43 protein-coding genes (1 of these 43 only partly in view) are annotated in these 57,671 nt (G+C 43.1%); 29 read left to right on the forward strand and 14 right to left on the reverse strand.

Going from position 1 to position 57,671, the window contains the following annotated elements; translation table 11 throughout:
• The 5 genes from K7A41_RS04855 to K7A41_RS04875 form a co-directional block, all read left to right on the forward strand.
• Positions 1-2,025 carry the 3' portion of a SusC/RagA family TonB-linked outer membrane protein gene (locus tag K7A41_RS04855; RefSeq protein ID WP_265712819.1) on the forward strand. 1,629 nt of this gene lie to the left of the window's left edge, so the window shows 2,025 of its 3,654 coding nt (coding positions 1,630-3,654); its start codon lies beyond the left edge, outside the window; the stop codon is at positions 2,023-2,025.
• 13 nt (positions 2,026-2,038) lie between these two features.
• Entirely contained in the window at positions 2,039-3,691 is a 1,653-nt protein-coding gene (locus K7A41_RS04860; RefSeq protein ID WP_265712820.1) for a SusD/RagB family nutrient-binding outer membrane lipoprotein, read from the forward strand.
• Between the two features lie 40 nt (positions 3,692-3,731).
• Complete coding sequence (locus K7A41_RS04865) at positions 3,732-4,925, forward strand: purple acid phosphatase family protein (RefSeq protein ID WP_265712821.1); 1,194 nt, start codon at positions 3,732-3,734, stop codon at positions 4,923-4,925.
• 108 nt (positions 4,926-5,033) lie between these two features.
• A complete protein-coding gene (locus K7A41_RS04870; RefSeq protein ID WP_265712822.1) occupies positions 5,034-5,870 on the forward strand; it encodes a glycerophosphodiester phosphodiesterase family protein in 837 nt (278 codons plus the stop codon).
• A gap of 106 nt (positions 5,871-5,976) precedes the next feature.
• A complete protein-coding gene (locus K7A41_RS04875; RefSeq protein ID WP_265712823.1) occupies positions 5,977-8,346 on the forward strand; it encodes a glycoside hydrolase family 3 N-terminal domain-containing protein in 2,370 nt (789 codons plus the stop codon).
• 47 nt (positions 8,347-8,393) lie between these two features.
• Here K7A41_RS04875 and K7A41_RS04880 read toward each other — a convergent pair whose 3' ends face one another.
• From K7A41_RS04880 to K7A41_RS04915, 8 genes are all read right to left on the reverse strand, one after another.
• Positions 8,394-9,428: a sialidase family protein gene (locus K7A41_RS04880; RefSeq protein WP_265712824.1), complete on the reverse strand. Its 1,035-nt coding sequence runs from the start codon at positions 9,426-9,428 to the stop codon at positions 8,394-8,396.
• Positions 9,429-9,593: 165 nt separating this feature from the next.
• Positions 9,594-11,030, reverse strand: a complete 1,437-nt coding sequence (locus tag K7A41_RS04885; protein WP_265712825.1) for an alpha-L-fucosidase — start codon at positions 11,028-11,030, stop codon at positions 9,594-9,596.
• A gap of 71 nt (positions 11,031-11,101) precedes the next feature.
• Complete coding sequence (locus tag K7A41_RS04890) at positions 11,102-12,682, reverse strand: SusD/RagB family nutrient-binding outer membrane lipoprotein (RefSeq protein WP_265712826.1); 1,581 nt, start codon at positions 12,680-12,682, stop codon at positions 11,102-11,104.
• 10 nt (positions 12,683-12,692) lie between these two features.
• On the reverse strand, positions 12,693-16,025 hold the full coding sequence (locus K7A41_RS04895) for a SusC/RagA family TonB-linked outer membrane protein (RefSeq protein ID WP_265712827.1): 3,333 nt from the start codon (positions 16,023-16,025) through the stop codon (positions 12,693-12,695).
• Positions 16,026-16,049: 24 nt separating this feature from the next.
• Positions 16,050-17,213, reverse strand: coding sequence for an ROK family transcriptional regulator (locus K7A41_RS04900; protein WP_265712828.1), 1,164 nt, complete (start codon positions 17,211-17,213; stop codon positions 16,050-16,052).
• Positions 17,214-17,541: 328 nt separating this feature from the next.
• The gene (locus tag K7A41_RS04905) at positions 17,542-19,431 is read right to left on the reverse strand and encodes a SusD/RagB family nutrient-binding outer membrane lipoprotein (protein ID WP_265712829.1); all 1,890 of its coding nucleotides are present in this window, start codon (positions 19,429-19,431) and stop codon (positions 17,542-17,544) included.
• Positions 19,432-19,442: 11 nt separating this feature from the next.
• Positions 19,443-22,553: a SusC/RagA family TonB-linked outer membrane protein gene (locus K7A41_RS04910; protein WP_265712830.1), complete on the reverse strand. Its 3,111-nt coding sequence runs from the start codon at positions 22,551-22,553 to the stop codon at positions 19,443-19,445.
• A 21-nt stretch (positions 22,554-22,574) separates the two neighbouring features.
• Positions 22,575-23,741 carry an ROK family protein gene (locus K7A41_RS04915; RefSeq protein ID WP_265712831.1) on the reverse strand — a complete coding sequence of 389 codons (1,167 nt, stop codon included), beginning with the start codon at positions 23,739-23,741 and terminating at the stop codon, positions 22,575-22,577.
• Positions 23,742-24,098: 357 nt separating this feature from the next.
• Between K7A41_RS04915 and K7A41_RS04920 the strand changes: the two genes are divergently transcribed.
• The 3 genes from K7A41_RS04920 (at position 24,099) to pnp (ending at position 28,725) form a co-directional block, all read left to right on the forward strand.
• Positions 24,099-25,313 (forward strand): acyltransferase family protein, encoded by a 1,215-nt coding sequence (locus K7A41_RS04920; RefSeq protein WP_265712832.1) that lies wholly within the window; start codon positions 24,099-24,101, stop codon positions 25,311-25,313.
• A gap of 94 nt (positions 25,314-25,407) precedes the next feature.
• Positions 25,408-25,686, forward strand: coding sequence for a 30S ribosomal protein S15 (gene rpsO / locus K7A41_RS04925; protein ID WP_028072500.1), 279 nt, complete (start codon positions 25,408-25,410; stop codon positions 25,684-25,686).
• 852 nt (positions 25,687-26,538) lie between these two features.
• Positions 26,539-28,725 carry a polyribonucleotide nucleotidyltransferase gene (gene pnp, locus K7A41_RS04930; protein WP_028072502.1) on the forward strand — a complete coding sequence of 729 codons (2,187 nt, stop codon included), beginning with the start codon at positions 26,539-26,541 and terminating at the stop codon, positions 28,723-28,725.
• A 231-nt stretch (positions 28,726-28,956) separates the two neighbouring features.
• Here the strand turns inward: pnp and K7A41_RS04935 are convergent, their stop codons facing one another.
• Positions 28,957-29,283, reverse strand: a complete 327-nt coding sequence (locus tag K7A41_RS04935; RefSeq protein WP_051607384.1) for a DUF493 domain-containing protein — start codon at positions 29,281-29,283, stop codon at positions 28,957-28,959.
• A 73-nt stretch (positions 29,284-29,356) separates the two neighbouring features.
• Positions 29,357-31,639, reverse strand: a complete 2,283-nt coding sequence (locus K7A41_RS04940; protein WP_265712833.1) for a GH92 family glycosyl hydrolase — start codon at positions 31,637-31,639, stop codon at positions 29,357-29,359.
• 143 nt (positions 31,640-31,782) lie between these two features.
• Between K7A41_RS04940 and K7A41_RS04945 the strand changes: the two genes are divergently transcribed.
• Positions 31,783-32,793: a LacI family DNA-binding transcriptional regulator gene (locus tag K7A41_RS04945; protein WP_028072505.1), complete on the forward strand. Its 1,011-nt coding sequence runs from the start codon at positions 31,783-31,785 to the stop codon at positions 32,791-32,793.
• Here the strand turns inward: K7A41_RS04945 and K7A41_RS04950 are convergent.
• Positions 32,783-33,214 (reverse strand): methionine-R-sulfoxide reductase, encoded by a 432-nt coding sequence (locus tag K7A41_RS04950; RefSeq protein ID WP_416221945.1) that lies wholly within the window; start codon positions 33,212-33,214, stop codon positions 32,783-32,785. The genes K7A41_RS04945 and K7A41_RS04950 overlap by 11 nt on opposite strands.
• Positions 33,215-33,589: 375 nt before the next feature.
• Here K7A41_RS04950 and K7A41_RS04955 point away from each other — a divergent pair, with 375 nt between their 5' ends.
• The 16 genes from K7A41_RS04955 (at position 33,590) to K7A41_RS05030 (ending at position 50,825) form a co-directional block, all read left to right on the forward strand.
• Positions 33,590-34,852 carry a cytochrome c3 family protein gene (locus K7A41_RS04955; protein ID WP_265712834.1) on the forward strand — a complete coding sequence of 421 codons (1,263 nt, stop codon included), beginning with the start codon at positions 33,590-33,592 and terminating at the stop codon, positions 34,850-34,852.
• Positions 34,853-34,889: 37 nt separating this feature from the next.
• Entirely contained in the window at positions 34,890-37,904 is a 3,015-nt protein-coding gene (locus K7A41_RS04960) for a TAT-variant-translocated molybdopterin oxidoreductase (RefSeq protein ID WP_265712835.1), read from the forward strand.
• A 29-nt stretch (positions 37,905-37,933) separates the two neighbouring features.
• Positions 37,934-39,418, forward strand: coding sequence for an NrfD/PsrC family molybdoenzyme membrane anchor subunit (gene nrfD, locus K7A41_RS04965; protein WP_265712836.1), 1,485 nt, complete (start codon positions 37,934-37,936; stop codon positions 39,416-39,418).
• A 6-nt stretch (positions 39,419-39,424) separates the two neighbouring features.
• A complete protein-coding gene (locus tag K7A41_RS04970) occupies positions 39,425-39,961 on the forward strand; it encodes a DUF3341 domain-containing protein (RefSeq protein WP_028072510.1) in 537 nt (178 codons plus the stop codon).
• Positions 39,962-40,067: 106 nt separating this feature from the next.
• Positions 40,068-40,583 carry a cytochrome c gene (locus K7A41_RS04975; protein WP_322784012.1) on the forward strand — a complete coding sequence of 172 codons (516 nt, stop codon included), beginning with the start codon at positions 40,068-40,070 and terminating at the stop codon, positions 40,581-40,583.
• A gap of 18 nt (positions 40,584-40,601) precedes the next feature.
• Positions 40,602-41,837, forward strand: coding sequence for a quinol:cytochrome C oxidoreductase (locus K7A41_RS04980; protein ID WP_265712838.1), 1,236 nt, complete (start codon positions 40,602-40,604; stop codon positions 41,835-41,837).
• Between the two features lie 37 nt (positions 41,838-41,874).
• Positions 41,875-43,212 carry a cytochrome c oxidase subunit II gene (locus tag K7A41_RS04985; RefSeq protein ID WP_265712839.1) on the forward strand — a complete coding sequence of 446 codons (1,338 nt, stop codon included), beginning with the start codon at positions 41,875-41,877 and terminating at the stop codon, positions 43,210-43,212.
• 28 nt (positions 43,213-43,240) lie between these two features.
• Positions 43,241-45,112: a cytochrome c oxidase subunit I gene (locus K7A41_RS04990; RefSeq protein ID WP_028072514.1), complete on the forward strand. Its 1,872-nt coding sequence runs from the start codon at positions 43,241-43,243 to the stop codon at positions 45,110-45,112.
• 79 nt (positions 45,113-45,191) lie between these two features.
• Entirely contained in the window at positions 45,192-46,235 is a 1,044-nt protein-coding gene (locus tag K7A41_RS04995; RefSeq protein WP_265712840.1) for a COX15/CtaA family protein, read from the forward strand.
• Between the two features lie 69 nt (positions 46,236-46,304).
• The gene (gene cyoE / locus K7A41_RS05000) at positions 46,305-47,210 is read left to right on the forward strand and encodes a heme o synthase (protein ID WP_028072516.1); all 906 of its coding nucleotides are present in this window, start codon (positions 46,305-46,307) and stop codon (positions 47,208-47,210) included.
• Entirely contained in the window at positions 47,210-47,791 is a 582-nt protein-coding gene (locus K7A41_RS05005; protein ID WP_028072517.1) for a cytochrome c oxidase subunit 3, read from the forward strand. The genes cyoE and K7A41_RS05005 overlap by 1 nt, the downstream gene beginning before the upstream one ends.
• A 9-nt stretch (positions 47,792-47,800) precedes the next feature.
• Complete coding sequence (locus K7A41_RS05010) at positions 47,801-48,535, forward strand: cytochrome c oxidase subunit 3 (protein WP_028072518.1); 735 nt, start codon at positions 47,801-47,803, stop codon at positions 48,533-48,535.
• A gap of 27 nt (positions 48,536-48,562) precedes the next feature.
• A complete protein-coding gene (locus tag K7A41_RS05015) occupies positions 48,563-48,940 on the forward strand; it encodes a cytochrome C oxidase subunit IV family protein (RefSeq protein WP_028072519.1) in 378 nt (125 codons plus the stop codon).
• Positions 48,941-48,945: 5 nt separating this feature from the next.
• The gene (locus K7A41_RS05020; RefSeq protein WP_265712841.1) at positions 48,946-49,674 is read left to right on the forward strand and encodes an SCO family protein; all 729 of its coding nucleotides are present in this window, start codon (positions 48,946-48,948) and stop codon (positions 49,672-49,674) included.
• Between the two features lie 8 nt (positions 49,675-49,682).
• Entirely contained in the window at positions 49,683-50,228 is a 546-nt protein-coding gene (locus tag K7A41_RS05025; protein ID WP_265712842.1) for a DUF420 domain-containing protein, read from the forward strand.
• Between the two features lie 141 nt (positions 50,229-50,369).
• Complete coding sequence (locus K7A41_RS05030) at positions 50,370-50,825, forward strand: ABC transporter ATPase (RefSeq protein ID WP_265712843.1); 456 nt, start codon at positions 50,370-50,372, stop codon at positions 50,823-50,825.
• A gap of 78 nt (positions 50,826-50,903) precedes the next feature.
• On the opposite strand, the gene mtgA is transcribed toward K7A41_RS05030, so the two are convergent.
• Positions 50,904-51,668 (reverse strand): monofunctional biosynthetic peptidoglycan transglycosylase, encoded by a 765-nt coding sequence (mtgA, locus tag K7A41_RS05035; protein WP_265712844.1) that lies wholly within the window; start codon positions 51,666-51,668, stop codon positions 50,904-50,906.
• Between the two features lie 136 nt (positions 51,669-51,804).
• Here mtgA and mutS point away from each other — a divergent pair, with 136 nt between their 5' ends.
• From mutS to K7A41_RS05050, 3 genes are read left to right on the forward strand one after another with little or no spacing between them, the layout of a single operon-like run.
• Complete coding sequence (gene mutS, locus K7A41_RS05040; RefSeq protein WP_265712845.1) at positions 51,805-54,411, forward strand: DNA mismatch repair protein MutS; 2,607 nt, start codon at positions 51,805-51,807, stop codon at positions 54,409-54,411.
• A 19-nt stretch (positions 54,412-54,430) separates the two neighbouring features.
• On the forward strand, positions 54,431-55,138 hold the full coding sequence (locus K7A41_RS05045) for a tRNA1(Val) (adenine(37)-N6)-methyltransferase (RefSeq protein ID WP_265712846.1): 708 nt from the start codon (positions 54,431-54,433) through the stop codon (positions 55,136-55,138).
• A 2-nt stretch (positions 55,139-55,140) separates the two neighbouring features.
• Positions 55,141-55,635 carry a metallophosphoesterase family protein gene (locus tag K7A41_RS05050; protein ID WP_265712847.1) on the forward strand — a complete coding sequence of 165 codons (495 nt, stop codon included), beginning with the start codon at positions 55,141-55,143 and terminating at the stop codon, positions 55,633-55,635.
• Between the two features lie 191 nt (positions 55,636-55,826).
• Here the strand turns inward: K7A41_RS05050 and K7A41_RS05055 are convergent, their stop codons facing one another.
• Positions 55,827-56,162, reverse strand: coding sequence for a MerR family transcriptional regulator (locus K7A41_RS05055; RefSeq protein WP_028072527.1), 336 nt, complete (start codon positions 56,160-56,162; stop codon positions 55,827-55,829).
• Positions 56,163-56,366: 204 nt separating this feature from the next.
• On the opposite strand from K7A41_RS05055, the gene K7A41_RS05060 reads away from it, so the two are divergent.
• Positions 56,367-56,702 carry a hypothetical protein gene (locus K7A41_RS05060; protein ID WP_028072528.1) on the forward strand — a complete coding sequence of 112 codons (336 nt, stop codon included), beginning with the start codon at positions 56,367-56,369 and terminating at the stop codon, positions 56,700-56,702.
• 56 nt (positions 56,703-56,758) lie between these two features.
• On the opposite strand, the gene accD is transcribed toward K7A41_RS05060, so the two are convergent.
• The gene (gene accD, locus K7A41_RS05065; RefSeq protein WP_028072529.1) at positions 56,759-57,601 is read right to left on the reverse strand and encodes an acetyl-CoA carboxylase, carboxyltransferase subunit beta; all 843 of its coding nucleotides are present in this window, start codon (positions 57,599-57,601) and stop codon (positions 56,759-56,761) included.
• Between the last annotated feature and the right edge of the window lie 70 nt (positions 57,602-57,671).

Genomic DNA, 57,671 nt, shown 5'->3' on the forward strand with positions numbered 1-57,671 from the left:
GACCTAAAAGACTACTGGCTACCGGGGCAGGAACAGATACAACAACGGTCGCAGTCTGTCGGCAATCATAACAATCCGTATTTCCTGGCCTACGGTGTTAATAATGCTTTTACGAGAGACCGCGTTTTTGGTAATCTGAGACTGGATTGGACGATCAGAAAAGACTGGACGGCGATGCTGCGGTACGCAACGGATATATATTGGGAGAATCGGGAAACAAAAATTCCCTACAGTTACACGAACGAGCCCCGTGGTGCTTACGGCATTGTCAATCTCATGAATATGGAACAGAACATCGATTTCCTGACAACCTATACTAAAAAATGGGCTGACTTTCAGGCTTCAGGTTCCCTGGGGGGCAATTTGCGGTACAATCGAGGTAAGTCAGTACAGAATATTTCAAAGAGCGGCGCCGGGCTCATTACTCCGGGATTGTATACCCTCGCCAATATCAGTCCGCTGAATCTTGATTTTAACAGCGCAATTTCCGAAAGAGCCATAAACAGTATTTATGGTCTGATCAATCTGAACTACAGGGACATGATTTACCTGGATTTGACAGGGCGTAATGATTGGTCCAGCACCCTGCCAGTCAATAATAGGTCTTACTTTTATCCTTCTGCCTCGTTGAGTGTCTTGGCCAACCGGATGTTATCATTACCCAAAACTGTTGCGCTGCTGAAAATCAGAGGCGGAGTAGCGCGGGTAGGAAACGATACCTATCCGTATAATTTGTCCAATGTACTGAGCAACCCCGGCAGCTGGGGTGATGTGTTGAGATTGACGCGTTCCGGAGCCCTTTTGGTTCCGGATCTAAAACCGGAGATAGCGACCTCCTATGAAATCGGAGCGGATCTGGCACTATGGGACAACCGCATTAAATTTGAAGGTACTTATTACAAGCTGGACAATAAAAACCAGATAATATCTACGACGCTGCCGGGTTCGAGTGGCTTTAATTCTAAAAACATCAATGCAGGTCTGTTGAGTAGCCGAGGTATCGAACTGGCGGTCTCGGGCCGCCCTATTGCCCGTCAACATTGGTCCTGGGATGTAGGTGTAAACTGGCATCGCAACCGTACCCGGATAGATGAGCTTTCAGAAGGTGTGGAATTCTATACGTTTTGGACCGACGGAAGAGGAGGTGCCCGTACATACGTAGGCGAGGAAATAGGAGATTTATACGATTCTAAACTCGTCACCGTCGAGGATCCGTCTTCTCCATATTATGGTTATCCGATATTGAATAAAAATGGTTCCTGGCAAGCTGTGCGAATCAACAATAGCCGCAATAAAATTGGCAATTTTAACCCCGATTTTACCATGGGGCTACAGTCGAGCCTGCGGTATAAGAGATGGACCATGAACATTGCCGCGGATATGCGGTTTGGCGGAAAGTTTATGTCCCAAACTTACAGGTATTTTGAATCCAATCTGACGACACAGCGTTTTCTTGACCAATTAATCAATCCAAATGGGATGACGGGTGAGACCCTTCGGAACTACCTTGTCGATCATGACCTCGTGCGCGTCAAAGATAATCGGTATCCCATTGTTGGCGGACCGGGAGAGGAATATGGTGGCTATCCGGTCAATGTTGGTGGTGTGACCGGAAACTTCGGTGTTTTTAATCCCGGAGTTATTGCTCAATACGATGATAAGGGCAATATCACCGGATATACTGAAAATTTGGGTGGGGAAGGTACTAAATACATCGCATACTCCGATAACTATCCTTGGGACTTCATGAATGCAGCAACATTTGATGCCTCTTTTATCAAGCTACGTGAACTTTCGTTCAGCTATGATGTCTCGGGTAAATGGCTAAAGAGATTTGGGATTGAAAAGGGCAGCGTGGGCGTATATACGCGCAATTTAATTCTCTGGACAAAGGCGAAAGTCGGCATAGATCCCGAAATGGCATTTCAGCCGGAGACTGGGGTTGGATTTAAACAAGGGATTGAGCGGTATAACGTTACACCTTGGGCAATGCCGGTAGGTTTTAAAATAAATGTGACATTTTAAGTCGTGAAACAACATGAAAAAACAGTTGAGAACTTTAATGACAGCGTTCCTTGCAACGACGACTGTCTTATATATTTGTGCCTGCAAGGATTTGACAGAGCTTAATATTAATCCTAATGGCATTAGTGAAGAAGATGCAAATCCCAATCTATTGCTCCCCACCATATTGACTGGGGCGGCAAAAAAGTACAATGAACTGAGCTTCTCGGACCTTGGTGGCGTCATACAGCACACACAGCTTGACGCTTGGTTTAACGCGCATAATGATTATGAATGGACAGGTGGAATTTTAAGCTGGGACGCTTATTATGGATTTCTGCGGGACAATGAGCTCATGCGCAAAAGAGCGGAAACATTGGGATCGGACTTCCATGTCGGGGTAGCGTTCACCATGCGCGCCTATCTGTTTGGACTGATTGCCGATCTATGGGGCGATGCCCCCTATACCGACGCACTGAAGGCGGAGCTTGGGGATCCGAAATACAATTTTCCGAAATACGATAGCCAGGAAGTTATCTATAAGGGAATAATTGACGAGTTAAAACAGGCAAATGAGCTGTTGTCGCGACCGGATGCCTCTTATGAAGTATTGGCAAATGCAGATGTGTATTTCGCCGGAAAGGCCTCAAAGTGGCGCCGCTTTGCCAATTCCTTAGCACTGAGATATTATATGCGCATCTCTGAAAAAGCTGGTGATTTTGCCCGGCAGGGAATCGAAAACATGCTGCGAAACCCAGATAAATTTCCCATCATTAGCAGTTCGGCAGATGATGTACTGATGAATTTTGTAGGTAACAATGCAGCGGACTCCTGGCCTTCCAATACGGTATATGACGCGAGTGGAAGCAATTTCAGAAGGATGAAGATGTGTGCGACGCTGGTAGACCGGTTGCAGGTACTGAGAGATCCGCGACTGGGAGTATGGGCAAAGAAAGTCGAGATACCGATCGAAATCCGTAACTCAGAACCAAGTGGAACAGATAAAATAGTCAATGGGGTTCGTATTGTGTCACCGGATGTCGTCAAGGGCGTGCTTGTCGATACGGATAGCGATTATGTCGGACTGCCACCAAGTGTGTCGAAAAATCCCTCGGCATTCAACTTGAATCCCACACCCGGACAGACTTCTATCAATCCGCATGTTTCTTATCTCCATGATATCTACCGTGCAGCAAAAGGCGATCTGCTCAAAGCCCGGCTGCTTTCTGCAGCAGAAGTTCATTTTATATTGGCGGAAGCCGCATGGAAAGGCTGGGAGTTGCCTGAGACTGCCAAAACCTATTATGAGCGGGGCATTCAGGAATCCCTGTCTAGCTGGGGTAAAGCTGCTGATTTTGCAGCATATATTCAGCAAAAAGGAGTGTCCTTCGAGAATACCCAAGCACAGATTATTGAACAAAAATGGATTGCAAGCTGGTCTGCGGGCGCACAGGCATGGTTCGACTATCGAAGAACAGGGTACCCTGTGCTAAAAGCCGGCCCCGCCGCAATCCGCACCCAGCTGCCACTGCGTATCCCTTATATGCAGACAGAAATGAGTGTTAACCAGAAGAATGCAGAGGAGGCATTAAGCCGTATCGAAAAAACGGCCTATTCGCAGGCGGATAATGAAAATAGTGCCTGGTCTAAACCTTGGCTGTTACAAGGCACAGGGAAGCCTTGGTAATAGGATAACCGATGAATAATTTATATAAACAAAACTTCAGATGAGAATAAGAGATTTTATTTTAGCCGCCGCCATAAGTTGCGTTTTTTACAATGGAAAAGCCCAATCAACTGCTGGACTAAAGCAGCCCGACCGTATAACGTTGACCTGGTCCGACGATCCTTCCCGTACGCAATCGGTCTCCTGGCGTACAGCTGCCAAAACGGATAACATTATTGGGCAGATTGCCGAAGAGCAAAGTAGTCCGGATATCGACGCGAAAGCCGTGTCGGTAACGGGCAGGCAGCTCCGTCTCGCTAGAGGTGACGGGGAGGATTTCTATCATCAGGTAACTTTTCGTGATCTAAAGCCTGGGACGACTTATGTCTATCGTGTAGGGGATGGAAGCAACTGGAGTGCATGGAATCAATTCAGGACAGCTGCACAATCTGGTGACTTTTCGTTTATCTATCTCGGCGACGCGCAGAATGATTTGAGGTCGCGCTGGTCCCGCACTATCCGTCGTGCATTTCAGCAGGAGGCAAATGCCCGTTTTATCGTTCATGCCGGCGACCTGATCAACCGTTCCAATAACGATGATGAATGGGCAGAATGGCATGAGGGCGCCGGATTTATCCACCAAATGATACCTGCAGTACCCACCCCCGGCAATCATGAATATCGCCGGGACTCGCTGGAGCGTCTCGTTCTGGACCCCCACTGGAACGTACAGTTTAATCTGCCGAAAAATGGACCGCAGGGATTGCAGGATGCTGTTTATTACCTGGATTACCAGGACCTGCGTATGGTTTCTCTCAATTCACAATTGATTATGCTGGACTCAGCTGCTGCGCAAAAACAAGAACGATGGTTGGAAATGGTACTGTCGGCCTCTCCAAAAAAATGGACTATTGTGGTAATGCACCATCCGGTGTATTCTACGGCAAAAAATAGAGACAATACCATTTTAAGAGAACGTTTCAAACCGATTTTCGAAAAATATGGTGTCGACCTGGTGTTACAGGGACACGATCATACTTATGCGCGTGGCAGTCTTGGTAGAAAGCGGCCGGTATACCTGCTGTCTGTTGCAGGACCGAAAATGTATGCGTCCGATTCGGAAAGATGGATGGATGTCAGCGCATCGGATACACAGTTGTATCAAGTGATAAAAATCAAGGCGAATAAGCTCTATGTGGCAAGCTATAAGCTCAATGGACAATTGTTTGATTCCTTTGAACTATCGGAAAAATAGACATGTTATCCATAAAAGAAACCTAATTCAGATTGCAAAGACGGTATATTCTTCCATCGTATTGGATGTAACTTTTCTTAAAAGAATGAACTCAAACCAACAGTCAAAATGATAAAAACCTTCTATTGCCACATCTTTTTTATACTCGTGGCCATATCCTCTTCACATGCCCAGTCAGTGAACCTGCTCAAACAGTTTGAGCAAAAAAGTATACATATTGCTGCACATCGGGGTAGCCACCACAATTATCCGGAAAATTCTATTCCCGCCATTGAGGATGCCATTCGGCTCGGGACTTCTATCGTTGAACTCGATGTCAGAGCAACCAAGGATGGAGTATTGGTTCTGATGCACGACAAGACACTGGACCGCACGACAACTGGCCAGGGGGACGTAGCTCAGCATACATATGCTGAAATACAGCAGCTGTCTCTACGTGAAAGACCGAATGGAAATGCATCGACAATGGCCGTTCCGACTTTACAGGAAGCGCTACATTTGTGTAAAGGAAAAATCATTGTGGACATTGATTTCAAAGAAGAGAAGAAGAATCTGATCGATAAGGCTTACGCACTTATTGCCAAAGAAGGCATGGAAGATCAGGTTCTATTCTTCCTTTATGATTACAAGGACATGCCCCGTGGCTATAAAATTAATCCAAAGATCACGCTTTTCCCGCGGGCCCGGAGCATGAAGGATCTCGAGGCCATTCTAAAAACGAAAATGACATCGATTGTTCATATCGACGACTCATTTACCGATGTCGAACGATTGAATGTGCTTCGCAGCGAAGGTATTTATTTTTGGATGAACAGCTTGGGGGACGAAGACGAACTGGCGCGCGTTGAGGGTGTAAAAGTCTATCGCTCTTTTTTGAACAAATACCCTTTTGTACGCATCGTTCAGACCGATTGTCCCAAGCTATGGTTGGAGTTAGCAGAATAGGTAGCAGCTGTTGATTATTTTAGTGTAAAATATGCTTGTTTATTGTTGCTAAATCCTTTATTTTAGTAATTTGAAACCGGTTGCATAACTCCGATAAATTAACGAAATGAAACTCCGAATACTCTGCATGACGGTGATGGCATCACTGCTTCATCCCCAGCTTAACGCACAACAACTACCCTACAAAAATAGTCATCTACCTACCGAAAAACGGGTCAATGATCTTTTGGCGCGTATGACGGTAGAGGAAAAAGTAGGGCAGCTGAGCAAGCTGCTGGGATGGGACATGTATGTTAAGACAGGGAAGAATATCAGTGTCAGTGACAAATTAAGGAAAGCGGTGAAAGAGCAGCACATCGGTTTGTTATGGGCGACTTTGCGTGCCGATCCCTGGACGCAAAAAACATTATTGAACGGCCTTAGTCCGGTGGAAGCCGCCCGTGCAACCAATGCTATTCAACGCTATATGGTAGATAGCACGCGTCTCGGCATCCCGTTATTGCTTTCTGAGGAAGCTCCGCATGGACATATGGCTATTGGTGCGACTGTATTTCCCACAGCAATCGGCCAGGCCAGTACCTGGAATCCGGGGCTGATTGAACAAATGGCTTCCACGATCGCGAAGGAGACCGCTGCTGTGGGAGGGAAAAACGGCTATGGCCCAGTGCTGGACCTTGCACGTGACCCACGCTGGTCCCGTACAGAGGAAACCTATGGCGAAGATCCATACCTGATCGGTGAAATGGGAACTGCCATGATCCGTGGGTTCCAAGGCGAAAAACTTGGGCAGCCAGATAAGATAATCGGCACCTTAAAGCATTTTGTTGCTTATGCAGCGCCCGATGGTGGGCATAATGGAGAGTCTGTATCTTTTGGTGAACGTAGTCTTCGTCACTATTTCCTACCGCCTTTTGAGCGGGCAGTAAGGATGGGGGCGGGCTCGGTCATGACGGCATATAACAGCATTGACGGCATTCCCTGCTCGGCCAACCCATGGTTGTTAAAGCAAATTTTGCGCAAAGAATGGCGGTTTAATGGCTTTGTAGTCTCCGATCTGTTGAGTATATCCGGCCTGAACGGCGGACATGCTACAGCAGAGACTGGTATGGATGCTGCCTCGCAGAGTATCCACGCAGGCTTAGACGTTGACCTGAGCGGAACGGGCTATGGCGATAATTTGCTCAAGGCCGTACAACAGGGACTGGTTGAGCCTGCTGTATTGGATACCGCGGTGGCACGGGTTTTACGCATGAAGTTTAATCTAGGATTATTTGAGCACTCTTATGTAGACGAAAAGCTGGTGACACAGAAGGTGGCGACAGCCGAAAATAGAGCTGTAGCCAGACAAGTAGCCAGAGAATCCATTGTTCTGCTCAAAAATGAACAGCATACGCTGCCATTGCGTAAATCGTTACGTCGGATTGCAGTTATTGGACCCAACGCAGATAACGCCTATAATCAGTTAGGCGATTATACTGCGCCACAGGCGGATGGAAAAATTCAGACCGTATTGGCAGGAATCCGGGCCGCAGTGTCCAAAGGAACAACAGTTGACTATGTGAAGGGCTGTGCTATCCGCGATACTGCCAATTCCAACATCGCGGCGGCCGTCGCCGCTGCTGCTCAGGCAGATGCCGTCGTGCTTGTACTCGGTGGATCAAGCGCACGGGATTTCAAAACTTCTTATCAGGCGACAGGCGCGGCAAATGTTGATCCGAATACAGTCAGTGATATGGAAAGCGGTGAAGGATTTGACCGGGTGTCATTGGATATGATGGGAGATCAGCTGAAGCTGTTGAAAGCGGTTCAGGCGACAGGAAAGCCTGTAATTCTGGTAACTATTATGGGGCGGCCATTGAACCTAAACTGGGCTTCCGAACATATTCCGGCAATTGTCAATGCATGGTACCCGGGACAAGAAGGTGGGTTGGCTATCGCTGATGTGCTCTTTGGCGATTATAACCCTGCGGGGCGTCTGCCAATTTCTGTGCCCCGTTCCGTAGGTCAGCTGCCTGTACACTACAATCACGCGAAGCCTAAGCATCATGATTATGTGGAGATGTCTGCCAAACCACTGTATTCCTTCGGTTATGGTTTGAGCTATACTAAGTTTGCATATTCTAACCTGAATGTCAACGTAAATGAGACGGCAGCTGATTTTAGCTGCGATATATCCTTTGATGTGGAAAATAACGGGCACCTTGACGGAGAAGAGGTCGCACAATTATATGTCGTCGATGTGGTCAGCTCGGTTGTCACTCCGATTATGCAGCTGAAACGCTTTGAACGGAAACCTATTGCGGCAGGGAAGAAGGCAAGGTATACTTTTCGTCTGAGCAAGGAAGACCTGAAGCTGTGGGATGCGTCGGGCGTATGGAAGACCGAGAAAGGTAAATTCAAGCTACTGATAGGAGCGTCATCCGACGACATCCGTCTCGAAACCGAAATTGTACTTTCGAAAGATTATTCCTTTTAATAAATTCCTTTAATAAAGGGGATCTCAAGTAAGCAGATCCCCCTTTATTATTTGATTACCACATGTTTTATACCTTTTCTGTTCCAGGTATAAGTGATATGGATCAGACCGCTTTTATCTTGTATAATCGTAGGGTAGGAGTATTCATCGCCTTCCACCCCGTTTTCCAGCGTTAGCCGATCTTTCCATTGCAAACCGTCTTTGGAGGTGGCTACATGCAGTTTCGTCCGGCCTTCCCACCATTGCTTGCCGGCAGTCGATGGATTATAAACAATCATAAACACGCCATTTTTCAATCGTATAGCATCCGTAGCGGCGTTTGGATTCAGCAGGTTGGTCGATTGCCATGGGCCCCAGGTTTGTCCTTGGTCCGAAGAAAAAGCTGTCATGACCTGGTTTTCTTTACTGCGGCAAAGCACCTGAATGCGGCCGTCTGCATGTTCGATAATGCTCGGTTGGATCACCTGGATGCTTGTGTCTGGGCGTATAGGACTGATGGTCCACGTCTTCCCTTGGTCACGGCTGACTTCTATATGTGCTTTCCAGATTTCATCTTTTGACTCTGTGCTCGAAGGAGACAGGGTCAAGCCATCAGCCAGTGTCAGGGGCCTGTTTTTGATCGGTCCGAGGACTTTAGCAGGTAGACGGGAAGCTGCCGACCAATGCCGGCCGCTGTCCAGAGAATACTTCACATAGCCGGCCCATTCACGTGGGTTAGGACCAACTTTATAATATAAATACAGCGAATCACTGGAAGGGTATTGATATAGGACAGGGTTCCAGGTTGGATAGCGAGTATCACCAACAATGCCATCTGCAATCTGCAAGGGAGGCTGCCATTGTCCGTTTGCGAAAAGCGAGCTCCAGATGACAACATCCGGATTGGACTCATGCGTACCTCCAAACCAGGCGACCAATAAGCTGTCTTTGCCAATGGACTGGATGGTGGATGCATGACATTGTTTGAAGTCCACCTGTCCTGGGTGAAAGATCTGTTCGGACAAAAGCAAACGAGGTTTATAGCTTGAACAGGCGGATAGTAAAGCCAGCAATAGAACGGAGAGAAACACAATTTTTTTCATTTGGAATGAGATATTAATACTTGTTGAGCAAGGATAGTCTGTTGTGTAAAAGGTACTGAAAGAATTTAGGCGGCATAGAGCGGCTACATAATATAGCTTCGGTTAGCATACTTTAAAGACCGGTAATATGTTGAAAATCCTCGGAAAAAATCCCGAGGATTCAACTTATTTGCTGAGTAACTGTATGGCAGTCGCGTAATTGAAACGGGTGCTTGGACTTCTCAGCGTGATCTGATTATCGTGTTGAGACCAGTTTACGCGGCCCTTGTGGCCCAGTATAGTGATTTTTTTGACTTTGAAGTTATCAGGAACCTGAAAAACATATTCATTGGGCTGCTCATAAGCATCACCTTCAGAAAGATGGAAGACATTGACTATTTTGGAGTCCTTGCTTCGTGTGTAATAATAATCGCCTTGGTGGTATGGTGTGATAGTTCTCGTGGCATATACAGCGCTTTGGTTGATTTTCATCCATGCCGCAAGTTCGTGGAGACGGTCGTAGGCAGCCTTGTCGTAGTCTCCGTTGGGACCAGGGGCAATATTCAGCAGGTAGTTGCCACCGCGGGAGATGATTTTTATTAATGTTTCCACGATCTTTTTCGTTGGCTTGTAGTTATCATTAGGCACATAGCTAAAGGAATCGCCCATGGTAATACAGCTTTCCCAGGGAATATCCAGAGGATGCTCCGGAATTGCTTGTTCGGGGGTAACATAGTTTTCCCAGCTTCCGGGTACTGTCCTGTCGACAACAATGATTCCGGGCTGATTTTTGCGCGCCATGTTGCCGATACGGTCCATATCGATATCCTGTTCGACCTTGATCGTACGCTGCCAGTCGACAGATTGGTCTATCGTTTTAAAAGGACGTACCCAGCCGCCATCCAGCCATAAAATATCTACCTTGCCATATTCCGAAGTCAGTTCATTGATCTGATTGTAGGTATAATCTTTGAATTTCTGCCAGCGGTCAGGATGTTTTTGTGGATCATAGTTTACGTTGCGGTCTTTCGGAGGAAAATACCGCCACCAATAGTAGTCTGTATGCCAGTCCGGTTTTGAGAAGTAGGCTCCGATTTTAAAACCGTCATTGCGGAAGGTGTTGAAGATTTCTTTGGTGACGTTTGCTTTGGGGTTTGTGGAAAAGGGCGTTTTTGAAGAAGTGATTTTATAGTCCGACTGTTTGGTGTCAAACATTGCAAATCCGTCATGGTGTTTGGTTGTGAACACTACATATTTCATTCCGGCTGCCTTTGCCGCATCGGCCCATTTTTGCGGGTTGAAATCTGTGGGGTTAAAGGTTGTCTGCAAATTTTCGTAGTTTTTGACGTACTCATTGTACGTTGCTCCGTGTTCCGGTTTGCGTTGCGTCCAACCCTCATCTTCGGGACACAGGCTCCAGCTTTCCACAATACCCCATTGGCTATAGGTGCCCCAATGCATGAAAAGTCCAAATTTCATGTCCTGCCACTGTTCGAGGTTTTCGATGACCAAAGGATCAGTGGGTTTTTGGTAGCCGGCAGATACGTTGTGCGCCTGTGCGAAGGCGGCCGTCGAAACGGTAGCCAGTAGAACGGTGGATAGAATTGTTGTGAGTTTTTGCATGTATAAATATACTGAAAATGACAAAAAAGAAAGCCACCCAAGAGTGGCTTTCAGTTCATTGAAATTGTAGTTTAGTTTACGTCCCAGAAGAGTTTTACATTTGGATTATCCTGATCCTTTACCTCATTGTAGTTCGCAGTGTTATAAGTTGCTTCTGTCTGTGGCAGTGTCAACTTAAAAGGCACGGTTTTTTGTCTATCTGATGTAAATGTCGGAATAGTAAATTTCGGATAGTCTAAACGTCTTTGTTCCGACCAGTTTTCTACGGCCTGGAACAGGTTAAAATGCAACCATTTTTGTGTGGCAATTAGTTGGATTTTATTGTTAGCACCGTCCCAGTCGACTGTTTTAACAAAAGTATTTATCTCTTCGTTCGTTGGGATAGCAGCTGCGGGCACAGTCGCATCATCACTTTTTTTACTAATGCTAATATACAGTGCAACCGATTCTTTAAGTGCTTTTTCAAAAGCCATTTTAGCAGCGCTATTATTCGAATTTTTACTGTAGTATTCAGCTAACAATAAATTTACTTCCGATGCCGTACATAACAAACCAGGAAGGAATTTATTTCGAGAAACGGTATGACGGTGGATGAAACTGGTCACGGAATCTCTAGCAATGATATTTTGCTCGGCGGATGTTAAGCTTTGATCAAAACCGATATACACTTTGTTTGCTTTTACGCCCGTTTCAAATAACAATTGGCGGCGCGGATCTTTTATTCTATTCATCTCATCGATCATATATTTGCTGGCAAGGTTGGCATTCCAGCCGTCTGCCTCAAACGCACCTTTAATGTCTTCCGATTTGATATCGGAACTTAGGTTAAAGATATCGATTTGAGCATTATCGGTGTTATCCAATATTAACGGATATTTTGTTTGATCATTTATAATTTCAGCCAGCTCAGTGTTCGCCCTGGCCGAAAATTGGGTGCTCCCTGATAAACGAGTAAGCATCCTTAAACGTAGTGAATTGCAGTATTTTTTCCAAAGTTGTAGATCACCGTTATTAATCAGGTCCTGCGTTTTGAAAGTCGTCAGGAAGCTAGATGGGATATTTATTGAATTCAACTCGTTACTGATAGATTTCAGCTCGTCCAGCATCGTTGTATAGATGTCGATAGCCTTGTCATATTTAGGATAAGAAATAGTATAATCCCCACCATTTCCCATTAATTTTCCGGCCTCGGACCATGGGATATCTCCTACTAGGTCAACCATTTGTTGGGTTTGGTCGTAAAATAAGATTTTAGCTGCCAAAGCCATCACTTTTTTCTGTTCTTTGTCTTCAGGACTCAATGCTTCATATAGACGAACGAATTCCTTGTATTGGGCGAGCCCGGCGTAATATTTATTCCAACGTTCCTCAATAGCAGCAGAGCCAGGTACGAGTTGGTTTGCTTGATTAATAGAACCCAGATTCTGAATATACAGATTGATGGTAGGCCTTAGCGTAATGAAATAATGTCCATAAGTTGGAATAATAAGAGCTCTAAATTCATAGATCATGCCTGTAAATTGCTTTTCAGGTGTTGATTCAGATACTTTACCTGGGTTTTTGTAGTCATCCGCAAAAGAATCTTTCTTACACGATGTTATAGTTGTTAATGAAGCTGCACAGAGCCCCAAGAATAAAAGGTACTTTTTCATTGTCATTAAATTAGAAGCTAGCACGTAGCATTAAACCATAAGTTCTAGTAGCGGGTGATGTACCTGCATTTGAAACGTTATTAACCCAGTTTGATCCACCAGTCATTTGTTCAGGATCTAAATCTTTGATTGATCGGTAGATAAAGAAAAGGTTGCGTCCGAATGCAGAGATTTGTACATTTTTTGCTTTTAATTTTGCTGCAACAGACGCAGGCAAGCGATACCCTAGAGATATCTCGCGCATCTTCACATAATTATTTTTCTGAACATACAACTCGTATCTTGATTGAGAATACTGTGGCCCACCCCAATTATAAGTATTTGCATAATATGTGGCTTGAGAAATAATATTATTATTATCGGAACCATCTGCTAGCTTACCTTCCATTAGCATACCGTCATGATAAACAGTTTCTCCATTTGGTCCTGTTGCTGCGGTCGTCGCAATACCCTTGTCGTTGGAAATGTAATAACTTAACCCACCATGAGCGGCATCCATGTAGTTCAAGCTTTCTTCTGTTAATCCTCTGCTCGTCATCCAGTTGATACCGGTAGGCATAACACTGCCTCCGAGTCTGAAATCCATCAAAAGATCTAAGCTGAAGTTTTTGTAGCTGAAATTGTTGATCAAGCCGCCTACCGCTTTAGGCATTGCGTTTCCCGCTTTTATCCAACGGTCGCCGTCAATTTCATATAAACCATTTGAGGAAACGATCTTATTGCCATTTTCGTCGGTCTTAATAGGCCTAACCATAATATCGCCCATAGATTGACCTACATTGGCGACAAGTTGTGCAGCATTACCATCATAATCCCTCAATAATAAAGTTCCTGTATTACCAGGCAGCTCTTTGACCACATTTTTATTCATTGAGAAATTTAGGGTTGTGGACCATCTGAAGTTCTCTCGTTGAATAGGAGTACCATTGATGGCGAATTCCCAACCTGTATTGCGTAGGGTACCGACGTTCGCTAGTATGGAATTTGAACCGGAGCTAATCGGTAGGGTATAATTCAGTATTTGGTCTTTCACGAGTCCATTGTAGTAAGTTACATCCAAACCTAACCTGCCATTTAACATTCTAGTTTCTAGTCCAAATTCAACCTCATTTTTTGTTTCAGGCTTGATTTTTTCATTCCCAAAAGCTGTCGTCGGCACCGTCGTATAGATCACGGATGCTCCACCTTCAGCCTGCGTTCCTAAAGTCTTTTGTGTGTAAGACAATGCACTTTGGTAAATGGTAGGGTAGTTGCCCACAATTCCCCAAGATCCGCGAAGCTTGGCATAGTTGAAAAACTCGGGTAGCTTAAATGCTTCTGAGAGAATTAGGCTTGAATTTACCGATGGATAATAAAGCACGTTGTCACTCGGATGCATGGTAGAAATACGTTCACGGCGCAATGTACCTTCTACGTTCCAAAATTCTTTTAAATTAAAATTCAGAGTTCCGAAGACTGCGTCCCGCAACATGTAATTTCTGTAGTTGTAGCGATCTTCACGTTTTGGCTGATTCAACGATGCATTGACATCAAACCAATTCCTAACTGTCAACCCTCCATCTGTTTGATTTTGAACATAGACATCTTCGGATCGAGTCGCTGTATAACCACCTATTACGCCTATTTTTATATCAGTGTTAAGTTGTTTGTTATAAGTTGCTAACAAATCCGTATAATATATATTTGCGTTTTGATTGCCTAAGGAGAAAAATCCTGAATTGCCGAATACGAGTGGAATTTCATTGGGCTGCTTATCTTCTGTCTTCAGGGAAGTTACATCTGCTGAGACGCGGGCACGGAGAGATAAATCATTTGTTACATTCCATGTAGCTGTATATGATCCAATTAATCGATTCGAATATTCATCATATTGTTTTGCTCTGGAATTCCAGACATATTCCAAGACGTCGCCTCGATAGCCATTGTAGCGTATATTCTCAGCTGGTGTAAGACTTTGAGCCGTTGCCGATTCGATGACGTATTTATATCCCAAACTAGTCTGATATTTATCAAAATACCATTCTGGGTTATCGAATGTTGAAATCATACCGGCAAAGTTGTTAATTAAGCGGTCAGTTAAGAACGGTCTGTTATGCGTATGTTGATTGACAAAGTTGACAACAACATCGTTCTTAAAGTTTTTCCAAAGGGTAAAGCTCGCATTTAGATTTGCAATGTTTTTCTTATTATATGATTCCAACGCAGTCATCTGATTATCCTGACGCGTGATAGAGAATCGAATATTCGAATTTTCGGAAGTATTGCCGATTGCTAAATTGAATATGCTATTGTTTGGATTATTGAAAAACTTATTATAGGAATTTTGAGCGGAATATGGACGAACTTTTCCATCCCACGAAATTATGTCTTTTCCGTCAAATACGGGCCCAAAATTGAGACTCGTATTCATCACCCCTCGGGTAACCCCATTGACCGCCTGGCTGTTATTATAGTAATGGAACATATCATCCGATTGCTTGTCATTTTGATATGCTTTTGAGTATCCAGGACCTCTTACATCTTGGAATCTAGGGAGATAGGCGATCTGATCGTGCGTGTAAGTCGCGTTGAAGTCAACAGAGAATCCTTTTCCTGCTTTCCCCGATTTAGTCGTTACAAGGACAACACCGTTCATTGCTTCTGAACCATAGAGCGCTGCAGCCGACGCACCTTTAAGGATGCTGATATTTTCGATATCTTCAGGGTTTAGATCTTCTAGGCCATTCCCCCGAGCACGTTGGTCGCCCCAATAATCTGAGTTATTGAATGAAGTCTGGCGCATGGGAACCCCGTCTATGATAACTAGTGGTTGAGAATTCCCGGTGATTGAATTTGTACCACGAATATTAATGTTAATACCGGAAGTAGCTCCCCCTGGGGCAGCAGAAATGCGTACTCCTGGGGCTTTACCGTATAATGCACCTGCAAAATTTGGAGATCCTGTTTTTGTTAATTCCTTGGAGTCGACGGTGCTCATGGCATATCCTAGCTCTTTTGGAGCACGTTTGATTCCCATAGCTGTAACGACTACCTCTTCTAGTGCTGACGCATCTTCGGCTAGCGCGATATTAATCGTTTTAGTAGACCCTACGACGATTTCCTGTGATTTGTATCCAACCATGGAGATACGTAGGGTTTCACCTTGTGAAGCTTGGATCGTAAAGGATCCATTAGCCGCTGTCTGAGTTCCCCTGGTTGTTCCTTTGACCGAAATTGTGGCTCCGGATATCGGCCCGTTAGCATCTGAAACTATTCCAGTGATGCTTTGCTGCGCATAGAGCGATGTAACACTAAATAGTGTACATAAAGCCAATCCCGCAGTTTTTTTGTAAAATAGACTCATGTTTTTAGGTATTTGTGTAAAATATTAGTTGATGATCCTTTCAATAAATTTTTCTATGACTAAGGCTGTGGTTCCCATTTGCTGTGCGTTTTTGTGTAGATTGGAGATGCTAAGTGTTGTTTTCTTTGCAATTTTTGGGATGCTATATTCATTGATCGCGACTTGTACATGTGGAGTTAGAATATGACCAATTTCAGCCCCGCGACCACTGATGATGATTTTGTGGGGATTTAAAATATGGATCAAGGTTGATATCCCTTTTCCCAGTAGATAGCCGATTTTTCCGATATTATTTATGGCAACCTGATCTCCGATTTGTGCAGCTTTTATCAAAGCTTCGACTTGATTAACATGTTCTTTCTCTAATTTTTCGTATATCGAATATTCGCCTCTTTGAATATCAGTTTGAATATTACGAATGGCTGCACTAATGGACGCCTCTACTTCCAGACAACCGCGCTTCCCACAGGAACATAAGGTGAGCGTTTCGGAAAGGGGAATATGGCTAAACTCACCTGCAAAACCCGACGTGCCTTTAAATATATCATCGTTAATAAGGATGCCTAAGCCAACTCCCCAATTTAAATTAATAACTAATGAATGATCCGATTCTCGTGCATCCCCAAATTTCTTTTCAGCCCAAGCTACGCAACGAGAATCATTATCTATGACGGTAGGAATGGTGAATTTGAGCTCGACTTGTTCCTTAATATTATATAGGGGCGACTCATCACTATACGATTCGTTCAATCCGGTCTCAGAATTGACAAAACCAGGCATGCTGATGCCGATTCCTATAACGCGTATCAGATCAGGTTGATTGGCCGTTATAAAGCTATCTATTGCATCTAAGATTCGCGCAGAAGCATTTGTCTCCGTCAGGTCGATAGGAATGTTATTTTCCGCTGAGAATACTTCGCCTTTAAGGTCAGATAAAGCTATTGAAGTGTAAAATTGATCAATGGAAACACTAATGATAGTAAAGTCTAAATCCTCATTTAACATATATTGGATAGCCTTCCTGCCACCAGTAGATGCTGCGTAGCCCTTCTCCATAACAATATTTTTGGTGATCAACTCACTTACTTGTTTCGTAACAGAAGGTATACTTCGCGACAATGCACTTGCGATTTCTGCAATCGGTTGCATTGGCTTGTAATATAAATTTCTTAAAATATCAACGACCATAATTTGGTTCAACTTCAATAAGTAATTATTCGAGTTTTCAGTTTAAAAATGGTATCAATCTTACCAGTTAGTGTGCAATAGTCTCAAATATCAAATCGACTTTACGCTTGTTTTCTGTATTAAAGATATATAGTTATTCTATTAAGTTCAAAATTCTTTTTAAAATTTTTAAAAAGAAATCTTAAAATCACCTTAGAAAATCGGTAAGGTGGCTGTATTGGCCTGCAAAGGAAAAGAAATTGTAACAAAAGTGAGATAGTTAATGTTAGTGTTAGAAAGTGAAAAGCCGGCATTAAGCCGGCTTAAGTAATTTATTTGTACAACATTGTTATTTTTGTTTTGCCCACCAAATTGGTGTAAATACACCGTCTGTACCTCCCAATAGAGAAACAGCTTTGTTATAGTTGGCTTGGTCAGCATTTCTAAATGACGAAGGATAACTTGTTCGCTGTGGAAAAAAGTCAATTTGATTTTTCATATAATTTGCATTTGTAAGTTGGGGCATTGTAGCAATAGCTGTTTCAACTGCTGGGTTCTCAAAGAAAGGAAGTCCTAAGCGGCGGTGGTCATTCCAAGCTTCAAGGCATAGATAAGGAAATGATGCAATATATTTTTGCGTAATAATTTTTGTAAGTTTATCGTTCTTTACCGTACCGTTTTTATAGATGGTGTTATCTGGATATTTGATGTTGGCAGTACCTGCTACATTTGTATATCCATCTTTGAATTTGACAGTAAACATTGCGGGAGGTTCGGTCGTATGATCATATTTTACCGAAGTTCCGACCCGGTTATAATTCTCTGACGCTAAATATTCAGTGAGATAAGAAGAAACATCCCAATAAGCAAAGTTTTCTGAGATCCCTTTTTCGTAGGCAATTTTGTCCGACATAGGAGTATTCCAACCTCTTAATGCTGCTTCAGCAATCAGAAAGTAGCTTTCCCATGATGCGAAGAAAAGTCTTTTTTGCGTGCTAGTTCTGAACTTATTAATCATGCCTGGGATTCTGCCGTTTTGGCCTCTAAGAACGATGTTGGATGACTTTGCTCCCCATGTTCCAGCGCTAAAGGCGTTCCAGGTGTATGAGGTTTTGAATTTTAAAGTGGCACCGTCCGGCTTTTTGATCTCTGCGTCCTGAATACTAGCTGCTGACCAATACTCGGGGTCTGAAGTATGTCCAGGAATGAAAAATGCTTTGAAAGCGCGAGGGTCCATTTTATTTGGAATACCATCTAAATAATATCCTTGACTGGGGTCATTGGACATTGTCGAGAAGTTGTCTAGGTAACGGATACCAAAATCATCTTCATTTTTAATTTTATTTAAAACGTCAGCTTCGGTAAATTGTTCCGCAGTTTTGATGCCTCCCAATCCTATAAAAATATTGTTCAAAGTAGCAGAAAGCAACTGTGTATTCCATGAGCGGCTCATCACACCAGTCAATGGATCCCAACCATCTTTTTCTTGGATACCGAAATTTTGGGCCGCAATCTCAATGTACTTATTGGTTTTGACAGCGTCTTCAAACTCGGCTTTTGCTTTATTTGCATCTACTTCTGATAAACGCATTGCTAAACGCATTCGCATTGAATTTGCATAGCGAATCCAATTTTCCCATTTAAAACCGTAGGCAGCATCATAGTTTTCTATACCTGAGTTGCTGACTGACGGGTCAATCTTCGCTTGCGCATCTTTTAATTCTGCCAATAGATAATAGTAGACATCTTTAACGGAGTCGAACTCGGGATTGACTCCTTGGAAACCTTTTGTTGGGATTGGCCCAAAATTATCGCTCAGTTCGCTTAACAGGTAAGCTCTCCATATTCTTGCCACCTGAATCATGTTTCCATTGTAGCTCGCAGCCGTTCCATTTTGTGTTTTTTTGTCAGCAATTTCAATGGCAGCGTTGGCATTGTTTAACCAGCTTGAGATGCTAGACCAATAAAGAGAGTTGAATTCGTCACTTTGCTGTCCGATATTGATGAAGTTAAAGTATTGTTGGTGTGCAGCCGTTTTCCAGGAATAAATGAACAAACGTTCGGCTAATCCAGGGTCCTGTTGAGCGCCAATAATAGAATTATTTAAAAAGTATTCTGGTTTCACTTGCTGGTCATTTGCAGCAGTTTGATCAATATTGATATCTTCAAGTTTTGTACAAGAGATAGTTGCGCTTCCGATCAGTATTGCTAGCGCTATTTTTGATAATATATTTTTCATGATAATACAGATTAGAAGCCAATCGATAAGTTAAGAAAATAAGAACGTGAGGTAGGAAATGATAGGTTTTCAAATCCTACGGCATTTGAACTCATTGCATATGTAGATTCAGGATCTACACCATTTGCATAACTTTTTAGCATAACTAAGTTATTAACAGACACACCTATTTTAGCATTTTTAACAATGGTTGATTTTAAAACGTTTTTAGGTATCGCGTAATTTAACTGTAGATTTCTTATCCTAATATTAGTTGCGTTATAAAGATTTTGTTCAGTGATACCCAAGTTGCCACTAGCTCCGGATACAGTTGTCCAATAATCTTGAGGGGTTACCTCAATGTTGCTTTTCTCATAAACACCATCTTTTAGTATGACTCCGTCCACGACGAATTTGTCACGATTGCCATTGACAACGGTTTCTGCCGAAGAACCGCTTGCCTGCAATGCGCGTTGCGTCCCGGAGAAAAACTTTCCGCCAAATCTGCCATCGATTTGGAAGCTTAAACCAAAATTTTTATAAGTAAAGGAGTTGGTTAAACCCGCGAGTGCTCGAGCGGTCTGATCGCCCAAAAACTCGGCTTCATTGGATTTTGCCTGTGGTAAGCCTGTTCCGCTTAGGATAAGTTGCCCATTATAGGGGCTGTTTGAGTCTTCCACACGTAGAAATTTGGTTCCAAAAATAGCGCCATATCTTTCGTTTTCTGCGGCATATATGGTGAAATTGTCATATCCTCCTAACGTCATGCGTTTAGATTCAGGATGTAGTTCGAGAATTTTATTAAAGTTTCTAGAGACGTTTGCGTTTAAATTCCATCTAAAATTCTCGTGTTTAATTATATCAGCATTTAAAGTAATTTCAAAGCCTTCATTTAGAATATTCCCTGCGTTCGCTTTAAAAGCTCTATATCCTGAGAGGTTGTTCATTGGTATATCGATCAATTGGTTTGTTGAATTGTTTTTGTAGTACGTTAAATCTAATCCAATGCGGTTACTGAAAAACCTGGTTTCTAAACCCACCTCAATTGATTTTTGCAATTCATTGACAACATTTTCATCATAAAGGACATCTCTTTTGGAAGCCGTAGTATTGTTATTGGGGTCATTACCGATAATATACGTATTGTATAGCTGATAGGCATCCATATCTCTTCCTGTTCTAGCATATGATGCTCTTACCTTAGCGAAATTGAACCATGATGGCATACGTCCAGATTTGTTGATCAAATCTGATAATACGAAGGATGTGCTTATTGAAGGATAGAAATAGCTATTATGGTTAGGATGCAAAGTAGAGGTCCAATCGTTTCTACCGGTTAAACTGATATACCAAATATTATCATAGTTGATATCAATATTTCCATAAATAGAGTTGATTTGTTTTCTATTAATACTTTCTGTGATACTTGGGTTACCAATATTATTTCCAATTGTAAATAGGTTGGGTACCCTTAAATTTCCCGCGCTGGCGCTCAATGAAGTACGGTTTCTGTCCATTATCTGGCCGTAGAGTGCAGCGCTACCGCCCCATTTACCGAACAGGTTATCCTTCCTAGCTTGCAGGCTTATGATGTAATTATTTTCATAGAACTTATCTGTACCGGTGCCATAAGAGTTGTTTATATGTGAACCGGTGTAGGTCTTATCTTCATATTTAGTAGAATAGTTGTCTGATCCTACACGGATATCCGCGCTTAGCCAGTCATTGAAATCATATTTCACGGTCGCATTCATTAAATATCTATCGCGGGTATCACGACTTAATTTATTATGTGCTGCCCAATATGGATTGATTCCAGAATCTTCTAAATACCATGTTTGTTTTACACCGAGTTCATCCATTCCGGATTTAAACTGGGTAATATCTAAGCTTCTTGGAAATGTTAGTAATTGAGAGTAGTAGTTGCCGGCATTGACACCGCCAACAGCCCGGTTATAGGCCATGTTACGCATATATTGAACTTTTACATCAGTACTCCACTGATTGCGTTGACCAAATTTAGCGCTTACTCTGTTTATCAAATTTAGACGATTTAGTTTTTGGCCTGGTGATTTGCTGTTGTCGTGTAAATACGTGGCAGAGGAATAAACATTGACTTTTTCAGAAACTGCCTGTTGAAAGTTGATGTTTTGTGTTGTATTGAATCCTGTTCTAAAAAAATTGCCAATATTATCATAGGCTTTCAGGTTTGTTTTTGTGCCATCCCATAGTTCTACTTCTTGTCCAGCTATTTTTTCACCCCAGGAACCGGTGGCTAGCTTACCGTAGACGCCACCATCGCCTTGTGAAAAATCACTTTGCAGCTTAGGTGTCATAAAAATATTTTCTATACCGGTGATAGTAGAATAGGAGATCCCTACACCATCTTTAACTTTACCACTTTTAGTAGTAATTAAGATAACCCCGTTTGAAGCCCTTGAACCATAAAGAGCGGACGCTGCTCCTCCTTTTAATACAGACATGCTTTCGATATCTTCTGGGTTGAGATCTCCCAGTCCACTTCCCATATCTGCGCTTGGGTTCCAAAAGTCGTTATTTTTGGCTCCCGCGAAGTTGTCCATTGGTACTCCGTCGACGACAATCAAAGGCTGGTTATCACCAGTAATGGAGTTAAATCCACGGAGAATAATCTTAGACGATGAGGAAGGACCGTTTGACCCTTTTATAACTTGAAGACTGGATACTTTACCTGCAAGCGCATTAGCAATATTGTTTTCTCGGGCATCAGTAAGGGCGCTGCCTTGTATGTCTTGAAAAGAATAGCCGAGACTTCTCTTTTCGCGCTTTACGCCCATCGCCGTAACAACGACCTCTCCTAAAGTGGACTCATCGTTTGTCAATGTTATATTAATCGTTTTAGTTGCACCGACCACAATTTCTTGTGCTTTGTAACCCACCAAGGAAATGCGTAGTGTTTCCCCCTGTGCCGCTTGGATACTAAATGTCCCATTCGCGTTTGATTGAGTAGCCCTATTTGTTCCTTTGACAGAAACGGTTGCCCCCGCGATTGGCCCATGGGCATCTGAAACTGTTCCAGAAATGCCCTGCTGTGCAAATAGTGAAGATGCACTGAAGAGAGTGCATAACGCTAAACCAGCTGTTTTTTTGTAGAATAGACTCATTGTTTAGTTTTTTGTTAATAATTATTTAGTTAGGATACTGTTGATATGGCTTTCGACCACTATAGCAGCAGTGCCCTTTATTTGTGCTTGCTTATTCAATTCAGACATCTGTATCTGTGTAGTTTTTGCAATGTCGGGGATGCAGAATTCATTGATTGCAATCTGTATCTGTGGATTTAGTATGCGTCCGAATTCGGCACCTCTGCCACTGATAATTATCTGTTTTGGATTTAGTATATGAATTAAAGTGGAGATGCCTTTTCCTAGCATGTACCCTATCTTTCCAAGGTTGTTGATGACGATTTGATCTCCTGCATTGGTCGACTCAATCAGTGCATCGATCTTATTTAGATTACTTTTTACAAACGTACTATAGATTGAATATTCATTGTTTGCTATATCGTTTTCCGTATTTCTAATAGCAGCATTGAGCGAGGCTTCGACTTCCAGGCATCCCCGTTTCCCGCAGGAGCAAAGGGTATTATTGTCGGAGAGAGGAATATGACTAAATTCTCCCGCAAATCCCGATTCTCCTTTAAATACGACTCCATTAATAATGATTCCTAATCCGACGCCCCAGTTTAAGTTAATGATCAGCGAATTTTTGATATTTTTTGCGAGACCAAATTCTTTTTCGGCAAGTGCAATGCAGCGGGAGTCGTTCTCGATTACGGTAGGTACCCCATATTTTTTCTCTATATTTTTTTTGATTTTATAAAGTGGGTGCTGGACAGGGTACGATTCGTTGACTCCCAGTTCTGAATTGACGAAACCGGGCATACTTAGGCCAATACCAATTAATCGATCTATATGTATGGAAGAAGAAGCTAAAATATTTTCTATTTCAGACAAGAGTTGGTTCGAAGAATTGCTGCCCTTCAATTCTAGGGGAACGTCCCGGAATTCCGCTATAACGACATGGCTTAAATTTGTTAGTGTAAATGTAGAAAAGTATTGATCCGCTGAAATAGTTAGTATGTAAAAATCTAGATCGGGGTTGAGCGCAAATTGAATAGGCCGTCTTCCACCTGTCGACTCCGCGAAACCACATTCAATAATAATTTTCTCATCCAACAGACGGTTAATAGCCTTTGTAACGGAGGGCGTGCTTTTCGTTAGCTTTTTTACGAGCTCCGCAATCGAGAGGGTTGCATCAAAATAAAGGCTTTTTAAAATTTCTTTTTCCATTGGTCTCAATGTTCATAAAGTTGGTTAAACTTTTGTTAAAGATATATTAAAATAAAATCAAGTTGCAAATACTTTTTAAACATATTTAAAAAGTATTGTTTTTTTATTGTTTATAGAGGTAAAGATATGGGGATTGTAACAAAATTATCGAAATCTATCAATGTCCACTGTGTGCAGGTAATCTTTAAATCAATAATCCCTGTATGGCATATGTAGGGGGTGTAAATGGTCAGGATACTCACTTCATTTGATGGAACAGAAACGGATAGGGTTAGCGTTATTGTGCTGTTGTATTAAAATATTTTGCATAAAAATGTATTTTAAATATCTTATATTTACTCACTAATCACTTAATTTATGATAAAACAACGCTATTATTCCTTGGATGTTTTTCGTGGAGCTACTGTAGCACTGATGATTATGGTGAATAATCCCGGGACATGGGCGCACATGTTTACACCGCTTAAACATGCAGCCTGGCATGGCTGCTCGCCAACAGATCTGGTTTTCCCTTTCTTTTTATTTGCGGTTGGCAATGCCATGTCCTTTGTGATTCCGCGGCTGCAGGAAGCAGGGCCGGCGGTTTTCTGGAAAAAAGTGCTTAAGCGCACCGTGTTGATCTTTGCGATAGGACTTTTTATCAATTGGTGGCCTTTTGTCAAATGGGAGGGAGCTGAACTGGTCTTTAAACACTGGGTAGATCCACTGGATCCGAGCCGTGGTATCCGTATTCTCGGTGTATTGCAGCGTATTGCCATCGCATATTGTTTTGCTTCCATACTAGCCTATTATTTTAAAGAGAAGGCAATTATCACGATATCCACTATTATTCTATTGCTGTACTGGGCGATCTGCGCATTGGCTGGTGGAGCTGATCCTTATAGCCTGGAAGGATGGTTTGGTACTAAATACGATATTGCTATTCTTGGATTACCACATGTGTATAAGGGAGAGGGGGTGCCATTCGATCCCGAAGGGCTGATGAGTACCCTACCAGTTGTGGTGCAGGTCGCATTTGGTTATCTGGTGGGGGTGTTCATAAAAAAACAGGGTCAGGTGGATTGGCTGTGGCCGAAGGTGCCCGCTTCGAATGAATCGCATTTCAAACTGCTTTCTGGTATGTCTGTGACGGGATTTATCCTGCTTGTTGTGGCATGGGTGTGGGCTTTGGGCTTCCCGATCAATAAAAAAATATGGACCAGTTCTTATGTCCTCTATACAACAGGTCTGGCAATAATGACCATTGGCGCCATGATCTGGTTTATTGAGGTGCAGGGCGTAAAAAATAAGCTGACACAATTTTTTGATGTTTTTGGTAAGAACCCACTGTTTATATTTGTGCTGAGTGGTATTTTGCCACGCCTGCTCGGGTTGTTCCGTATTCCCGATGGGACAAAAGATGATGGCACTGCGCGTTATATAGATGCTTTTGGCTGGTTTTATAAATATGTCTGTGCCAAAATCCCGGGTATTCCCGAAATCGGCTCGTTCGTGTATTCATTGTGCTTTCTGGTATTGATGTGGGTTATCTGTTATGCGTTGGATAAGAAGAAGATATATGTGAAGGTGTGATGTTCAGCTGCCAATTTAATTTGATAATCCCAAAGTTTTTGCTACCTTTGCACGCAATTAATAAATTTTTAAACGCTTTAATATTATTCAAGAGATGTATTTAAGTAAAGAGTACAAAGCTGATATCTTCGCAGAATTTGCTGGATCAGCTACCAACACTGGATCTGCTGAAGGTCAAGTTGCTTTATTTACAAAAAGAATTGCTCACTTAACTGAGCATTTGAAAAAAAACAGAAAAGACTTCGGTACGCAACGTGCCCTACAAAAACTAGTAGGTAAACGTCGTTCTTTGTTGGCTTATTTGTACAAAACTGATATTGAAAGATACCGTGCTATCATCAAAGCTTTAGGCTTGCGTGATATCATAAAATAAGCTTTTGATAAAAATTTTGAAAGCCATCCAGATTCTGGATGGCTTTTTTTTGTTTGTATGTACTTCATAGGTCGCTTCCTTTCCATTTCCCGGAATAATAATACCTTGTTTGCCAGCTATCAAGCTGTTTTTAGAGTTGTTCGTCAAAAATGGATATTCAACCTCATTATTTACTGTGTTATCGAGGATTAAGAAGGCATCATAAGATCTGGTGTCAGCCATTTTTGATGATTATCATAACTAACTGATTAGAAAATAGATAATCAAGATAAGCATTAAAACGGAAACATCTTAGTATCAAGTTTTGCCTAATGACATTTTTTAATCAATTTTTAGACAGTATTTAGTCAATGTTTATACAGTCTGTACTGAGTAATCACTGAGCAAGCACTGAACAAACACTGAACAAACACTATTAAAAGGCAGAGTTTGATACTCATCTGATCTTCGTTTGCTTCACCTCTAAAATTGAAAGAGAGAACCTACGTTTGCGTAACAAAAATATTCTTGCTGAAACTCATTGCACTGGAGCTTAAACGCCGCGAAATGTTATATGTCGTCCTGCATTACTTGGAAAATGTATAACGGATTCGGTGGGAACAGAAAGGGGGGTACTATAGAGGTACCATAGAATCGATTATTCAACCTAAGGTTTATTTAGGATAATCTTTTTTATGCGTTGACCCTGCGGCTTAGAAGGCAAATGTGAAGAAGTGCTGGTATTTGCGTAATTTCGCCTGCTGTTAATTGCATTAATCTTAATATTTTAATTTACCTTTGTGCTGAAATCTAATGTATTTAAAATATCGGCATGCTGCCAAAAGATGAAAAGCATGTCACAAATAAGATTAAATGAATTACAACGAAATTAAAACGACCATCGATATGGGTAATGGCACCCAGATCGAATTGTCTACAGGCAAGTTGGCTAAACAGGCTGATGGCGCCGTAGTATTAAAACAGGGCAATACGATGTTGCTGGCGACAGTCGTTTCAGCCAAAGAAGCAAAATCTGGTGTGGACTTTTTGCCACTTTCAGTAGACTATCAAGAAAAATATGCGGCGACAGGCCGAATCCCGGGTGGTTTCTTACGTCGCGAAGCGAGATTATCCGACTATGAGGTATTGATCTCCCGTTTAGTAGACCGCGCATTGCGTCCATTGTTCCCCGAGAATTACCACGCCGAAACTCAAGTTCAGATCAGTTTGATCTCGGCAGACAAAGAGATCATGCCGGATGCATTGGCCGGACTGGCAGCCTCAGCTGCCATTGCAGTTTCCGATATTCCATTTAATGGTCCCATCTCAGAAGTTCGTGTCGCTAAGATTGATGGCCAGCTGGTGATCAATCCGAAATTGTCCGAGCTTGAAAAGGCTACTTTAGAATTTATCGTTGCTGGATCTGCGCAAGATATCGGTATGGTAGAAGGTGAGGCAAAAGAGATTTCGGAAGCTGAAATGGTCGAAGCAATCGCCTTTGCACACCAAGCGATCAAAAAGCAGATTGCGGCTCAGGTGGAACTGGCCAACTTGGTTGGAAAGACCGTAAAACGTGAGTACAACCACGAGCCTGAAAATCTCGAATTGAGAGAGGCGATTTACGCTGCTACCTATGACAAAGTATATGCGGTTGCCAAATCAGCTTCGGCGAAACATGAGCGTTCGGAGAGCTTCGCAAAAATTGCAGAAGAATATAGAGCGACGATGCCTGAAGAGCTGGACGAGGATACCGAATTTCTGTTCAAAAAATATTTCCACGACGTACAATACGATGCTGTTCGTAACCTGGTCCTGAATGAAGGTATCCGTTTGGATGGCCGCGATGTACGCACAGTGCGTCCGATCTGGTCTGAGGTGGATTATCTGCCAGCAGCACATGGTTCGGCTCTATTTACCCGTGGTGAAACGCAATCATTGACATCGGTCACTTTGGGTGCCAAGGATGATGAGCAGATGATTGATGGCGCGTTTATCAATGGATATAACAGATTTATTCTGCACTACAACTTCCCCGCATTTTCTACAGGTGAAGTGAGACCGAATAGAGGGCCCGGCCGTCGTGAAGTTGGTCATGGTAACCTGGCCATGCGTTCGTTGAAGCAGGTATTGCCTTCTGATTCTGAAAATCCTTACACGATCCGTGTTGTTTCTGATATCTTAGAATCCAATGGCTCATCGTCAATGGCAACAGTATGTGCCGGTACCTTGGCGCTTTTGGATGCTGGTGTGAAATTAAAAGCTCCTGTTTCGGGTATCGCTATGGGATTGATCTCTGACGAAAAAACCGGTAAATACGCTATTCTATCTGATATCCTTGGCGATGAAGACCATTTGGGAGACATGGACTTTAAAGTAACCGGTACTGAAAAAGGTATCGTTGCCTGCCAGATGGACTTGAAAATCAATGGTCTGAAATGGGAGGTGTTGACACAAGCTCTAGATCAGGCAAAAGAAGCCCGTCTACATATCTTGGGTGAAATGAAGAAAACAATAGCGGCTCCTCGTGAGGATTACAAACCGCATGCGCCACGTATCGTTCAGTTGCTGATTGATAAAGAGTTTATCGGTGCTGTGATCGGTCCGGGTGGTAAGATCATTCAGGAAATGCAACGCGAGACTGGTGCCACGATTTCGATCGAAGAAGTGGACAATAAAGGCGTTGTTCAGGTGTTTGCGGACAACAAAGCCTCTATTGACGATGCTGTGGGCCGTATCAAGGCAATTGCTTCTAAACCTGAGGTAGGTGAGACTTATGAAGGTAAAGTGAAATCGATCATGCCTTTCGGTGCTTTTGTGGAAATTATGCCAGGTAAAGATGGTTTGTTGCATATCTCTGAAATTGACTGGAAACGTTTTGAAACGATGGACGGTATTTTCAAAGAAGGTGATAAAGTAACTGTTAAACTTCTGGATATTGACAAACAGGGTAAAATGAAGCTTTCCCGGAAAGCATTGTTGCCTCGTCCTCCAAAAGAAGAAAAACCAAAGCAGGATAAAACTCCAGGCGAAGCTCCAATAGCTGGCGCTGGTCAAGAATAAGTATTTTCTTAACATACTGAAAGAGCCCGCTGGAAAGCGGGCTTTTTTGTATCATCAAAGATAAGCATGTTAAGCGATAAAAATACTTGTGTCACCATTCGCTTTGCAGTTTCGAAAACAAGGGATGTGTTGATTTGCCTAAATGAGATAGTCAGATCGAGCTATTTGTTACGTTAAGTGGGGGAGAAGTAAAACAAGAAAGGCTGTCAATTCGACAGCCTTTCTTGTTTTTTATAACATAATTACACCTTTTATCTTGGCGACTTCCTTGTAGAAGTAAATAACCTGATCGGCATCCTTGACGGGCAGCGTTACCGTGATGGAAGTATACTTACCTGTCTTGGAGTCCTTGAAATCAAATTTGGCATCTGTATCATCGAATACTCGCTGAATCTGATTGAAATGATCCTGGTCTTTCGGTAAGATAAACTTGTATGTATAATCTTTAGGAAATGTTTCCATGTCTTCCAGTCTTTCTTTGAAAGTTTCATAGAAGTCCTTTGGATTATCGCCACCATCGGGGATGTCCTGTATATTGATGTTTTTGTAATCTGTCATTGTTGTTCTCCTTAATATGTATTAAGGTATTAACAAATATTAATCCACGAAGGTTTTACTGACAATATTTCAGTTAATTATTGTCTACGCTCGAGGGCCAGTCTGCTTTGTTTTTACCGAAGTTCTTATTGGGTGTTGCACTCATTTCAATTTCCATATCACCCCCTTGCAATAATTGAGCATGGGTAATAAATGTTTTTGTATAGGGCTTGCCGTCTAATTTGATCGATTTGATGTACGTGTTTGTTTTGCCCTGGTTTTTCACTTTAATAGACAGGGTATTGCCATTTGGAAGATTGATGTTGGCATGGTCCATCATCGGTGAACCAAAGACGTAGACGCCACTCATCGCATTTAACGGATAGAATCCCATCGCTGAAAAGACGTACCAGGCACTCATCTGGCCTACGTCGTCATTTCCGCAAAGTCCGGCTGGTGTATTGGTGTAGAATTCGGTCATTGCTTTACGCGCGAGTGCAGCCCCTTTCCATGGCTGGCCCGCGTAGGCATACAGATAGGGGATATGATGGTTCGGTTCGTTGCCTTGCGCATATTGACCGATTAGACCAGAGATATCCGGCGAAGCTTCGCCGCCCAGGTCTGACGACATGGTTGTGAAGTAATCTAGTTTCTTTAAAAATTTCTCTTCACCCCCAAAAAGACTGATCAGGCCTTTGACATCCTGTGGCACCAGCCAGGTGTATTGCCATGCATTGCCTTCGCAGTAATCGTTTTCACGGTGCTTGGCCATTAACGGGTCAAAGGGGCGGCGGAACTCACCATTGGCTTTGCGTCCGACAAAATGGCCGACTTCCTTATCAAAATATTGCTCATAAAGTTTGTAACGCTTTTTGAAGTAGATGGCATCTTCTGTCTTCCCAAGTTTCTCCGCAATTTTATAAGCGCCAAAGTCCGCAATGGCGTACTCCAATGCCCAGGCCACGGACTCATTTGGCATGCTGTCGATAGGGATGTAGGTCAGATCGCGGGCGTATTTTAAACCATGATCGTTGCCCATGGCCGTTGTTTTGACCGCTTCCCATACCAAGGGATAATCTTTTTCATCTATAATCCCTTTGAGCAGCGCATCTGCAATGACCGGTATGGCTGGAAGGCCAACCATGGTATTGGTCTCATTTCCCTGTAAATGCCACATGGGCAATTTGCCCTGCTGTTGATAAATGGCCAGCATGGTTTTGATAAAGTCCTGGTTGATTTTGCGATCTTCAAGGATTGTCATCAGCGGATGCAGCCCACGGTAGGTGTCCCACAGCGAGAATACGGTATGATTGACAAAATCCTGTTTTTCGTATACCTGCTTATCGGTCCCCATATAATCGCCGTTGGCATCGTTAAAGATCGTCGGTGCAAAGTAAGTGTGGTATAACGCGGTATAGAAGATGGTCTTTGTCTCTTTGTCTGCTTCAAACTGGATTTTGTTCAAAGTTTTATTCCAGCGCTGATTGGCTTCTTGCTTTACCTTTTCGAAATTCCAGCCGCGTGTTTCGGCCTCGATATTATTCAGGGCATTGATTGAGCTGACCGGCGAGATTCCGACTTTCAGCTCCATGGTACTGTTTTTAGCAGCATCAAAGAAAAGCGCTGCTTTGATCGCCTGCCCTTTGAATGTGGTCTGCCCAAGTTTTTCATCTTTACCGTCGAAAAATCTTACCTTCTGTATCGGCTGCGATGTCCGGATGGCAAAATAGAGTTTCTGATCACTGGCCCAGCCTGTGGAGAAACGGTAACCTACAAAGGTTGAATCATTGACCTGTTTGATGTAAGTGTCTGTCGGTTTATCCCAGTTGATGTGATAGCCAAGGTCGACCAGAATGTGCGCATTGTCCGTTTTATCGTATTTGTACTGGTGATATCCCACGCGTTCTGTAGCAGTCAGGTTGGCCTGCACCTGATAGTCTTCCAGATAGGCGCTATAAAAGCCCGGACGTGCCACTTCCTTTTCTTTTTTGAAGGACGAACCATAGCCTGTATGCATCTTGTTGAATTCTGCAGGCGTGAGCTGCAGTTTTCCGTTGGCCGGAACGATCATCAGATCATTCAGATCGCCGATACCTGTTCCACTGAGATGGGTATGTGTAAAACCTAATATTTCCTGGCTTTTATAGTTGTAACCGCTACACCAGTCCCATCCATTGAATTTGTCCCACACCTGCGGGATCTGAGTAGGCCCCAGTTGAACTGCTCCCAGGGGGACATTGGCCCCGACAAAGACGTGACCATGGTCCGCCGACCCGATAAAGGGGTTGACATATGCTGTTAAATTTTGCTGTGCCTGAACGCAAAATGGTAGAAATACTGCGCCCAGTACTGTTTTTAATAGTTTATTTCCTGTCATAGGTTTTGTTTTCGGGTATTTGAAACTGCTTAAAATTAGTAAATAAAACCTTTTAGCGCAATTTTATTATTATTTTGGTAAATTGTCTTTTATTTTTTTACTTTAGTAATCTTCGAAATAAAAACTTAACAAACCTACTCTACATGAAGAAACGTATTCTGATCAGTGATATCGCAAAGGCGCTAGGAATTTCTGTCACCACCGTATCTTTTATTTTGAATGACAAGGCGAAGGAAAAGCGTATCAGTGAAGCTTTGACCAAGCGCGTACTGGACTATGTCAAGAAAGTAGGGTATAAGCCAAACGAACTGGCGAAGAGTTTGCGTACGGGCAAGACCAAGATTCTGGGTTTGATTATCGAAGATATCTCCAATCCTTTTTTTGGAAACGTCGCACGTCTGATCGAAAGCAAAGTGTATGAGCAGGGATACCGTATTATTTACTGTAGTACTAACAACGATGTTGCGAAGGCAAAGGAGCTTATCCAGATGTTTTACGACCGCCAGGTCGATGGCTTTATTATCACGCCATCAGACGGTCTGGAAGACACGGTGAAGCAGCTGCAGCAAAATAATATTCCAGTGGTGCTCTTTGACCGTTATTTTCCGTCGCTGGAAACCGACTATGTGGGCGCGGACAATTTTCAGGGAGCTTTTGATGCCAGCAACCACCTCTGCCAGCAGGGATACAAGCGTATTGGCTTTGTGTCGCTATATTCAGACCAGACACAGATGAAGGAACGTTCTGAAGGCTATCTGAAGGCCATGGATAACAACAAACAGCAGAGCTTCATCCAGAAGGTGCAAATGGACGCTTCGGATGAAGAGGCCATGGAGTCCCTGCGAGATTTTATCTGCGAGAACCGTTTGGATGCCGTTTTATTTTCGACCAACTATCTGGCGATCTCTGGACTGAAGGCTTCTAAAAGCTATGGTTTTGCCATGCCGGCGATGATTGCCTTCGACGACCATACTGTATTTAAATTGCTCGAGCCATCTATTACGGTGGTTTCCCAGCCGATCAAAGAGATTGCGGAAAACCTGATCAATATCCTTTTGCTGCGTCTGCAGGGTAAAATAAAAGCAACACGCAAGATGGTGTTGCCCTGCGAACTGAAAATCCGCGAATCGACCAAACCCAAACTTACGGCATAGGGTCAGCTACGAATTTCATCGAAATGGAGTTCACGCAATGACGTGTGTTTTTTGCGGTGAACCCTTCGCCATTAAAAACATGACCGAGGTGGGCGCCACATGTGCTGCAGAGGATCTCGGTCCGCCGTCCATCAGCATCCGTCTCACGCGTGATGGCTCCGGGGATTTCGTCGTCAAAACTCGGCCACCCGCAACCAGATTCAAACTTTGACTCCGACCGGTAGAGCGGGCTGTCACAGCGCCGACATATATAAGTGCCCTTCGCTTTATTGTCCAATAACGCCCCAGTAAATGGACGCTCTGTTCCTTTGTGAACGATGACATACTCTTCTTCTTTGCTCAGCGTGTTGTACTTTCTGTTTGTTTCCATGACCTTTTTAATTATTATGCTGCCTGGAGCGCGAAAACTGCTGCGAGACATCACATCCGGCATGCAGGTGACCTGTGCTCCTTACCTGTAAAGATACGGAAAATTTATGCAAACAAGGCCGCTTCACTAGCCCTGAAAGCTATCTGAATTACTCATTTTAGATTGTCATGAAAATGTCTTAATTTTGAATGGATAGCCGATGAAAAGTTGTAGCTGTAATACTACTTTAGTAAGGAAAATAATCGATTTTGTGGCTGTTTTAAATTAATTGTTTAGAATGATTATAAATTGATATTAAAGGTCACAAAATTGTCAGCGATTTGTTAATAAATCATACTTTTGTGGCATTGTTAGGGGGGTAGTGGCTCCTTTAACCATGGGATTTAATTTTTTACATTCACAAATAAATAGTATAAAGTGCTAAATATGAGAACTATCTCATCCGTTTTGGGAAGCCTTGCGAGGGTGGTGTCAACGAGTTTGATGCTATTATTTGCCGTTACGACGTTGCATGCGCAAGATGTCAAGGAAGGTGAAAAAATCTTCAAATCTAAGTGTACATCCTGTCACGCCATTGACAGAAAAGTAGTTGGGCCTGCTTTGAAAGGAGTTCCGGATACAAAGTCTGAAGAATGGTTGATCAAATGGATCCGTAACTCTCAGGCATTAATTGCCTCTGGCGATGCTGAAGCAATTAAGATCTTCGAAGAGTATAACAAGTCGGTGATGACTTCGTTTACGGATTTGTCTGATGACCAAATTAAATCGGTGATCGCATACATTAAAGATGCGTCTGTCGAAAAACCAAAAGAGGCAGGTGCTGCTGGTGCTGCTGCGAAAGATGATAATGCTTCAACGTTCATGATCCTGGGCTTGATCGCAGTTGTTGTTTTGGCGGTTGTGGTTATCGTGGTGTTGAATCGTGTGATCCGTACCTTAGAAAATGTAATTGCTAAAAATCAGGCTGCTATCGAAGCTCAACAAGAGCCGGAAGATAGTCAGCGTTTTGTGAAGTTTGCGAAAGCATTTGTTAAAAACAAAAAGTTAGTTGGATTCACGGTGTTGATGCTGGTTGCATTATTAGCTGTAGGTGGTTGGAAAACGATGTGGAACGTTGGTGTTCACGAAGGGTATAAACCTGTTCAGCCGATTAAGTTCTCGCACCAAATTCACGCTGGTGTCAATAAAATTGAGTGTCAGTACTGTCACGGTGGTGCATATAAGTCGAAAAACGCTTCGATTCCATCGGCCAACGTATGTATGAACTGTCACAATACCATTACGGCTTCTGAGCATTATGATGGGGAAATTTCTCCAGAAATTGCGAAGATCTACCGTGCATTGGACTGGGATCCTGAAACGCGTACTTACGGTAACAATCCAAAGCCAATTCAATGGATCCGTATCCACAACTTGCCTGACTTTGCTTACTTTAACCACTCACAACACGTTGTGGTGGCAGGAGTAGAGTGTCAGACTTGTCACGGTCCGATCCAGAATATGGAAGAAGTGTATCAATACTCTCCATTGACTATGAAATGGTGTGTGGATTGTCACAAGAAGACAGATATCAAATCGGATAACAAATATTATGAAGATTTGATCAAAGCTCACGAGAGAATTAAGAAAGGTGAAAAAATGACTGCAGCCATGATCGGTGGTCTTGAGTGTGGTAAATGTCACTATTAATAATTATTTGAAATACGCAATCTTATATACAGCTTAAATGGATAGCAATAAAAAATATTGGAAAGGTTTGGAAGAGTTAAATCAGACTCCTGCTTTTGTTGAGGGAAGCAAAGGTGAGTTTGCCGAATCTATTCCTGTAGAAGATGTATTAAACGAAGCTGGCTTGAGTACTAAAACTCCCCGCCGTGACTTCTTGAAAGCATTAGGTTTTGGTTTGGGTGCTGTTTCTTTAGCGGCTTGTAACCGTACACCTGTGCATAAGGCAGTTCCTTATTTAATTAAACCTGAAGAGGTTACTCCAGGTATTCCTAACTATTATGCTTCGACATTTAATGGACAGAGCATTTTGGTGAAAACCCGTGAAGGCCGTCCAATCAATGTGGAGCCTAACCCGAATGCGGTTGGTCTCAACCAAGGTTTGGATTCAACTGCTGCAGCTTCAGTATTGGACCTATATGATGAGTCTAAATTGAAGCAGGCGCAATTGAAAGGACAGGATGTAGAGTGGTCTAAATTAGACGCTGAAGTGGTCAAAGCATTGAACGCTGCGGCATCTTCAGGCAAGCAGATTACCATTGTGTCCAACACGGTAAATAGTCCTTCTACCTTGGCAGCTATTGCGGCATTGGCCGGTAAGTTCCCGACAGTAAACCATGTACAATACGACGCGGTATCATACAGCGGTATCATTGAAGCAAATAAAGCTTCATTCGGTAGAGCTGTTATCCCTTCATACAATTTTGATAAAGCAAACGTTATCGTTTCCGTAGCTGCTGATTTCTTAGGAACTTGGCTGGCTGGTGAAGAACATACACAGCAATACGCTAAAAACCGTGATTACAAATCGTTGAAGAACGGTAAAATGTCACGTCACGTGCAGTTTGAGTCTGGTCTATCCATGACTGGTACCAACGCTGACGCGCGTATCGCTATCAAACCTTCGGAAGAAGGAGCTACCCTGATCGCCTTATATAACGCGGTTACTGGTCAGTCACTTCCTGGTGCTACCACCAACAAGAAAGCGCAAAAAGGTGTGGCATTAGCCGCAAAAGAATTAGTGAACAGCAAGGGTGCAGCCGTTGTTGTGGCTGGCTCAAACGATGTGAATGTGCAGGTATTGGTAAATGCCATCAACGTTGCTTTGGGTGCGTATGGTACGATCATCGACCTGGATAACTACTCCAAGCAATATCAAGGCTCCGATGCAGCGTTTCAGGCTTTCCTGGCAGCGGCGAAAGCAGGTCAGGTTGGTGTCGCTTTCTTCTTGAACAGCAACCCAGTCTATGACTACTTCAAAGCCGACGATGTGAAGGCTGCTCTAAAACAGATTCCTTTCACATTATCATTCTCGTCACGTGCGGATGAAACGGCTTCTGAACTGACTGCCATTGCTCCAGCATCTACATTTTTGGAATCTTGGGGTGATGCCAATCCGAAAGAAGGATTGTACTCCATTGTTCAACCTACAATCAACCCTGTTTTCCAAACTCGTCAGGCGGAACAAAGTTTGTTGACTTGGGCAGGAAATAACACAGACATGTACAACTTTGTTAAGAACTTGTGGTCTACACAAATCTTGGCAGGTTCTACCAAAAATTGGGATGCTGTATTGCAAACCGGTTTTGAATATAAAGGTGCGAAAGCTGCGACTGCTCCTGCGTTTACAGGAAATGCTGCTGCTGCTGCATCTGCTATTGAAGCCACGAGCAAAGCTATCGTAGGAGAATTTGAATTGAAACTTTACGAACCTGCTGGTCTTCGCGATGGCCGTTATGCCAACAACGCATACCTGCAGGAATTACCAGATCCGGTGTCTAAAGTAACTTGGGACAACTATGCTGCTTTAAATCCAAAAGACGCTGAGAAATTAGGCTTAGGGGAAGACGGCAAAGTCACTGTAAAAGCAAACGGTGTCGAACTGGAGTTACCCGTAGTACAACAACCTGGTCAGGCGCAAGGCACCGTATCCATTGCAGTGGGTTATGGTCGTACCAAAGTAGGTAAAGCTGGTGATAACGTAGGTAAAAATGCGTTTCCTTTCGCGTCGATCATCAACGGTACTGTACAAGGCGTTGCGAAAGCATCGGTAACGAAAGCTTCTGGTACTTATCAATTGGCTCAGACACAGACACACCACACCATCGAAGGTCGTAATGTGATCCGTGAGACTACATTTGCGAAATATTTGAAAGATCCGAACTCGGAGGCGGGACGTTTTACAGATAATCACAAAACGTACGATCTTTGGAATAAATATGAGCAGCCAGGTCACAAGTGGGTTATGGCGATCGACCTAAATGCTTGTACAGGTTGTGGTGCTTGTATCGTCGCTTGTAATGTGGAGAACAATATTCCGGTAGTAGGCCGTGATGAGGTGCGTCGTCGTCGCGAAATGCACTGGTTGCGGATCGACCGTTATTATACGATCGAGGGCAAAGAGAAAGATCTGACCAAAGAAAAAGAAATTGCAAAAGCTTCAGATGATCTGGATTTTGAAGATATTACGGTTGTTCACCAACCGATGTTGTGTCAGCACTGTGGGCACGCTCCTTGTGAGACGGTTTGTCCGGTATTGGCAACAGTACACTCTTCAGAAGGTTTGAACCACATGGCGTACAACCGTTGTTTCGGTACTCGTTACTGTGCAAACAACTGTCCGTTCAAAGTACGTCGTTTCAACTGGTTCGCTTACTGGAATGATTCACGCTTTGACAACTACCTGAACAATGAGTTTACACAGTTGGTATTGAATCCGGATGTGGTAACCCGTTCACGTGGGGTAATGGAGAAATGTTCAATGTGTATCCAACGTATCCAAGCCGGTAAATTGCAGGCCAAAATCGAAAATCGCAAATTGAGAGATGGCGATATCCAAATGGCTTGTCAACAAGCATGTTCGGCTAATGCAATTATCTTTGGTGATGCTAATGATCCTGAATCTGAAGTATCCAAAGCGTTGCGCAACGAGCGTGTTTATTACGTACTTGAGGAAATCAATGTTCAGCCGGGTATCGGTTATATGACAAAAGTTAGAAACACTTTTGACGCGTAATCTTGTACAATATTTGAAATAAAAATACTATGTCATCGCATAACGAATCAATATTAAGAGAACCATTAATGACCGGTAAGGACATCACGTATGCACAAATTACGGATGATATCTTACTACCGGTTGAAAATAAACCGAATAAAGCATGGTGGATTGGTTTTACCGTTGCTGTATTAGGTGCTTTATTATGGGTAGTGAGCGTTAGTTATACCTTTTGGACAGGTATCGGCGCTTGGGGTCTGAATAAAACAGTTGGCTGGGCTTGGGATATCACCGACTTCGTATGGTGGGTAGGTATCGGTCACGCTGGTACGTTGATTTCAGCTGTATTATTAATTTTCCGCCAGAACTGGCGTAACTCCATCAACCGTTCCGCTGAGGCGATGACGATCTTTGCGGTAATCTGTGCGGCCACATACGTTGTGGCTCACATGGGACGTCCTTGGTTGGCTTACTGGATCTTCCCGCTTCCAAATCAGTTTGGATCCCTTTGGGTTAACTTTAACTCACCATTGGTATGGGATGCTTTCGCGATCTCGACTTACTTTACGGTATCCTTGGTCTTCTGGTACTGTGGTTTGTTGCCGGATATCGCGACGATCCGCGACCGTGCCACTGGTTTAAAACAACGTGTATATTCTATCTTATCATTCGGCTGGAATGGTTCTGTGAAGACTTGGCAACGTTTCGAAATCGTGTCATTGATCTTGGCAGGTATTTCCACCCCACTGGTACTTTCTGTACACACCATCGTATCCATGGACTTTGCAACATCCGTTATCCCTGGATGGCATACAACGATCTTCCCGCCGTATTTCGTGGCAGGGGCGATCTTTTCGGGCTTTGCGATGGTACAGACCTTATTGCTGATCTTACGTAAGGTCATGAATTTTGAGAACTACATCACGATGTTCCATATCGAATCCATGAATATCATCATCATGACCACCGGTTCTATCGTGGGTGTGGCTTACTTAACGGAGTTGTTTATCGCGATGTATTCTCGTTCGGAGTATGAAATGTACGCTTTCGAGAACCGTATGTTGGGTCCATACGCATGGGCATACTGGTCGATGATGACATGTAACGTAATTTCTCCGCAGTTATTCTGGTTCAAAAAGATTCGTACAAGTATTCCAATTTCCTGGATCTTATCCATTGTGGTGAACATCGGTATGTGGTTCGAGCGTTTTGTAATCATCGTGACTTCATTGCACCGTGATTACCTGCCTTCATCCTGGGCAATGTTCTACCCAACTTGGACAGACGTGGGTATCTTTGTAGGTTCAATTGGATTATTTTTCACGTTATTCTTGTTGTTCTTACGTTTCTTGCCAGGTATCGCTATCGCCGAAGTGAAGCTGTTGTTGAAATCATCATCATTACAGCATAAAACTAAATTGGCTCAGGAAGGCGCATTCCCTGCAGAGCAAGTTGAGTACTTCCAGGAATCATTAGAGAAATATGATTCAGTGACAGAAGAAGAGATTAAAGAATTATCAGTTAGAAAATAATCAGCAATGAGCAATACAAAATATATATTAGGTAGTTTTGCGGATCCGGATGATTTGATGCATGGGATCGACAAATTGCAAGCAAACAATATAAGTATTTATGACTGCTTTACTCCGATGCCTATTCACGGCATCGAAGCGAAGTTGGGTGTAAAACCTTCTCGCTTACCGATTGCAGCATTTTGCTTTGGAGCATTAGGAACGACATTGGGTTTCAGTCTATTGTATTATACGATGGTATACGATTGGCCGATGAATATTGGTGGTAAACCCTCTTTTGCCATGCCAAACTTTGTTCCTGTAACATTTGAGGTTACCATTTTATTGTGTGCTTTGGGTATGGTTGCTACGTTTTTCTTCCGTAACCATTTATTCCCTGGACGTGCGCCACGTGTAATGGACCTGAGAGCAACAGATGACCGTTTCATCCTTGCTGTAGATGCCAAAGAAAATACAGATCACGCTTTGATCGATAGCTTGTTGAAAGAAGCGGGTGCTGTTGAAGTTAAGTACAATGATAGAAAATATGTTAGCTATGAATAAGAAGAATTTACTTGGAACTGTATGCGCAGCTGTAGCATTGACAGCACTTGTTTCTTCTTGTGGTGATAAAACAACTCGTAGTACAGGTTTGGAGTTTTCTCGCAACATGTACGATCCACTTGCGTTCAATCCGGATCAGCCCAATGCGAATTTTGCTGATGGAAAAACAGCACAGACGCCACCTAAGGGTACCGATCCTGTTGGTTTCACTCGCTTTGAGTATGCCAATACGTTAGAGGATTACGAACGTGCTGGAAGAGAAGTTAAAAATCCGTTGCTTGTCAACGCAGAAAACCTGGAGAAAGGTAAAGCGTTGTTCACAACTTACTGTTCGGTATGTCACGGAGCAGAGGGTAAGGGGGATGGCCCGTTGACCAAAGATCGTAGTGTAACTGATTCTAGAGGTACTCGTCAATTAGAGAACTTTCCGCCGCCGCCATCTTATCATAGAACGGACGCGGCAAACTCTTCAAGAGGTGGTTTGATGGCTGACTTGACAGATGGTAAAATTTACCATACGATTTATTATGGTCACAACTCCATGGGATCTCATGCATCTCAGCTGTCTCCGGAAGAGAGATGGAAAGTTGTTATGTATGTTCACGAATTACAAAAGAAATAATCAACATCAGATATATAAATGGGAACTCACAGTCATCATCACGATTATAATTTCAACGAGCGATACGAGTTTGCTGGCAAAGCTAAAATGTTCAGTATTGTCGCTGTTGTACTCGGCGTAGCTGCTGTAGCTATCGGGTTGCTTTCGGGCGATCACGCAACTGTAGAGCGTACTTACGCCAACTTGTTATTGATGGGTTATTACTTTACATGTGTGTGCGCAGCTGGAGCATTCTTTGTTGCCTTGCAATATGTAACACAGTCTGCATGGTCTGCAGGTCTGGTACGTATACCTCAAGCTATGGCGAGTGTATTGCCAATCGCGGCACTTTTGTTAGTGGTTATTGTTGGATTGGGTTTATCTACTCATAATCTCTACCACCACTGGCATGGTGAAGGTCTATTGGATAAAAGTAGTCCAAATTACGACCCGATCATCGAAGGAAAGTCGGCTTATTTAAATGTACCTTTCTTTTTAGCTCGTCAGGTTATCTTTTTAGGTGTTTATAGCATTTTTGCTGTCATCCTTGCGAAACTTTCTTATAAAGAGGATTTGGAAGGCGGATTGGCTTCGTATAAAAAGTCATTCAAATTGTCAGCAATCTTTTTGGTTATCTTCGGATTCACGACGCCGATCTGGGCATTCGATACGGTGATGTCATTAGAAGCGCACTGGTTTTCGACCATGTTTGGCTGGTACAACTTCGCCGCCATGTGGGTAAGTGGTTTATGTGCCATTACAGTCATACTGGTCGTATTGAAGAAAGCTGGTTATATGAACTGGGTAAATGAAAACCATCTGCACGATTTGGGTAAACTCATGTTCGGTTTCTCGATCTTCTGGACTTATGTGTGGTTTGCACAGTTCATGCTGATCTGGTATTCGAACATTCCTGAGGAAACAGTTTATTTCTACAAACGTTGGGAACCCGAATACAAACCTTGGTTTTGGTTGAGTATTATCATTAACTTTGTTGCGCCATTATTACTTTTGGTGGATCGCGATGCAAAACGTAAACAGAATGTGATGTTGTTTGTAGGAATTCTGTTGTTGGCTGGTCACTGGTTGGATTACTACATCATGGTTATGCCCGGAACTGTTGCAGAACACAGAGGATTTGGTATCATCGAGATCGGAACTACACTTGGTTTCTTAGGTTTGTTTGTCTTTTTGGTGATGAGCAAATTGAGTAAACAAGCATTGGTGCCTAAAAACCATCCGTTCTTGGATGAGAGTTTACATCACCAAATATAGTTTTACAGGAAGGTTACGTAAAAACGTTATAAAAGAAATGAGCTTTAAATTAAATAATAGATTCAAATCCATCTCGGGTTTTGTGCTTGCACTAGGGTTGCTTTTTGCAAATCCTATCCTAGCGAGTCAACAAGATACAGTAGCATCTGATTCTGCTAAAGTGGCGACTACTGCGGTAGCTGCTCCTGTGGCTGCGGATTCCGTTGCAAAAGATACAACAGCTGCAGCAGGTACTGCTGCTGTTGCATCTGCTAGTTCTTCTACGGAAGCTAGCGCAGCTGCTCCTGCTGCTGAAGAAGTGAAGCAGATAGATCCTCAGGTTTATAAAAACTTCACATATTATGTCCTGTTGTTCTTGGTTGTTTGTACAGTGGTTGCAGTTATCGGCAAAGTGCTTTCGATCTATGAACTGACAAGAAAAATGAACGGTAAATACAATCCGTTTGCGAACAACACGTTCCAGTCGGTATTGTTCTTCATCTTTTTGGTGGTATTCCTATACGGTGTGTATTGGACGTATACACACTGGGGTATTGAATACTGGAGATCAGCGGTGACTGAGCATGGTGAACGTATTGATACCATGTTTATCATCACGACTGCGATCACGACATTTGTGTTGGTCATCACACACATCTTGTTGATGACGTTCACATTCTTGTACCGTATGCGTGCAAAACGTCAGGCTTATTATTATCCGCACAACAATACGATAGAGAAAATCTGGACCATCGTTCCCGCTGTTGTATTGACGGTGTTGGTATTATTTGGTTTCTTTACGTGGAGATCAATTACAAATATCCCTGAAGATCTTCAGAAATCCGCTCTTCAAGTGGAGGTGTTAGGTGAGCAGTTCCAATGGCAGGTGCGTTATCCTGGTATCGATGGCGTGATTGGTAAGCGTAACTATAAAATGACGACACCAACCAACTCTTATGGTATTGATTTCAATGATAAGAACTCCTGGGATGATATTCAAGCTTCTGATATCGTATTACCTGTAAACAAATCTGTTCGTTTCCATATCATTTCGAAAGATATTATTCACTCGTTTTATATTCCTGACTTCCGTGTTCAGATCAACGCTGTACCGGGGATGACCAACTATTTTCAGTTTACCCCTACGGTAACCACAGAAGAGATGCGTGATCGTCTGGGAGATTACAACTATGATTTTGTCATGTTATGTAATAAAATCTGTGGTCAAGGCCACTACAACATGCAGAAGAAAGTAGTCGTGGTTACAGAGGCTGAGTATAAAGAGTGGTTAGCTAAGCAAAACAAATATTTTACTGAGGAGCTACAGAAGGAGTTCAGCGGTAAAACAGCTAACGTAAAAAAGGATAGCGTACAAGTTACAGCATCTTTGAACTAATTAAGAATTTTTGAATATAAAATCGAATATGTCAAGTACAGTAATATCGCATAGCGCTGAACATCACGATTCGCACGGACATCATCACGAGGAATCCTTCATCAGGAAGTATATCTTTTCTGGTGACCACAAGATGATTGCCAAGCAATTCTTGATCACTGGTATCATCATGGCAGTTTTTGCGATGCTTTTATCAGTATTATTCCGTATCCAGTTAGCATGGCCGGATAAAGAGTTCCCTATATTAGAAGTATTCTTAGGCAAATGGGCTGAAGGTGGCCGTATTAAGCCTGATTTTTTCCTCTCTTTGGTGACCATTCACGGTACTGTCATGGTATTCTTCGTGTTGACAGCGGGTCTATCGGGTACATTCAGTAACTTACTGATTCCATACCAGATCGGTGCACGCGATATGGCGTCGCCGTTTATGAACATGTTGTCATACTGGTTATTTTTCGTTGCATCGGTCATTATGGTCGCTTCTTTCTTCGTTGAAAGTGGTCCTGCATCGGCCGGTTGGACAATTTACCCACCTTTATCCGCGGTACCTACAGCAATCGCGGGATCGGCAACGGGTATGACCTTGTGGTTGGTTAGTATGGTTCTATTCGTCGCTTCACAGTTGATCGGTGGTATCAACTACGTGAGTACGATTTTGAACATGCGTACAAAGGGTATGGATTTATGGAAAATGCCTTTGACCATCTGGGCGTTTTTCTTGACTGCGATCGTGGGAATGTTGTCATTCCCCGTGTTGGTATCCGCAGTTGTGCTATTGATTTTTGACCGTGCCGCTGGTACGTCATTCTATTTGTCTGACTTGGTTGTACAAGGCCAGATCTTACCTAACGAAGGTGGTTCGCCCATCTTATTCCAGCACTTATTCTGGTTCTTGGGTCACCCTGAAGTATATATCGTTGTGATGCCTGCCTTGGGTTTAACTTCTGAGGTTATCGCGACCAACTCACGTAAACCGATTTTCGGTTACCACGCGATGGTTTACTCGTTGATCGGTATTACCGTATTATCATTTATCGTATGGGGTCACCATATGTTTGTGACCGGTATGAACCCGTTCTTGGGAGGGGTATTTATGATCACTACCTTGATTATTGCTGTGCCTTCGGCTGTAAAAGCTTTCAACTACCTGGCGACACTGTGGAAGGGTAATATCCGTTTCACACCGGCTATGATGTTTGCCATAGGTCTGGTATCTTTCTTTATCTCCGGTGGTCTGACAGGTCTGTTCTTGGGTAACGCAGCATTGGACATCAACTTGCATGATACGTATTTTGTTGTGGCTCACTTCCACCTGGTGATGGGATCGGCATCTATTTTCGGTATGCTTTGTGGTGTATATCACTGGTATCCTAAAATGTTTGGCCGTATGATGAACACGAAATTAGGATACTTGCACTTCTGGTTGACCTTTATCGGTGCGTACCTGGTATTCTTCCCGATGCACTTTATGGGTATCGATGGCGTACCTCGTCGTTACTATGCATTTACTGAATTCGCTTTCATGGCGAAATGGGTATCTGTAAACCAATTGGTGACTTGGGCGGCCATCGTTGCTGCTTTGGGTCAGGTTGCTTTCTTGTGGAACTTCTTCTACTCGATTTTCTTCGGTAAAAAAGCTCCTCAAAACCCTTGGCAGTCCAATACCTTGGAATGGACTACACCGGTTGAGCACATCCACGGTAACTGGCCGGGCGAGATCCCAACAGTACACCGTTGGCCTTATGACTATAGCAAGCCAGGTCATGGTGAGGACTTCATTCCTCAGAACGTTCCTTTCTCTGAAACGATGAGTTCAAACTTGCCTCATGATTTTGAAGGGGATGAGGAAGCTGAGCGTATCCAGGCAGAATGGAATGCGCAGAATGGTAGAAAAGATTAACAAGATAACATAAAATAGAGTAGGCAGAGGCCTACTCTATTTTATACAAGTTTGTATTTTAAGAGGTAGGGGTAGTATTATGTTTCCAGCAGCTGAAAAGCGATTTGTAAAGACCAATTTTATAACAATCATCGTGTTGTTTCTGGTCATTATTGCTGGAGGGGTGGTAAGGAGTACAGGGTCTGGTATGGGATGTCCCGATTGGCCCAAATGTTTTAACCGCATTATTCCACCGACAGATGTCTCCCAGTTACCGCAAGGGTACGAACAGCATTATATTGAGGGAAGAGCAAAGAAGAACGAGCGTTTCGCCAGAATTGTTGAATTTTTTGGCGATAAAGAAATGGCTAACAAGCTCCGTACAGACAAGAGTATCCTGCAGCACGAGGAGTTTAATGCTGCCAAAACCTGGACGGAATATATCAATCGTCTGGTGGGTGTTGTTTCAGGGTTTTGTTTGTTATTTACGGCGGTCTATTCTTTCACTTACCTGAAATCAAAAAGTTCGATCGTTGTTTGGTCAGTGGTTAATCTTTTTGTAGTGGTCGTTCAGGCCTGGTTGGGTTCGATCGTTGTATCCACCAATCTGATGCCCTGGATTATCACGGTACATATGCTTTTGGCGTTAGTAATTGTTTGTATAAGCATATACACGTATTTTAAGGCAGTTACACTACGCGACAAAACAATATTGATTAATCGTTCTTTGGGGGTGTTGAAAGGAGTTGCATTGCTATCCTTGGTGGTGATGCTGACGCAGGTGATTATCGGCACGGGTGTAAGGGAAGAAGTGGACATATTGACCGGTTCGGATATAGCCCGCGAAGACTTTATAACAACTATTGGCCAGCAGTTCGAGGTACATCGCTGGTTGGCATATTGTTCTTTGATTTTAGTTATTGTATTATTCTTTTTGGTCCGCACTAGCTTCAAGACAGGATCGAAGCAATTTAAGTTTGCTTTTATCACATTGATCCTCGTGTGTATCCAAATGCTATCAGGAATTATCTTAGCCCGATTTGCAATACCTGCATTTGCGCAGACGACACATCTGGTTGTGGGCACCCTGTTGTTTGGTGCTCAGTTCTATCTGCTGTTGTTGTTGAATAAGCAGAGGCATTAATTTTGAATTCGGGATTATGTGTAACGGTACATATTTGAGAACACTGATAGTAGGAGGTCTCTTTTAATTATGAAAGAATTTATTTCAGATTTCAAAAAGCTAGTTAAGCTTAGACTTACATTGACTGTGGTTTTTTCCGCGTCGATTGCTTTTCTGATCGGATCAAAACAACAGGGTGATATTATCTGGTTCAACTGGTTGCTGTTGACTTTGGGCGGTTTTCTTGTTACAGGGTCCGCAAACGGTTTTAACGAGATTATTGAAAAAGATTTGGATAAATTGATGAAGCGTACAGAGGACAGACCACTACCTTCAGGGCGGATGACGACCGGTCAGGCCTTGGTATTAAGTGTCTTTATGGGGATTCTGGGTACTTTGGTGCTGGTACGTTTAAATTTTGTCGCTGGCCTATTGTCGGTGTTCTGTATTTTGCTCTATGCATTTATCTATACACCTTTAAAAAGAAAATCACCAATAGCCGTATTTGTAGGTGCATTTCCGGGGGCATTCCCACCATTGATTGGTTACTATGCCGCGTTTTCGCAAGATGATCTGGCCTATTATAGCGGGCATAACGAGGCGGCAATTATTATAATTCCCTTTGTTCTGTTTGCCATTCAGTTTTTATGGCAGTTTCCGCACTTTTGGGCAATTGCCTGGGTGGTGGATGATGACTATAAATTGGCTGGCTTCCGCTTGCTGCCGACTACAAAAAGGGATAAAGTATCCGCTTTTATGGTTTTCATCACAGGATTGCTGATGATTCCAGCTGGTTTTATCCCGTATTACTTTGGCTTTGGTGGAATTTGGTTTACGATAGTGTCCGTGATCGGTGGATTGATGTTTGGATATTATGGTTTTTTGCTGTTTAAGAATTGCGATATTCCTTCGGCAAAGAAAGTCATGTTTACCTCGTTTATCTACCTGCCTGTAACACAACTCGTATTATTGCTTAACTTTATTCCTTTGAAATAATGTTAGATAAACAAGCACAGACTGACGAGAAGTTAGTACAGAGAAAAGCACAGAAATTCAACCTTTGGTTGGGTATGCTGGGCATGTTCATGATGTTTGCTGCGTTGTCCAGTGGTTTCATTGTATACACAGCAAGTGGCGTGGACAAGGGAATCAAGACGTTATTGCCTGACACATTTGTTTATAGTACAATCGTGATCGTGGTCAGCAGTCTTACGATGTTTTTAGCGCATAAAGCCGCTAAGAATGGTGATTCTTCCAAACAGAAGTTGCTATTACTGGTCACTTTTGTTTTGGGCGTCGTGTTTTTTGCATTGCAGGTTCATGCTTGGAATGTGTTGACGGAACGAGGTGTTTATTTTGTGAATAATAACGCATCACAATCCTTTATATACATTTTCACAGGGATGCACTTGGCGCATATTATTGCGGGGTTGATCGTGTTGATTGGCGCGGTTATAGGAGCAAATAAGCTTTCTAAGGACGGCAATCTTTTCCGCATGGATCTTGCCAGTATTTTTTGGCATTTTCTCGATCTTTTATGGATTTATATATATGTTTTCTTACTTTTGAATCAATAATAGTAAACAATGAGTACAACAGTATCGCAATTGGATAAGGTTAAAACTGGTCCATGGAATGGTGGAAAATCACCTTGGAACTTAGAGTATGGAAAAATCATGATGTGGTTTTTCTTGGTAGGGGATGCCTTCACATTTTCTGCTTTTTTGGTTTATTACGGCGCACAACGCTTTTCTCACCCAACATGGCCTGATCCTGATAAGATTTTCCAATCTATCCCAGGTCTTGCAGAGTCGGGACAACCGCTGGTATTCGTAGGTTTGATGACATTTATTTTGATCATGTCTTCAGTAACTATGGTTTTGGCTGTTGAGGCTGGACATCGTAATTCAAAACAGGAAGTGGTGAAATGGATGCTTTGGACAATCCTCGGCGGGATGTGTTTCGTAGGCTGTCAGGCAATTGAGTGGACCCACTTGCACCATATGGGCTTCTGGTTTGGCAAAAACCCTGCAACAGGCTTAGAAGGTGATGCGATTAAAACGGCATTGGCACCTTATTTCACCCACGATATTTCCTATACTTCAGCATTGCAGTTCGCAAACTTGTTCTTTACCATTACCGGTTTCCACGGTTTCCACGTTACTGTTGGTATTATTCTGAACATCATTGTTCTTTGCATGACGTTGAATAATACGTTTGAAAATCGCGGTTCATATTTAATGATTGAAAAAGTAGGTTTATATTGGCACTTTGTGGATTTAGTGTGGGTATTCGTATTTACATTCTTCTACTTAATCTAATTCCTGAACTATTAATTTTAGATCGCTATGTCACAATATCAAGATAATATCGCTCATGGAGAGCACGCTCATGAAGGCGGGATGGATAAAAAAGCCATCTGGAGCGTATTTGGCGTACTTTTGGCGCTAACTTGTCTGGAGTTCTTAATTGCATTGGGTTTTGTTCACCACTGGCAGATTCTGGCGAAAGGTGCTCTAGTCAATACAATCTATATCGTTTTAACTTTGGTTAAAGCCTATTACATTGTTGCATTCTTCATGCACTTAAAATTCGAGAAATCGAGCTTTATCGTTACCGTAGCAATAGTGTTTATTTTTATTATTTATTTTATCGTCCTGATGTTAGTTGAAGGCGGTTTCTTGGCAGGTGCTTTTCAGGAGCATCAGCTATTCCCAAATAAATAAAGTGAATGGACAATAATACTGGACAAAAGAAAGGTATTAAAACAATATTGATCCTGGCAGTAATTCTTTTATTGCCAGGATTTTTATATTTTATACTAAATAAAAGTGGCTCTAATAGCTATGCTTCCTTACCTATTTTGGGCAAAAAGGAAGTACCGGGCACCACTCATCGCAAATGGGGCCGTGATATCCCCGATACAATCTATCACACCGTTCCCCCAGTGGATTTCGTTAATTATGATGGGCGACCTGTGCGGTTGCTTAGCAATGATACGAGTTTGTCTGTGGTACATTTAATGTATACGCGGGATGCTTCACTCTCGCGGATGATGGCCCGGAAGCTGGATCAGATTGCCAATCGTTTTATGCAAAACAAAAAGGTAAAGCTGTATTCCATTACAGTCGACACCGCGTATGATAGACCGGCGGTACTGGCGAATTATGCGAAAGTTTACAAACCATGGACCAAATCTTGGTTTTTTGTGACAGATCCCAGCACCGATATCTTTAAGTTTGCAAAAGAGAGTTTATTACAGGATGCTATTCCCACAGCTGACCCAACGAAGCCCTTTATCATCGGGTCCAACTATTTGTTGCTTGATTCCAGGGGTCGGATCAGGGGAATGTACGATATTAATGTGAAGACGGACGTAGACAGACTGGAAGACGAAATTAAGCTATTGCTCGTGGAAGAGATCCGTCAGCATCCAGCTACAATAGAACAAAGGAGATAATTTGATATATGGAAGAGAGTCTTATTAAAGAGAAAAAATACAGCAAGTGGATTTGGCTGCTGTCTATCGTGATCCCATTGGTCGTAGCAATTCTGTTTTCGGTCAATCTGCAGAAACTGGGCTATAATGTAAAGCCACTGACCTTCCTTCCGCCTATTTATGCCACCATCAATGGCATAACGGCGATCTTGCTGGTCTGGGCCGTTGCGGCCATCAAGAACGGCAATAAATCCCTGCACGAAAGGTTGGTGAAGGTGTGCATCGGTTGCTCCCTGGCCTTTCTCGCTATGTATGTGGCTTATCATATGACCTCAATTGAAACAAAATATGGAGGCGAAGGTATTTTAAGACCGATTTATTTCTTTATTTTGATCAGTCATATTTTACTTTCCATCATCATTATCCCGTTTGTGCTTTTTACCTTTGTAAGAGGTATTTCAGGCTCCTATGCGCGACATAAGAAGCTCGCCCGGATCACCTATCCAATGTGGCTGTACGTGGCTGTGACCGGCGTCATTGTTTATTTGATGATTTCACCTTATTATATTAGATAACCCTCTCGATGGGTATGATCGGCCCACGAGGCTGAGGAATCATGACCAGTAAGACTGGATATTCCGGTTGGAAATAAAAACAAACCAAGTGTATCGGCTCGATACACAGCCATAAGAGCCGACATTTATAATGATTTGCATATGAAACGTATATGGATTTATCAAGCTGACCGCGTGCTTTCCGAAGAAGAGAGTCGGCAGATTTCTGCCGAACTGGCTGATTTTGCTGCACAGTGGAAAGTACACGGTGAACCCCTATCGGCTTCCGCCGAGTTGCGGGATAGCCTTTTTATTATTTTAAAGGTGGATGAAACAGTAGCTGTAGCCTCCGGTTGTTCAATCGACAGCTCCGTCCGTTTTCTGAAAGGGATAGAAGAGCGCTATGATGTGCGGCTTTTTGATCGGATGTGCTTTGCCTACAAATCTACCACTGGCATAGCTGTCTTGGACCGTGCGGGTTTTGAAAAGGCCCTTCACAATGGCGAAATCGACGATGACACACTTGTGTTTGATAATACGATTACTTATGATCATCAGCTGGAGAACGCTTGGGTTATTCCATTTAAGGCGAGCTGGCATAAGCGCTTATTTTCATAAGGAATCTTTTTTCGGCGTAACAGATGCTCCAACAAAGCCAGCGAAATCGGCTGTACAGGATTGCCGATGGCGACGTGCCTACTCCGGAATGGTATAATGGTGCATATATTTCGCGATAACATTCGCCCTTCTGTTGACATATGCGGAGGGGTTGCGTGCATCCCACTGACGTGGGTTGGGTAGGATAGCAATAATTAATGCGGCCTGTTTTTTGGAGAGATTGCTGCCATTTTTGCTAAAGTAATAACCTGCAGCAGCATCTGCACCATAAATACCCTGCCCCATTTCGATAACATTCAGGTAAACTTCAAGAATACGTTTTTTGCTCCAGAACGTTTCGATCAAAACGGTAAAGTACGTTTCGAAGCCCTTTCGTAACCATGAGCGTCCCGGCCATAAGAAAACATTCTTGGCTACCTGTTGACTGATGGTGCTCCCACCGCGTAATTTTTTTCCTGCAGCATTTTTCTTGATGGCGTTCTGTATGCCCTTTAAATCAAATCCCCAGTGAGTCATGAAATGTGCGTCTTCTCCAGCGATGGCCGCGCGTTTCAGATTATCGGAAAGCTCGTCATAGTTTAGCCAGTTCTTCTCAAGCTTGAAGCCTTTTCCTTGCTCTTTAAGTTCAAAGCCGCGCTGTATCATCAGCCAGGTAATCGGCGGGTTGATGAAACGTAGACTGATAACCCAAAAAAGGCTTATCCCGACAAAGTAAAGTATCACCTTGCTGAGGATGCGTAGTATCGGCGATTTTATGGACTTCAGCGGATTGAAGGACTTTGTTTTGAAGCTGTTTTTCTGTTTATTGGAGGTGTTTTTTCTACCGGATCTTTTGATGGCCATGACTCAATTTTTTCGGATACAAACTTAATTTATATTCTCCTTTAATGGAAATGATTTTATCGAGAACTTGTGGGTATTGTTTGCCAAAACGACTATATTATCCTATTTTTACGCTTCACAAATTTGATTTTAGAAGTTGGCAAAAGAAAAGAAAGTAACCCCGTTGATGCAGCAGTATAATGCGATCAAGGTCAAGTATCCTGGCGCATTGTTGCTGTTCCGTGTTGGCGATTTTTATGAGACGTTTGGTGAGGATGCGATCAAGGCTGCGCAGATTTTGGGCATCGTTCTGACGAAACGCGGCAATGGTTCGGAATCCGAAACGGCGCTGGCGGGCTTCCCGCATCATTCACTGGAGACTTACCTTCCCAAGCTCGTGCGCGCAGGGCAACGGGTAGCCATCTGCGATCAGCTGGAAGATCCCAAAACAACTAAAACAATTGTTAAACGCGGGGTCACAGAACTGGTAACACCAGGGGTTTCTTACAATGACAACATTGTTCAACAAAAGTCCAACAATTACCTGGCTTCCATTTTTACCGAAAAGGATAAGATCGGGATTTCTTTTTTAGATATCTCTACGGGTGAATTTTTGGTGGCGCAAGGAAATGCTGCCTACATCGATAAACTGCTGCAGGGTTTTAAACCAACTGAAATCATCCTCCCCAAAAAGCAGAGCAAGGATTTTATCGAGCAATTTGGATCACAATATTACACCTATTTTCTGGATGAATGGCCTTATACCGGCGACTACGCAACTGAGGCCCTGTTGAAGCACTTTGAGGTGAGTTCCATGAAGGGCTTCGGGGTAGACCGCATGCCTGTGGGGCTTGTCGCTGCCGGAGTCGCATTACATTATCTGAATGAAACCGAACATCGTAATCTGCAGCATATTTCTACACTGTCCCGCATCGAAGAAGACCGTTTTATGTGGCTCGACAGGTTCACGATCCGCAATCTGGAACTGATCGGTTCGATGAATGAAAATGCAGTCACCTTGTCGGATGTCCTCGACCATACAGCCAGTCCGATGGGAGCAAGATTGCTCAGGCGGTGGATTGTGATGCCCCTGAAAGATAGAAAGAGCATTCAGGAACGGCTTAATGTCGTTGATTTCTTTTACAACAACCGGGACCTGCGGGACGAGCTTATTGGCCAGATCAAACAAGTGGGAGACTTAGAGCGTTTGATATCCAAAATTGGTCTTCAAAAAGCAAATCCTAGAGAGATTGTGCAATTAAAACGTGCTCTTTACGCGATTGAGAAACTAAAGGAATTGACAGACCGTGAGGATGCCGAAGCGCTTCGTTCCATTTCCCAGCAATTGGACGCTTGCACGGCCATCCGTGACCGGATCGAACAGCAGCTGCAGGCCGAGCCGCCAGTGGCCATCAATAAAGGTAGTGTCATTGCCGAAGGTGTTGATCCTGAGTTGGACCGCCTGCGGAAGATTGCATTTGGCGGTAAGGATTATCTGCTGGAAATTCAAAAAAGAGAATCTGAGTCAACCGGCATTCCTTCACTCAAGATCGCTTTTAACAACGTCTTTGGTTACTATCTCGAAGTGACCAATACGCATAAAGATAAGGTCCCTGCTGACTGGATCCGCAAACAGACGCTGGTGAATGCTGAGCGTTATATCACCGAAGAGCTCAAAGAATATGAAGAGCAGATTCTTGGTGCTGAGGAAAAGATACAGGCACTGGAAACCAGATTATATGCCGAGTTACTGGCGGCTATAGCTGAGTTTATTAAACCGGTACAGCTCAATGCCCAGCTCATTGCGAAGCTGGATGTGCTGCTCAATTTTGCTGTTGTGGCAGAAAAGAACTACTATGTGAAGCCGGAAGTCAGCGACAGCAAGATTTTGGATATCAAAGGTGGCCGGCATCCAGTCATTGAAAAGAACTTGCCCATAGGGGAGGATTATATCACAAATGATACCTTTCTCGACCCCAGTGCACAGCAGATCATTATTATTACCGGTCCGAATATGGCCGGTAAATCGGCTTTGTTACGCCAGACGGGACTGATTGTGCTCATGGCACAGATCGGTTGTTTTGTGCCCGCCAAAGAAGCAAAGATCGGTGTTGTGGATAAGATATTTACCCGTGTGGGAGCTTCGGACAACCTCTCTTCCGGAGAGTCTACTTTCATGGTGGAAATGAACGAAACCGCAAGTATCATGAATAACTTGTCCGACCGAAGCTTGATTCTACTCGATGAGATCGGACGTGGTACCAGCACCTATGACGGGATTTCCATTGCCTGGGCGATTGCCGAATTCCTGCATAATCATCCCAGTGCTAAGGCAAAGACCTTGTTTGCCACCCATTATCACGAGCTGAATGAGCTGACCACTTCGCTTGACCGTATTAAAAATTACAATGTCACAGTGAAAGAAGTCAATAACAAAGTGATCTTTTTACGGAAGCTTGTACCAGGAGGCTCCGAACATAGCTTCGGAATACATGTCGCCAAACTGGCGGGTATGCCGCCAAAACTGCTTAACCGTGCCAATCAGATCTTAAAGCGGCTGGAACAGGAGCGCACAGGCGGCGAACAGATCAAGGATAGTATGCGCAAAATCCAGAAGCAGGCTTATCAGTTACAGATGTTTGCCATTGATGATCCGGTCCTGAATAAGATTCGGGATATGCTCAATAACTTGGATGTCAACTCGCTTACTCCTGTAGAAGCACTGATGAAATTGGACGAAATACAGCGCTTGCTGAAAAATTAGGTAAGTATACGCGTTGCTTATGGCCTCGATATTCCGGTTTAAACAGTTTGAAGTGGACCAGTCCAGTTGTGCAATGAAGATCAATACGGATGGGGTACTGCTGGCGTCCCTCGCTGATGCGACGGGTGCCAAGCGTATACTGGATGTGGGGACGGGTACCGGTGTAATTGCACTCATGCTGGCGCAGCGCTGTCCGGACAGCCGGGTGGAAGCAGTCGAAATAGATCCGTTAGCTGCCGAGATGGCTGGCAGGAACTTTAATAATTCGATTTTCCGTGACCGGTTATCGATACATGCCAAGGCTTTTCAGCAACTGGAAACAACTTCCCGTTACGATCTTATTGTTTCAAATCCACCTTTCTATACCGATTCGCTGCATAATCCGGATGCTCGCAAGAAACTCGCCAGACATACCGATCTGGGTTTCTTTGCGGAACTTCTTCAATTTGCGGCAGCCTATCTAAGTGCCAGCGGGAAGCTGACGATGATCCTTCCTGTACAGCTCGCAGACACTGTAGTCGGGCTGGCCGCCGGAATCGAGCTGTACTGTACCGGGCAGATTGAGATCCATTCGTTTGTTGGAGAACCTGCTATTCGTAAAATTATTACACTGGCGCGGAATGCAGCGATGGAGGCGGAACGGCGGGAATTTATTATTTATCAGTCCAGGGGAATTTATACCGAATCCTATAAAAGAGCACTAGCACCTTACTTTTTAGCATTTTGATCATGACAAAAATTGGACTCCTCTCTGACACACATTCGTATTTAGATGAAGCTGTATTCAGCTATTTTGCTGACTGTGATGAAATTTGGCATGCTGGTGACTTCGGTGATGCCGCGGTGGCCGACCAGCTGGAATCCTTCAAGCCCTTGCGCGGCGTATATGGGAATATTGATGGCAGGGACCTTCGTATTCGGTTTCCGGAAGATCTCCGGTTTACTTGCGAAGAGGTGGACGTGCTGATGACGCATATCGGCGGCTATCCGGGTAAATATGCACCCCGCATCAAATCGGCATTGATTGCAAATCCGCCGAAACTATTTATCACGGGGCATTCTCATATTCTTAAAGTCATTTTTGATCCCAAAATCCATTGTCTGCATCTAAACCCAGGCGCCGCCGGCAAACATGGCTGGCATAAAGTGCGAACGCTCATGCGTTTTGAAATCAATAAAGACAAGATTGAAAATCTCGAAGTTATAGAGCTGAAGGAAAGATAGGGAGAAGAGATCTGTAATCAGGAAGTCAGATCATTGTGGGAGATGCACAAGTTCGGCTCGGTATTTTTTTACAAATTCTTTCCATTGTTCCTTGATGGTGAAATTGTATCAATTTTCATCGTTCAGTTCATAGTGCCTGATAATGCTATCACTGTGGCTTGTAAGCTGTGGCCACAGCTGTGAAATGTAGCTTAGAGTGAGTCCCGCACTTCGATCAGGAAACTTTTTAGACGTTCCAGGGAGTCTACAACGCGTTGATTTTCTTTTGCTTCGGATTTATTGTCACGGAGATAATCTCTTGCCCCCTGCAGGGTGTAACCTTTCTCCTTTACCAGGTTAAAGATAATTTTTAGGTTGGCGATATCATCCTGAGTAAAAAGGCGATTTCCCTTTTTATTTTTTTTGGGTTGCAGAATATCAAATTCACGCTCGTAAAAACGTATCTGGGAAGCGTTAACGTCAAACATTTCAGTAACTTCTCCCATCGTATAATACAGTTTATTTATCTCACGCTCTTTGTACGGCATATTATTGCAATTTATTCTATAGCAAACTTAATAAAAATTCCAGTTCTAAAAGAAATTTTGCTGGTTCTTATTTTGCTGTCGGGGAAAACAAATCGATGTGGTACAGGAAGTAATCAGGGGAGGGGGGGCAGGGGCCAAGAATACTGATTGTAATTGACGGTAAAATTAGCTAAGTTTGATGATGCTTAGACGTTTTACGATCGCATGATTATCGTTAGCAAATTTTGGACAATTGTATTTTCTTTTGGCAAAGCCAATGCCATCACGATTTTTCCCTTTATCTTCTTAAGGTATCGCATTTTCAAACTGGATGAACAACTGATCCGTCACGAGCGCATCCATCTGCGGCAAGCCCTTGAATTGGGTATTGTGTTTTTTTATCTGTGGTATCTCTGTGAGTTTGTACTTCGCTTTATCCGATTTAAGAATTTTGACCGCGCATACCGAAATATATCCTTTGAGCGTGAAGCTTATCAGCAGGAGCATGACCCCGACTATCTGCTCAGGAGAAAGCTATGGTCTTTTTGGCGCTATCTCTAAAAAAAAGCCCGCCGGCGTTATTGCGCAGCGGGCTCTTGTATAATGTGCCTTGATTGTTATCCAACTAACCTAAGATAGGTTGCTACTTTATCTTTTAACTGTCTGCGATCGACAATAAAATCAAGAAATCCATGTTCCAATACAAACTCAGATGTCTGGAATCCTTTTGGAAGGTCTTTTTTGATCGTTTCTTTGATGACGCGGGGGCCAGCAAATCCGATCAGGGCTCCCGGTTCGGCAATATTAATATCCCCCAGCATGGCATAAGACGCAGTCACTCCTCCCGTTGTTGGGTCTGTCAGCAGACAGACATAAGGGAGCCCGGCTTGTGCAAGTAAGGCTAATTTAGCCGAGGTTTTTGCCATTTGCATTAGGGAGAAAGCCGCTTCCATCATTCGCGCACCACCTGATTTGGAGATCAACATAAACGGTAGTCTATGTTCAATACAGTAATCGATCGAGCGCGCAATTTTTTCGCCCACGACAGATCCCATCGATCCGCCGATAAAGCTAAAATCCATACAGGCAATAACGATGTCCTGACCATTCATTTTGCCATGGGCGGAGCGTAACGCATCTTTAAGTCCAGTCTTGGCCTGACTTTCCTTCAAACGTTCAGGATAAGGTTTGGAATCGAAAAACTCCAGCGGATCGCCTGAGCTTAATGTAGCGAATAGTTCGGTAAATTCGTTATTGTCAAATAAAATTGAAAAATATTCCTTGGAGCCAATTCTTAAGTGGTGGCCACAATATTGACAAACGTAGTCGTTTTCTACTTGTTCAAGATGCAACAAAGGTTTTTTGCATGTAGGACATTTGTTCCACATGCCATCTGGTGCTTCTTTTTTATTAGCGGTAGCTGTGCTAATACCAGCTTTTTCTCTTTTAAACCAACTCATACGATAGTTCTTATTCGACTACAAACTTATATAAAAATGCTTTTATATACAATTATAATTGCGTTGAATG

This window comes from Sphingobacterium sp. InxBP1, from assembly GCF_026191775.1.
GTDB classification, from domain to species: Bacteria; Bacteroidota; Bacteroidia; order Sphingobacteriales; family Sphingobacteriaceae; genus Sphingobacterium; species Sphingobacterium thalpophilum.

Bases quoted from the DNA above. Each gene is read 5' to 3' on its own strand.
- K7A41_RS04950 (WP_416221945.1), bottom strand. From the start codon at position 33,214: ATGTCTCGCAGCAGTTTTCGCGCTCCAGGCAGCATAATAATTAAAAAG.
- K7A41_RS04970 (WP_028072510.1), top strand. From the start codon at position 39,425: ATGAGCAATACAAAATATATATTAGGTAGTTTTGCGGATCCGGATGAT.
- K7A41_RS05050 (WP_265712847.1), top strand. From the start codon at position 55,141: ATGACAAAAATTGGACTCCTCTCTGACACACATTCGTATTTAGATGAA.
- K7A41_RS04995 (WP_265712840.1), top strand. From the start codon at position 45,192: ATGTTTCCAGCAGCTGAAAAGCGATTTGTAAAGACCAATTTTATAACA.
- K7A41_RS04920 (WP_265712832.1), top strand. From the start codon at position 24,099: ATGATAAAACAACGCTATTATTCCTTGGATGTTTTTCGTGGAGCTACT.
- K7A41_RS04980 (WP_265712838.1), top strand. From the start codon at position 40,602: ATGGGAACTCACAGTCATCATCACGATTATAATTTCAACGAGCGATAC.
- K7A41_RS04875 (WP_265712823.1), top strand. From the start codon at position 5,977: ATGAAACTCCGAATACTCTGCATGACGGTGATGGCATCACTGCTTCAT.
- K7A41_RS04870 (WP_265712822.1), top strand. From the start codon at position 5,034: ATGATAAAAACCTTCTATTGCCACATCTTTTTTATACTCGTGGCCATA.
- K7A41_RS04905 (WP_265712829.1), bottom strand. From the start codon at position 19,431: ATGAAAAATATATTATCAAAAATAGCGCTAGCAATACTGATCGGAAGC.
- rpsO (WP_028072500.1), top strand. From the start codon at position 25,408: ATGTATTTAAGTAAAGAGTACAAAGCTGATATCTTCGCAGAATTTGCT.
- K7A41_RS05055 (WP_028072527.1), bottom strand. From the start codon at position 56,162: ATGCCGTACAAAGAGCGTGAGATAAATAAACTGTATTATACGATGGGA.
- K7A41_RS05060 (WP_028072528.1), top strand. From the start codon at position 56,367: ATGATTATCGTTAGCAAATTTTGGACAATTGTATTTTCTTTTGGCAAA.
- K7A41_RS04915 (WP_265712831.1), bottom strand. From the start codon at position 23,741: ATGGAAAAAGAAATTTTAAAAAGCCTTTATTTTGATGCAACCCTCTCG.
- K7A41_RS04900 (WP_265712828.1), bottom strand. From the start codon at position 17,213: ATGGTCGTTGATATTTTAAGAAATTTATATTACAAGCCAATGCAACCG.
- K7A41_RS04910 (WP_265712830.1), bottom strand. From the start codon at position 22,553: ATGAGTCTATTCTACAAAAAAACAGCTGGTTTAGCGTTATGCACTCTC.
- K7A41_RS04860 (WP_265712820.1), top strand. From the start codon at position 2,039: ATGAAAAAACAGTTGAGAACTTTAATGACAGCGTTCCTTGCAACGACG.
- pnp (WP_028072502.1), top strand. From the start codon at position 26,539: ATGAATTACAACGAAATTAAAACGACCATCGATATGGGTAATGGCACC.
- cyoE (WP_028072516.1), top strand. From the start codon at position 46,305: ATGAAAGAATTTATTTCAGATTTCAAAAAGCTAGTTAAGCTTAGACTT.
- K7A41_RS05015 (WP_028072519.1), top strand. From the start codon at position 48,563: ATGTCACAATATCAAGATAATATCGCTCATGGAGAGCACGCTCATGAA.
- K7A41_RS05045 (WP_265712846.1), top strand. From the start codon at position 54,431: ATGGCCTCGATATTCCGGTTTAAACAGTTTGAAGTGGACCAGTCCAGT.
- accD (WP_028072529.1), bottom strand. From the start codon at position 57,601: ATGAGTTGGTTTAAAAGAGAAAAAGCTGGTATTAGCACAGCTACCGCT.
- K7A41_RS04945 (WP_028072505.1), top strand. From the start codon at position 31,783: ATGAAGAAACGTATTCTGATCAGTGATATCGCAAAGGCGCTAGGAATT.
- K7A41_RS04895 (WP_265712827.1), bottom strand. From the start codon at position 16,025: ATGAGTCTATTTTACAAAAAAACTGCGGGATTGGCTTTATGTACACTA.
- K7A41_RS04890 (WP_265712826.1), bottom strand. From the start codon at position 12,682: ATGAAAAAGTACCTTTTATTCTTGGGGCTCTGTGCAGCTTCATTAACA.
- K7A41_RS05005 (WP_028072517.1), top strand. From the start codon at position 47,210: ATGTTAGATAAACAAGCACAGACTGACGAGAAGTTAGTACAGAGAAAA.
- K7A41_RS04990 (WP_028072514.1), top strand. From the start codon at position 43,241: ATGTCAAGTACAGTAATATCGCATAGCGCTGAACATCACGATTCGCAC.
- K7A41_RS04885 (WP_265712825.1), bottom strand. From the start codon at position 11,030: ATGCAAAAACTCACAACAATTCTATCCACCGTTCTACTGGCTACCGTT.
- K7A41_RS04960 (WP_265712835.1), top strand. From the start codon at position 34,890: ATGGATAGCAATAAAAAATATTGGAAAGGTTTGGAAGAGTTAAATCAG.
- K7A41_RS04880 (WP_265712824.1), bottom strand. From the start codon at position 9,428: ATGAAAAAAATTGTGTTTCTCTCCGTTCTATTGCTGGCTTTACTATCC.
- K7A41_RS04865 (WP_265712821.1), top strand. From the start codon at position 3,732: ATGAGAATAAGAGATTTTATTTTAGCCGCCGCCATAAGTTGCGTTTTT.
- K7A41_RS04975 (WP_322784012.1), top strand. From the start codon at position 40,068: ATGTACGATCCACTTGCGTTCAATCCGGATCAGCCCAATGCGAATTTT.
- K7A41_RS05020 (WP_265712841.1), top strand. From the start codon at position 48,946: ATGGACAATAATACTGGACAAAAGAAAGGTATTAAAACAATATTGATC.
- K7A41_RS04985 (WP_265712839.1), top strand. From the start codon at position 41,875: ATGAGCTTTAAATTAAATAATAGATTCAAATCCATCTCGGGTTTTGTG.
- K7A41_RS04935 (WP_051607384.1), bottom strand. From the start codon at position 29,283: ATGACAGATTACAAAAACATCAATATACAGGACATCCCCGATGGTGGC.
- K7A41_RS04940 (WP_265712833.1), bottom strand. From the start codon at position 31,639: ATGACAGGAAATAAACTATTAAAAACAGTACTGGGCGCAGTATTTCTA.
- K7A41_RS04955 (WP_265712834.1), top strand. From the start codon at position 33,590: ATGAGAACTATCTCATCCGTTTTGGGAAGCCTTGCGAGGGTGGTGTCA.
- mtgA (WP_265712844.1), bottom strand. From the start codon at position 51,668: ATGGCCATCAAAAGATCCGGTAGAAAAAACACCTCCAATAAACAGAAA.
- K7A41_RS05025 (WP_265712842.1), top strand. From the start codon at position 49,683: ATGGAAGAGAGTCTTATTAAAGAGAAAAAATACAGCAAGTGGATTTGG.
- K7A41_RS05030 (WP_265712843.1), top strand. From the start codon at position 50,370: ATGAAACGTATATGGATTTATCAAGCTGACCGCGTGCTTTCCGAAGAA.
- nrfD (WP_265712836.1), top strand. From the start codon at position 37,934: ATGTCATCGCATAACGAATCAATATTAAGAGAACCATTAATGACCGGT.
- K7A41_RS05010 (WP_028072518.1), top strand. From the start codon at position 47,801: ATGAGTACAACAGTATCGCAATTGGATAAGGTTAAAACTGGTCCATGG.